We start from the raw sequence: 46,239 nt of genomic DNA, 5'->3' as shown, positions 1-46,239 counted from the left end.
CCTCACGGGCCGGACTGCCCTCAGCTTCAATCACCTTGCTGCGACAAGGCGATGGCGGTGGTCTTTCACCTCCACTCGAACAACGTGCGCTTCACGGCGCACCCGGACTCTGTCCACAGGGCCGCAATTGGAGGCTCTTCTTGAGGCCGCCGCGATCAGCGGGGCGGCCCGTCGTTGAGGAGCTGTCATGCCCGAGAACACTGTCACCGCGCCGCTCGCCCCGATGACACCGGAGGACATCGCCGACGCCTTCGCCTACATCCGGGCGATGCAGGCCGACGACATCGACACCGCCTGCGCGGTCATCGACGGCATGGGCCCGGAGGTGCTCCGGATGCTCGTGGACGTCGCCGCGCGCATCTTCATCCCGATCACCGCAGTGGACGACCACGACGGGGAGCCCTGCGCGCATTCCTTCCTGGCCGCGGCGCTCGGGCGGCTTCTGCTGGAGCTCCTCTGCGACGGCGAGTGCCTGGCCGGTGCGCCGGGCATCGCCCAGACCATCGTCCGCTTCACCGAGAACATCCTCACCGAGGACCACGGCGACGTCGCCGACGTGCTCCGCCAGCTGGAGGCCGCCGGGATGAAGCAGGCGATGGAGGCGCACCCGGTGCGCCGCACCACCGTGTAGCGCGCGCCACCCGATGTCGGTGGCGTGCATCGTGCGCGCGCCACCGGCGGGAGGTGCGGTGCGCCCCGCGCGCCGCGCGTATCGAGCGCGCGCACCGCGTCACCATTCGCCGTCTGCAGGCGGGGGCGGACTCCTATATCACACACCCCCTTGACCGCGACCTGATCGGCGGCCGGGACCGGCTCTGACAAGGGGAAACACTCCGCTAGCGAACCTGGTCAAGGAGAAACGCGCGGCCTCCCAGAGCTGGACAAGGGGTCTCCGGCCGGCCGCTCGAAGCTGGACAAGGGGTAGGCGATCGGCGGTACGCACGATCTGGAAGGTGCGCTTCGCGCGCGGTGCGGCACATCGGATGCCCGACATCGCGATGCGCGCCGTGAGTGCCGGACATCGTGATGCGCGCGGCGCGGAACATCGAGTGCCGTGCATCGACATCGGGAGGCGCGCGCCGGGTGCGGTGCGGACATCGTGGCGCGCACGGGAGTGGAGCCCACCCGGTGGAATCCATCCGATGGGCTCCACTCTCCACTCGGTGGAGTCCACCCGATGCTCTGCATCCGATGCCGGGCATCGTCCACTGGATGCTGAACATCGTGCGGTGCACCCGGTGGACGATGCCCGGCATCGTCACCACAGCCAGGCACTGGAGTGCCGCACCCGGGACAGGGCGCGGGCATCGCGGCGCGCGGCCGCGTTGCCGATCCGGTTCTGCCGGGAACGGGGCCGGCGCGACTCCCCGGCCGCGAGGCGGCGCTTCCCGGCGTCCTGGAGCCGCCGCCGCTGCTTGTGCAGCTCCAGCTTCTTCGCCGCCTTCGACTTCGGTGTCCGGGTCCGCTTCCAGACCGGCTGCCACCCCGCGGGCTCATCGGGCTCGGGCTCCTGGTCCTCATCGAGCGCGGCCGCCATCTTCGCGCGGGACGCGTGGGCGCGGGCGAGGGCGTCCTGGGGGTTCGGCAGTTCTTCCGGGGTGCTCACGCGACTCCTCCTGCGGTTCGGCCCGGCGTGTGCTGGATGCCGGGCTGCTGGGTGTACGGCGCCGGGGCCGGCGCCGGGACGGGCTGTGGACGGAGGCCGTGGGCGACTTCGCGTGCCCGCTTGCTGTCCTGGAGCGTGGCCGCCAACTTCGCGGCGGCGGCTTCCATGGTCTGGCGGGTCCGCTCCACCGCGTCGACGCCGGTCTCCGGCTCCAGGAGACGGCCGGCCTTCGGGCCGGTGTGGAACGGCCGCGGGTGCGACCTCGAGGCGGCGGGCACAGCGACGGCGTACGGACGGGATCGGGAGCCCAGGCGCTCCGCACGTCGCGCCGCGTTGACCCGGGCGGCCAGGGCACCGGCAGCGAGGCGGGCCCGCTCGTACGGGGGCGCGGTGCGCTTGCGGGTCAGCGGGCGCAGCACGGCCTGGTCGTCGGTGTCGCGCGGGTACAGGGTGCGCAGGTCGGCGGTCATCGACCGGCCCCGGCCGACGGGGCGGGTGTAGTCGTCGACGGCCGTCTGCACGATCTGTTCATCCAGGCCCGCCTGGTGGGGTCGGCCGCGCAGGACGTAGGAGAGGTGGCGTCGGGCTTCGGCGAGCAGGTGGTGCCGTTTGAACGCCCCGCGCATCACGTACACCACGGCGACGACGTCGACGGCGGCCAGGACGACGTCGACCACCGGCCGTACCCGCGCCCACACCGCCGCGGCTGCCGCCCGTGCCCGCTCCGCGAGCCGGTCGATGACGTCGGCGCCGAACCTGCGGACCGCCGACTCCCGCCAGCTCTCGCGCAGCTCGGACAGCGACCGCAGCTCTTTGCGCTTGGGCGGGCGTGTCCGGTCGGCGGCCTTGCAGGCCAGTGCGTAGCCGGCCCGCTCCCCCGGCACATGCCCGTGCTTCTCCTCGTACTTGGCCGTCAGGACGGACAGCGCGTCCTCGATCTGCTGGCGGCGGGTCGACTGCCAGCCGATGAGCCGCTGGTCGATGCCCGCGATCTCCATGACGGGCCGGTGGCCGGGGGTCACCTCGCGGGGCTCCCAGGCCCACCCGAGCCGGGCGGACACCTCCTCCATGAAGAACAGGAGGTAGAGAGTGTCGGCCGCGACGATGTGGGCCAGCAGCGTGTCCGCCGACAGGTTCCCCCACGTTCCCTCATCGTCCGGCCGCCGGGCGCGGATCGACACCACCGCATGATCGTGAAGCAGCGGCTTCGATTCCGTGGCTCTGGACTCGTAGTGCCGGAACACTGCGACGATCAGCCCGCCGTCCCGGATCGGCTTGCGGCGCTTGCCGCCGCTCCCCGACCGGATCTGCGCGACCGACTCCCCCACCCACGCCAGCGTCTTGTCCACGGAGATGTCCTGGCACAGCTCCAGTACCCGACGGGTCTCGTCATCCATCAGCGCAAACGCGATGTGGGCCGTCGGCGGCGGCCGGAACGTGAGGTCCATGCCCAGCCAGGGCTTCCGCTCCTTGGCCTTCTTCGTCTTCGGCGACCGGTTGTGCTCGATGGGCCTGCCCAGCACCGTCGCCCGCCGGGCCTTCGCCGGATCGTCGCCAGCCTCCAGGCGCTCGCGCTCGATCCGGTCGGCGTCCGGGTGCCGGCCTTCCCCCAGGAGCAGTTCGGCCTGCCGCTCGCTCACCACGTCCCCGGCCGTGAGGCCGACCGCGGCCAGGCCCCGGCCCCGCCAGATCCCAGGCGGGACTCCGGCCTCGTTCTGGGCGTCGTGCAGCGCCGTGCCCGCGGGGCGGTGGCCGTCGCCGACCATCACGCCGCGGAAGAGGTATCGCACCCCGTCACCCGGGCGGAGCGCCGCTTGGCTGATCATCGGCCCATGGAACACCCGGGTTGACCTGCATAAAAGCGCGATCCGGGGTCCTTCCCGCCGGGCGGGAGGCCATCACCAAGTCTTTACCGGAGCGCCCGCCAGGCGGGCCGCCGCAGCAGCCCGAGACGGTAAGCCGGCGCCGGGTGCACAGTCCGCCGCATGACCTATGAACTGTTCCACGGAGACCTCTGCCCGCTGTGCCTACGTCCCCTCACGCTGCGGGAGACCGTCGAGGTCCGATCACATCAGCGGCTTCAGCCCACGCGGACCTCAACGGTTCCTCACTGCTACCCCTGCGCTGGCGATATGGCCCGAGCGCAGGAGTGGGCGGACATGATGCACGCCCGCTACGAGAGTTGACCGTGCCGTGCGAATACTGCGCACCCGAACACACAGCAGGGCCAGTTTCCCAAATTTGGGAAACTGGCCCTGGGACCTCAGCACTACTGGGGGGCGGCCTTCGTCACCGTGGACGCCCAGGAAGCGATCTCCTCAGCAAGACGGCGGGTCTCTTCCGGGTTCTCCTCGAACGCCTTCTTCACCAGTCCTCGAGTCAGGTGCTTCTTGGCGAGGGCCACGGCGTTCTCCAGCTGTCCCAGCGCGCTCGGCGTGGTGGCCGGGTGGTTGGTGCTGCTGAGCACCTCGCCCTGGATGGCCTTCTTCGGGTTGCCGTACCCGAGATCGTCGACGGCTGCCTTGAGGGCCGCCGCAGTGGGCTGTCCGTTTCTCTTGTCGGACTTTCCCCAGGCTTCGCTGACGGCTTCCAGGCCGTTGTGTCGAAGCACTGGCGCGAGGACCTGGACGTGCCCGGTGTTGGCGCTCGCTCCTTCCGGGAGCGCCTTCTGCACCTTGGCCGTGGCGACCAGGAGGTAGCCGTGAGTGGAGGAGTAGTCCCACCGACGCTTCACGTAGTCGACGAAGTTCTCGTACTCCGGACGCCATAGTTCGTCGTCATGGATGAGCGCCAGGGCGGGGCCGGCCTCCCGGCTGAACTTGTCCTTCGCTTGCCGAACGGTGAGTTCCGCATTGTCTTGAGCCTTGCCGATGATGCCTTCCAGCACAGCCAGGCGTTCGACGGCGGTGCCCTCATGTGCGGCGCGCGGCAGCGGGACGAGACTGGCAGGTGTGTCAGCAGGATCGGCTCGGTCCGCGGCCTTCTGGAGGCCACCGCGTCCAGCCTTCGCGGGGGGTGCAGAAGCTGCGGCCTTCTGGAGCAGTTTGGAAGCCATCAGGCGCCCTTCGGTGTGAGTACGTGGTCCAGGATCTGCCCGTACCAGCCGCGGAGCTTCTTGGCCTCGCGGCCGGGAGCGGCGGTGATCGGCGTGCAGGCGACCCGGCACTCCTCCCGTACGGAGTAGCTGACGATTCCCGGGTAATGCCCCTCATCAGCTGTGAGGTGTTCGAGCACCTTGTCGCCGAAGGTTTCCACGAGCTGCCCGTTGACGAAGTGATTGACGGCGCGCATGTCGTCCTTCTTCGGCAGGATGCTCCTCACCACCCCGGCGATCTCCAGCCCCTCGTTCATCCCGCTGCCGGGCGCGCTGACGAACCGGATGGTGCGGAGCGCCTGCTCGGCTCCGAGTCGGCCATCGGCGGTCAGGGTGGCTGGGATGAGGACCTTCTTCGCTGCGATGAGCGCACAGGTGGCGAGCTTTCCGCCCGCTCGCGGCGGTACGTCCATCACGGCGAGGTCGATCTCTCCTTCTAGCCCTTCCAGGGCCCGGCGCAGCCGTGCCTCGAACATGGTGGAGTCGGTCTCGCGGCGGCCGAGGGGGCGTTCGGAGGGAAGCACCCAGACGTTGGAGGGCCAACCCTCGCCCGCCCGCACGATCGCGTCGTGGATCAGTTCGGCCGGGTCGCCAGGAGGCGTGTCGGCCTCGGGGTCGATGTAGAGGAGGTCGTTGAGCGTGAAGCGCGGGTCCTTGACTCCGAGTTCTTCGGTGAGCGTGGCCCGGGGATCGAGGTCGACGGCGAGTACGTTCAATCCGCGTTCAGCAGCTTCGGCCACCATGCCTGCGGAGTTGCTCGTCTTCCCGACGCCCCCCTTCTCCGAGTAGTTCGCGACTGCGTCCACGCCAACCTCCACCTATACGTTCACTTCCGCGCCGGATCGTCGCTGCTCAGGCACCCTCCAGGCAAATCACATGGTGGGAGGCGTGGCGTTGACCTGCGCCTACGGGAGGCAGCGTAGCGGTCCCTGTTTCCCAAATTTGGGAAACGGTCGTGACGTCACCCGGCCTCCGGGCCGTAAAACACAAAAGGCCCGTACCTCCTGCTGCGGCATTCGCAGGGGGTACGGGCCTCGGGGTGTTCGGGGGCGTCAGGCCGCCCAGGTCGCGGGTGCGCCGGGGATGGGGAGGGCGGCGGTCATGCGCTCACCCCCGCGACGGCGGCGTCCAGGAGCGCCGCGGCGTCGGCCTCGTACGGGTCGGCGAACAGCTGGTGGTCGCCGACGTCGAACGGCGCGTACCGCGCGGAGACGCGGTAGCCGGGCACGATGGTGGTCTCCCGTCCGTCCAGCGCGGCGGTGAGCCGGACGTAGTCCTGCTGGGCGTGGCGGGTCTGGGTGTACGGGCCGAGGCGCAGCAAGGTGAAGCCGTCGCGGCTGTCGTCGCGGCTGCGGGCCTCGATGTAGAGGGCGTAGTGCGCGAGGTCCATGCCGATGTCGTCGGGCAGGGGGAGGTTCGCGGCGGCGTGGGTGAGCATCGCGTAGCCCGGCTGCCAGGTGCCGAGGATCGCGGTGGTCTCGCAGCGCAGCCAGCCGCGTTCGGTGTAGCCGAGCTGGCGGCCGTGGAGGTAGGCGGCGGCGTGCGGGGTGTCGGGGTGGACCAGGGCAACGGCGATCATCTCGGGGCCGTAGTCGTCTCCGGGCCGGGGGTGAGCCCGTTCGACGAACGGCCCGATGCGCACGGCGACGTCCAGGGACCGGCCGGGCGTCCAGGGCTCCGGATTGCGTACCGCGGCGAGCATCGCGCGGAACCCGTCGACAACGGCCTGATCCTCGGGCTCGCCGGGCTGTATCTCGGTGAGCAGTGCGTCGGCGATGCGGGGCTCTTCGGTCGTGCAGGAGAACACCGTGTCGTCGGCGGGGTCGTCGGTGGGTGAGGAGATCAGCTCGAACTGGGCGGTTCCCGGCCGGGCGCCGGGGGTGGGGACGGTGTAGAGGAAGCCGTCGATGGTGGAGGGCTTGGTGTCCATCAGCTCGCCTCCGCCAGGGTGGTGGTGCGGTGGGCGGCGTCGTACGCGTCCAGGACGGCCTTGGCGGGGTTGCCCGTGTCGGCGACCTGGTGGCCGCCTGCGCGCGCCCACGTCCGGATCGCGGCCAGTTGCTCCTTGCTGCGCTTGGTGCCGGTGGTCGGCGCGGGTGCTGCGGCGGGCGCCGTGGGACGGCCGCCGGCCTTCACCGTGCGCAGCGTTTCCTGTGCCTGTTCCAGTTCTGCCTTGAGCTTGGCGACGCGCTCTTCGGCCTCGCGCTGGGCGTCGTCGCTCTCGCGCCGTGCGGTCAGCTCGGAGAGGTCGCTGCGGATGCGGGCGGCCTTGTTGCGGATGACGGCGGCCGGGTGGTCCTTCGCCCAGGAGAGCATGGCCTCGATCCCGTCGCTGTCCATCGGACCGTCGGACGCGGGGCCGGCCGCCTGAGGGGCGTCGGTGCCGGTGTCCGGGGTGGAGGCGTCGGTGTGCTGGAGGGCTTCGGCCAGTTCACCCTCCGACAGTCCGAGGGTCTCGCGGACGTGGGCGGGGCTGTCGCCGTTGTTCAGCATGGAGGCGGCGGTGGCGGTGAAGGCGTTGGCGGGCATCGTGTCTCCGGTCGTCGGGGTGTCGGGGGCGTTCAGGTGGGGGAGCAGGGTGACGAGGTCGTCCTCGCCGCAGGGCAGCCCGAGCGCGCCCAGGAGGTCGGCGAGGTCGTCCTTGTCGCGGGCCTGGTGGGCGACCACCAGGGAGGCGGCGGCACTCTGGCCGCCGCTTGTGGGGGTGAGTTCGAGGGCCTCCGCTTCGAGGGCCTCTTTCATGTCGGTGAACACGGCGGCTCCTCTACGCGGTGCTGGCGCGGGGCGTGCGCTGGGCGAGCAGCAGGAGCTCGCAGTTGCGCTTCTTCTGGGCGTCGGTGAGCGGCCGGGCCTTCGCGCCGTGGCGGTGCCAGAGCGGGGAAGCGGGCGGCTCGGGATAGGCGAGGGTGGGATCGACGTCGTCCTGCGGAGTGCTGCTCATGGGAGCCTCCGGGTGGGATGTCAGGAGTGGTTGTCGTCGCGCCGGCGCTTGGGCTGGGTGTCGGAGGCGAACCTCCCGAGACGGGCCTCGGTCGGGTTGGCAGCGATCCAGGATTCGGCGCAGAACTTGTGAGAGGGCTCCCCTGCGTGGGAGCGCAGCGGTGTGGGCTTCTCGCACAAGGCGCAGGGGCGGTGCTGCCAGCGGTCGTAGTGCCGGGCATCGCGCCAGTCCAGGAGGCCGCCGGGGAGCGGGATCAGGCCCGGCTCCCACAGCGGTTCCCTGGCTCGCTTGCGGGTCACGGCCGCAGGTCGGGCAACTGCTGGAGCACCTGCTCCAACAGGTCCGGTGTCGGCTTCCAGGGACCGAGCTGCCCGCCGATGGGGACGGGTAGGGCGAGCTCCTGGACGTCGGTGAGCACCAGGTGCCACGCCTCGGGCTGCGCCCACTCGGTACAGGGCGGGGAGCCGTCGGGGTCCTGGTGGCAGTCGGTGATGCGCGCGACGCCGACCACGGCGCCGGTCACCAGTTCGCGGCTGCGGATCGTGCGGGCGACCAGCGGCAGGCGCAGGGCGGGCCGGTCGGTCTGCAGGCCCGCGTGCAGGAGCACCCAGCCGGGCCGCCACGGCCGGGGCCGGTTCTCGATCGTCTTCGCGCCGGTCAGGATCGCGGTGGTCCACGGCTGCCGGATGCTGATGCCGCGGATCCAGTCGCCCTCGGGCAGGGTCGTGGCGCTCACGCGGCTCGCCCCCACACGCTGGTTCCCGGACGTCCGGCCCGGCGGCCGTTGATGGACGGCACCGTGATGTGCTGCGCCGTCGCGAGGACTGCCCGGCCGGAGTGCTTGCCGTCGTAGAGAGCGGCATCGGCGGCCCTCTGCAACACGGTCAGGTCGCGGGAGCCGACCGAGGCCGGGGCCGCGGCGCCGACCGACGCGGCGACATCGACGGTGGTCCCGTCGTCCAGGACGACGGGCGTGCACAGCATCCGGACCAGCTGCTCCAGGCGCTGCGCGCGGTTGCCCGCGGCCAGCTCCAGGACCACGGCGAACTCATCGCCTCCGAGCCTGCCCACGGCGGCGCGCGGGCCCGCCCATGCGGTGAGCCTGGCGCCGAACGACGCGAGGACGGTGTCACCCGCCGCGTGTCCCAGGCCGTCGTTGATCTGCTTGAACCTGTCGGCGTCGACCATGACCACGGCCGTGTCATCGCCGTGGCGGGCCAGGAGCCGGCGGGCGCGGGCGGTGTAGGCGTCGCGGCGCAAGAGCCCGGTCAGCGGGTCCTTCTTCGTGGCAGCGAGCTTCTTGTGCAGCGCGACGGCGTGCACCACCCAGCCGGTCAGCGGCACGGCGGCTGTGGTGATCAGAAGGGTGCGCGGGCCGAACCGGCCCGAAGCGTGCAGGACGGAGTCCATACTGAGGTCTCCCTCTCGTCTCGTACGGGATGGGTGGCCCGGGGCAGCCGTCAGCCGGCAAGCAGGGCGGCTGTCCCGGGGCGGAGCTACAACTCGAAGGTGCTGGGCTTGGTCCAGCGGTAGGGGTTCGTCCAGCGGCCGGCGGTCGCGGCGGGCCAGTCGAGTTCCCAGCCGGGCCGGACTCCGCAGGCGCCCCAGCCGTCCGGCCGTCCGTGCGGGATCTCGCGTCCGGCCTCCTGTGCGGCGCGTGCCGCGTCGTAGACCTCGTGCGCGATCCGTACGGCGGCGCTGCGGCTGTCGGCCCGGCCGGTGAAGACATGCAGACCGTGCAGGCCGGGTGCCTCGGTGCTGCGTATCGGGACATCCACCTCGAAGTAGGGCAGCGGCACGTCCGTCTCCTCTCTGTGTTGAGGGGCCACCGCGACCGCCCCGGGCCCCGCGAGTGCGGGGCCCGGGGCGGCACGGAGTGCGCTCAACTCAGGCGCAGGTTCAGCTGGCTGTCCCGATGCCGTCGCGCAAGTGGGTCCGCGCACGGGCCAGGAGCGCGGGCTGATCGGCGTCGGGCTCGGTCAGCGCGTCGGTGAGGTAGGTGGCGGCGCAGTCCAGGTCCTCGCTGGCGTCCTGGAAGTGGCCGAGGCGGGACTCGGCGAGGACATCGCGGACCTCTTCGACCAGGTCGATGAATCGGGTCGGGGTGAGGCTGCGCGGCGGTTCGCTGCCGATGAGGGCGGCGAGGTCTGCGGTGAAGCAGGTGTCGAGCGCGGCGAAGGTGTCGGCCTTGGTCAGAACAGCAGCCATGAGGTTTCCCCTTGTCAGAAGTCGAGCCGGACCGTGATCGGGATACGGGAGTCACCGGCGTTGGTGTGGACGGTGCGGCGGTGCGCGGTGAGGCCGGCGCCCCCGCCCTGGATGGGCAGATGGCACTCGGGGCAGCCGAGGGACCAGTCGTCCCCGGCCGGGAGGTCGGCCGGGGTGAGCGGGTGCGGGTGCGGGCGCCTCGCGGCGCGGCTCACCGGCCCTCGCCTCCGGCCGGCTGCCGGTCGGCGAGGGCCAGGAGCTCCGCGGCGAGTTCCGGCGCGGCCAGGATGGTGCGCAGGATCGAGATGAGGCCGTCGCGCTCGATGGAGTTGAGGCGGTCCCACACGGCGTGGGCGTCACCGTGAACTCCGACAGCCTTGAGGTAGTCGGTCTCGGTGGCGGCGGTTTGCTCGGTGCCGCACCTGCCGCACCGGAAGGCGGCCTGGTCCCACCCGCACGCGGGGGTCGTGGTCGTCATCCGCTGATCGCCTCCCGGGAACTGCTGACATATCGGATGGCGCTGGCGACGTAGCCGGTGTCCATGAGGCTTCCGGCGTCGTCGATCCGGTCTCGCAGCTCGTCCATCTGCGCCCAAGCTCGCTGGAGCTGCTGGGTCAGCCACTTCGTGTCGCCGGTGGCGTCATCGAGTTTGGCTTCTATGGCGGCCAGGCGACCGGTGTCGGGCTTGCCCGCAGCCAGGTAGCTGTCGATCCGCCGGACTTCGTCGGCGGTGAACTGCTCAGCGTTCCGCCGGTCCGCTTCCGCCTGCGGGTCGTCGCTGTAGCGGGCCATCCCTCGGAGCCAGACGGCTTCACGGGCGAGCTGCCAGTCCGTCCAGTCAGCCTTGTCGCTGTGCTGGCGGAAGTTCATCAGCGGATCGCCTCCATCCCCTGCGCCTCCAGGTCGGCGCGGCCTACAGGGTCGTCGTCCTGGTCGTCGGCCTCCTGGTCGACGTCGTCGAACCCGCCGTGGACGGTGCAGACGATGTCCGGGTCGGTGTCCAGCTCTCCGCTGAGCGCGCGGGACAGGCAGCTGATGCTGTAGGCCGGGGCCCACGCGTAGCCTCCGCACTCGGGGTCGAACGGGCAGGGCACCATGACGTCGAAGCCGACATCGCCCTCTCCGTCGACGTCCGTGCGCAGCGCGAGGGTGAGGTACTGCTGACCGAGGCGGATCTCCGCGACCCGGTCACCGCCCGCGACGTCGGAGCCGGGGTTCCACCGCCACATGGGCAGGATCTCCGGGCCGAAGAACCGGCGGGGCAGGAGCAGGCCGCCCAGGCCGTCGCCGCCGTCCAGGCCGAGGTCGGCGTTGCGGGCCTCGCTCAGGCGCCGCAGGTACGGCTCCAGTCGGTACAGGTTGCTGGCAAACACGACCTCGTTGAAGCCCTCCGCCGCGAGGCTCGGGTGGCAGTGGGCCATCGCCTTGTGCTGCGCGCGGACGACGTCGTCCGGCACGGTCCGGTTGGCCGGGCGCGGGCCCTGCCGCTCCACGCACACGTCGGCCGGGGTCGCGACGATGACCGCGATGGCGGGCATGCCGTGGCGCTTGGCGGCGGCGACCAGAGGAGCCCTGGCCGCCCAGTCCGTGTTCGTGCTGTCCACCACGGTGTTGCGCTTGCGGGCCATCCGGCGCTCCAGCAGCAGGTGCAGGGCGTCGACGGCATCGCCGGTGGCGTCCTGGTCGCCGCAGTCGTCCGCGACCGCGCCGCGCAGAGCATCGAGCGAGAGGACCTGGGACGCGGGCCAGGTGCCGGCCAGCGTGGACTTGCCCGCGCCGGAAGCGCCGATGAGCACCACCAGGCCGTTCGGCAGCGCGGGGAAGTTCAGCGAGGTCATTCGGGATCTCCTTGCGGGTCAAGGGAGCGGGCGGCCCAGATGAGGCGCATCCCGGCGTGGTCGGTGACGAGTGCGGCGGCCTCGTGCAGCGGGCACGAGGCGTCGCCGTCCCGGTCGGGTTCGTCTGCTCGGCTCGCTGCGCGGCGATGGTGAGCAGCTGCGCGAGGGATGCCATGAGCCCGCCGGGCGGGTCGGTGTCCTCCCACAGTTCGCGCAGGATCGCGGCAAGCTCCGCCGCGTCGACGGTGCCGGTGAGGTCGTCCTCGATCTGCTGGAGGGCGAGCTGGGCGATGCCGACGGAGGCGCGGACGCGGTCAATGCGCGTGCGGGGGAGCGCGGTCACCGGGCGGTCGCCTTCGTGGTGGCGATCAGGGCCGTGACCGTCTCCCAGCCGTGGTGCCAAGCGGAGTCGAGGCAGTACGCGCCATTAAGTCCGTGGTCAGCCAGGCGCCAGAAGTTGCCCTTGCCGGTCTTCGTGGCGAGCGTCTCCAGCAGGCCCCCGGGCACCCTGCGGTCCGCGGCGTAATGGGTGGCGAAGGACAGGGCGAGCGCGGCCGCGGCGGCGCCGGGGTGCAGCCGGATGCCCAGGACCCGCGCGCCGGCCCCGACCGCGAGGGCCTGGGTGGCGGTGTAGGTCAGGCAGTGCCAGGCACATGCCTTGATGCCGTCGGCCGTGCCGTGGACGGTCGCTTCGGCGTCCGGTTCACCGGTGGTGAAGTGGACGGGCTTGGCGTCGGTGGCGCCCTTGACCCGGGCGCAGTAGTCACTCTGAACGAAATGATCACCGACGTTCGAACCTGCGCGGCCCAGGCCGAGGACAGCGGCGAAGATGGCGGGACGATGCATGCTGGAGTTCTCCTGATCTCGTAAGGGTGAAGGGGGGAACGGGGCGGTCAGCCCTTTTTGCCGATGCTGCGGCCGCCCGGTACGCGATCCCGTCCCGGCCTCTGCGGCCGGGACGGGTTTGTGCAGAACGGCGGCGTCACGGGAGGCCGGGAACAGCGCGGAGTGCGCTTGATCAGGCGGCCTCGGAGCGCGCCGACCCCGGGTTGGTAGGTGGAGCGGCGTGGCTGTTCCGGCTCCCTGCCCTCTCCCGGGCCCGTGTCGGGCGTGGGAGGGGACAGGCAGTCGTCAGCGGTCAGCTCTGGTCGCCCGGGAGCTGGTTGACGGTGCGGCCGAACCATCGGGTATCCGTGTGCAGTTCCTGGTGGGTGTGCTGCACGTAGGTGGGCCCGTGGTGCTGGTGGACCGTGGTGTCGGGAAGGGCGGAGGCGCCGTCGCGGACAGCGCGCCCGATCATCCGGGCGGTGATGCCGATCGTGGTGACGAGTCCGGCCGGGGCGGCCGCAGCGATGGCCAGGGTCGTCGGGTCAACGCTGGAGAGGGACCACAGCACCAGGGACAGCGCTGCGCCGACGGGGAGGGAGCCGATGGAGTACGCGAGGACGAGGGAGGCGTGGTCGGTGGCCTTCTGGGACATGGGCGGCCGTCCGGGCTGGGCGTACGGCACGGCGTCCCCCTGGGTCGGCTGGGCCGGGGCGGGTGTGATGTCGCGGTACCGGGTGGCCAGGGGGGCATCGCTGCTGTACGCCTCGGCCAGCAGGCGGGCTGCTTCGAACGCATCCTGGGCCGACATTGGTGACCGCTCGGCGCTGTGGTGACTGTGGTCGGCCATGGTCACTCCTTGCTGGTGGGGCCGTGGGTGACACAGCAGAGGCGGCCCACATGGTGCGGGCCGCCTCTGCCGGGGATGGTCCTACTTGCTGGAGACGGAGTTGACGGTGTCGCTGGCCGTCTGCACGCCGGTGCCGAGGAGTTCATGGACCTTGGTGACGCCGGTGGCGCCCCAGGGGGTGGCGACGATGAGGATCCAGAAGAGGGAGACGGCGAGGAACTCCCGCTTGCGGAACGAGCTGTCCTTCTTCATCCAGATGCCAAGACCGACAGCCGCGATGAGGAACAGGCCGGTGGTGGTGAGGGTCATGAGAAAGCTCCGTTTTCTGTGACGGGGGGATGGGTGCGAGGTGCAGGGAGTTAGGGCGTGTATCGGGTCGTGATCAAACTGTGCGTTTCGCCTCGCGGAGCGGGCGGATCCGGTAGTCCGTAATGCATGACACGGGCGCAACTGACGGACCTGGAGTGGGAGTACGTCGAGCCGTACCTGCCGATCGGCGAGTACGGCCCGTATCCCGCACGGTTGCGGCAGCAGTTCGAGGGCGTGATCTGGAAGTTCCGCTCGGGAGCGCAGTGGCGTGAGATGCCGGCCGAGTTCGGCCCGTGGTCCACCGTGCACAACCGCTTCCGCCAGTGGCGGGACGCGGGAGTCTTCGAGACTCTGCTGGAAGGGCTGATCGCGCAGGCGTCCGCGCGGGGCGAGGTCGACCTCTCCCTGGTCAGCGTGGACTCCACCACGGCCCGGGCCCACCACGACGCGGCCGGTATGCGTCTGGACCCCGGCGTGCTCGACGCCCTGGAGAAGGCCGCGCAGGAGGAGAAGGCCCGGTCAAAGGGGGCACCGAAGAAGAACAAACCGGGCCGGATGCCGATGGCGTTGCCGAGCGAAGACGCCTCCGGCGCCGCCGCAAGCTCCGGCTGAAGGCCGCCCTGCTCGGACGATCGCGGGGCGGGCAGACCAGTAAAGTCCACATCGCCTGCGACCGTCAGTGCCGACCGCTCGTACTGACCCTGACCGCGGGACAGGCCGCCGACAGCCCGCAGTTCATCCCGGTTCTCGACAAACTGCGGGTCCGCGGCCCGGCCGGCAGGCCCCGCACCCGGCCCGACGCCGTCGCCGGCGACAAGGCGTACTCCTCCCGCGGCAACCGCGCCTACCTGCGCAGACGAAACATCAAGGCCGTCATCCCGGAGAAGAAGGACCAGGCCGCCAACCGGAAGAAGAAGGGCCGCCGGGGCGGCCGACCCCTCACCCACGACACCGACCTGTACAAGGAACGGAACACTGTCGAGCGCGCGATCAACAGGATGAAGGCATGGCGAGGCATCGCCACCCGATACGACAAGACCCCGGAGAGCTACCTTGCCGGCCTCCATCTACGGGCCTCGATGATCTGGATCAAAGACCTCACCCGGACCACCAACTGATCACAACTCCATACACGCCCTAGGCGTCGAGGCGTTCGGCGGTGTGCCAGTCGCGGTCGACTTTCGTGAGCTTGCCGAGGCGTTCCAGGCGGTTGGTGGCGCCTGCGACGTTGGTGGGCTTGAGGTCGGTGACGTCGGCGATCTGCTTGTTGCGGCGGGCGCCGTGGTCGACGGCGTGCCAGACCTTCTGGGTGCGGGTGAGCGGCACCAGCTCGTCCAGGTCCTCGTCGTCAACATCCGTGTCGGTGCTGGGGGCCGGCACGGTGTGCATGGCGATGACGGTCGCCGACTTGCCGCCCTTGGACTGCTCTTCCTTGACCAGCTCGCGCAGGAAGGCTTCCTCGTCGGCGGCGTCCAGGTGTCGGTACTCATCCCGCCGCAGGTACGCGGGGCCGGCGGCCTCCGCCTCGGGGTCGGTCGGTGTCTGCAGGGGGAACTGGCGGGAGACGCGGGCGGGGTTGGTGTGGAACATGGCCCGGGACTGGGTGTATTGGGCCTTGCCGTCCGCGAGGTAGAACAGGCCGCCGGTCTCCGACCCGTCTGGGAAGCGCTCCGGCAGCGGAGCGAGGCGGAACTCGGGGGTGCGCGAGCCGAGCGACATGATGTCCACGTCGGAACGCGCCGTCCGGAAAAGGGCGATGTTGCCGGACTGGAGCATGTCCCGGATCGCGTTGGCGCTGGCGTCCGAGCCGATGGAGTCGAGGTTCGGGATCTGGACCCAGATCCGTGCCGCGACCCCGGCCGCGCGGGAGAGCCGGCCGACGCTGGACACGCTGCGCAGCAGGGGTTTGACGTGGTCGGCCTGCGGGTCCTTGAGGATCATCTCGTTGAACTCGTCCCAGGTCACGACCATCGGGGCGAACGGCTCACCGGGCACGAAGAAGGAGCGGCCCTGCTCGGTGAAGCCTTCCGCGTCCAGCCACTGCATCTTCATCTGCTCGGCGTAGCGGTACTCGCTGACCCGGTTGGCGGCCTGGCCCATCAGCATCGCGCCGAAGGGGGACTTGACCAGCCAGTCCAGATCCCCCAGCCAGGGGGCGTATCCGGCGCCGCCCTTGCCGTCGGCCAGCCAGGAGATGAACCCGTTGAGGCGCTGCGCGATCTGGAGGTCCTCCTCCAGCGACGTCTTCCCCGCGCCGGTGGTGCCGGAGCCGAACGCATGCACCGCGGACGCGGACGGGGTCCCGGACACGCCCCGGCGGGTGGCGTCGAACTTCAGCAGTCGCCAGCGCGCCGGAGCGCCGTAGATGTCCTTGCCGACCGTGACGTAGCCCTGGCTGTCCATGACCAGGGCGTCCAGGTCGAGCGGCACGCCGCCGGCCAGCGGGTTGGTGGACATCTCGTTGACCTCGATCCGGCGGGCGTCCAGCACCCGCAGGTGAAGGCGGGAGACGGTGTCCTCTCCTTCCATGTCCAGGGCCTGGGCGATGCTGCGCGGCTGCACCTCCGCGACCGAGGCGCCGCGGCGCGGCATGAGGAGCTTGAAGCGGCGCCCGAACTCGGTCTCCTCGATGTCGTAGAGCTCGCTGCCGTTGTAGGGGCTGAACTCGTCCCACACAGCGGTCAGGTCGTCGGTGTCCAGCTCGCCGGGCTGCACCGCGCGCAGCCGGACGGTGAGCTTGGCCCTGCCGGCCGGCATGTCGTCGGGCCGGTAGACGTTGACCGCCCGCGGCGGCACGTCGAACGCGATCGACACCGCGTCCTGGCCAACGCCCACAGCTGGTTTGGCGGTGGTGGAGACGATGACGGCGGTGAGCTTGTCCTCGTCCAACTGGACGCTCACGAGCTTGGAGGCGGGCAGCGGGCCACGCTCACACGCGATCCACTCCGCCCACCGGGCCACGTACCAGTCCACGCCCACCGCCGACACTTCGGCCCCGGCGCCCGTGTCGGGCTTGTCCCACACCCGTACACCCCACCCGGCCGCCATCGAGCCGACGACCAGGTGCGCCCACCACGGCATGTCCACGAACCCGGACACGGGGATCGCCGCCAAAGGCCCGGCGCGCAGGACCATCTCCGCCGGGGTGTAACGGCGCCACCAGCCGCTCTCCCAGTCGGGCAGCGCCCGCTGCCAGGCGGTACGCAGCATCTCGCAGCGGGCCCGGCGGGCATCGGCCGTCACCTCACGCACCAGGACGGGCCGCTGCTCGTGCGCGTACCAGCCCTCCGCGATGCCGACGACCGGGACGAGCAGACCGTCCGCCCCCACGATCGGCGCCTGGGCGTGGTCCTGGTCCAGGCGGTGGCGCATGCGGCGCAGGGTGCGCCGATAGCCGCGGCGGCTGGAGCGGCACATCCACTCCCACGGCTCGCCCTGGCCGGGCAGCCACCGCCACGGGCCGGGCATCATGCCCAGCCCGGCCCAGGCGGCGGCAACACCCGTGGTGCCGAGCGTGGTGAGCAGCAGCGGCCCGTCGGGCATCAGGGCGGGAGCGAGACCGAGCGCGGCTCCGGCGTACAGGCCAGGGGAGCGCTGCGCTGCGGCGACCCGGGCCCGGAGCCCGGTCAGCTCCTGGGCGGTGTTGTCGTCCCTGTCTTCCGTCTGGGGTGCGGTGGTTGTCGCCATCGGTCCTGTCTCCCGTGGTGGGCAAAGGGGGAAGGCCGGGGCCGCCACGGTGGCAGCCCCGGCCTTCCCGGGATGAGGTGGTGCGCGCCCGCTTAGCGGCGCTGGATGAACTCGCGGTCGGCCATCTGCACGGTGTGGGTGCGGTTGGCCTCCGCCATGCGGCTGTGCTGCGCCTGCGTCTCGCCGTCCAGACCGCGGGCCGCCGTCGACAGCGAGTCGGACGCGGACACGATCTGCCCGACATTGCCCGCCATGGCGTGCGACAGCGTCGCGATCTCCATGTAGGCCGTCGTCGTCGGCTCATCCACGCTCAGCACGGTCATCGCCTCGGACAGGTAGCGGGCCGAATCCGCGCGCTCCGTGAAACGGGACTCCAACCGCTCCACCGCCGCCCTCGTACGGGCGGCACGCACCCCGTACGCCGCCGCCCGTGTCAGGACCGCGACATAGGTGACGGCCGCACCGACGTTCCTTGCTGCGCCCATGGTCAGGCTCCCTTCGTCTCGTAGATTTCGCTGTGTGCGGCCGTGTCCTCGCCGTCGACCGCGTCGGAGGTGTAGAAGCCACGCTCGGCGACGGACTCCATGTCCTGGGCGATGTCCGCGTACAGGCCCTGACCGGCCTCCAGCAGTGCCTTGGCCTTCACGACGGCCTCGGCCTGGGAGAGCGTGTTGCGCTCCAGTTCGTCGAGCTGCCCGTGGACCACCTGGTACTGCTCCCTGCACCGGGCGACCCAGCCGATGACACCGGCGCCGGCGCCCACGTTCTCCAGCTGTGCGATCAGGTCGTCGGCCCGCCCGATCTCGCGCTCGCAGCGCTGCCGGATCCGGCCGTACACCTGCACGTCGTCGCCGCACATGAGGGAGAGCTCGTCGCTCTCGTCCATGACGGAGTCGTAACTCACTTCTGCTGCCATTCGGCCAACTCCTTCTCCGGCGTCCATGGTTGGTTTTGCGCCACCGGTCCTGACAGGCTCCGGCCTCGTTCCGGGCCCCGTCTCCGGTCCGGCTTCGGGGCCCGCATCGGGGGCTCGGGGCCCCGGCACATGCGCGGGCGCAGGGTCTCCTGCGGGGCCCTCAGGGGCTGTTGGGGCCTCAGGGGCTCCGGTGGCCCTCTCGTCACCCGCGGCGGGCTCTGCGACCCCTTCAGGCGGTTTCTCGACGCCCTCGGGTTCCGCGGGCACCGCGGGCTTTGTCAGCGTCACGCCCGCCGGTTTGCCGCTGCCCGCTGCCGGCGGGGTGGTCGGCATCGGCGGGACGAGCGGCGGCCTGTCCGGGGGCGGCGGGATGAGGACGGGGGCCGGGTCGGGCTTACCGGCATCCTTGCGGCGCTTGCGGTACTCCCTGACGGCAGAGCGTCCGGTGTCTTTCGCCCAGTGCACGCCCTTGGCCGTCAGGTTCCCGGCATGGCGCCCCATCGGGGTCGCCACCCGGGCGAGCGGGGTGTGGCCCCGGTAGCCCGCGCGGAACGCCTCGGGGACCGTGACCGGGCCGGCGGCCGCGGCGGGCGGTTCCTTCCACGTGGAGACGCCCGTCGGGTTCGGCGGGGTGGTGCCGTGCTTCTCGGCGATCTTCCGCACGGCCTTCTCGTGCCGTGTCTGCTCCCGGATCGCGGCGCGCTGCGCCGGGCTGATGCCCAGCTTCGCCTGTTCGCTCTGTGCCCCTGCGGCCCATGCCAGCAGGCAGGCGGCGAGCAACACTTCCATCGCTTCCCCTTCACGGTCTGCGACCGGGGGCGAGTGAACGCCAGCCTCGTACGCGTACGTACGCGTATAGGGCCGGGCAACGTTCACTCTCCCCCGGGGTGAATGAATGAGTGAACGATCACCGTGAGTAGCGGTCGGTGATGCGCTGGAGGGAGTCCCCGACCTCGCGCCAGGCGCGGTTGGCGACCACCGGATCGACGCCGCGCAGCACGCCGCGCAGCCGGTCCAGTCGCTTGGTCGCGCCCTCCTTCGGGGAACGCTTGTCCGCCTTTCGGATCTCTTTGGTCCAGTGCGCGGATCCGCTCATCGAGCGGGCTCCTCTCTCGTCGGTCCGGGGTCGGGTTCGGGTGGTGCGGGTGGCGCTCGCCGGGTTCGCTCACGCGGGTCTGCTCGCCGGGTCTGCGGAAGAGATCTCCGCTCGCCGGGCCGCTCGCCGGTTCTGCTCACCGCGGGTCTGCTGCCGCCGTCGACTGCTGTGCTTCCGGCAGTCGCAGCGAGGGCCAGTCCGGCGGGTTGCCGGGCTGGCCTTCACTGGTGGTGCCGGAGGGGTGGGTCGGGGGTGGGATCAGGGCCGGGGGCCTGCCTCTTCCTCGTCCTCTTCGTCCGTTTTTGCGTCGTCGTCGGTGTGGCTGGATTCTGACGCTTCGGCGGTCTTGGTGCCTTCGGTCTCCTCCCGGGACATCAGCTCGCCCCAGGTGCGGCGGATGCGCTCCTCACCGCCGACGAAGCCACCGTCGCGGAACGCGGCCACGGCCTGGCGGTAGGACAGCGGCGGGTCCTCCCGGTAGCGAAGGTGGCGCAGGACCACCACAAGCTGTGGGTCGCTCAGGCGCTCGCCCGTCACGGGAGTCGGCACACCCGCGACGGATGCGACGTCCTGAAGCGTCACGGTCGGCTTCACTGCCCGTGACGCCACGGCGTCCGTGCCGGAAGCGTCCGTGACGGACGGCCCGTCCGTGACGGTTTCCGGCACACGGTTCGTGCCCGAGTCCGTGACGGCGTCACGGCCAGAGCCTGTGACGGTCCGCGCCGTCCGTGACGCTTCGCCATTCACCCAGTCGCTGAGCTGCGTGACTTCGGGCGTCACGGCGCCCGACCCAGCGTCGCCGCCGGTGTGACGGGCGACCGGGTCCGTGACGGTTACCGTGCCGGATCCGTCGCGCCCTGCCCCCGGTTCGAGGGCGGGTGTGACGGACGCGGTGAGGGCGGGTGTGACGGCCGGGGCGAACATGCCCGCCAGGGCCGTGTCCGCCCCGGCCGTCATCCGCTCCCGCTGAACCGTCACCAGGCCGACCCCGAGGCTCTCGTCACCCACACCGACCTTCCGCGCCAGGCGCCACGCCTTCAGCTCCGCCTTCCTGCGCGCCTTCCTCTCCGGGTGGTTCGCCGCCAGCGCCCACTGCACGGACAAACGCTGCACCGTGGTGGCGTTGCGCCGCTGGGCCTCCATGTCCACCCGGGTGTGGTAAATCACGATCCGGCGCGCCAGCAGGCCCATGCCCTCCGCAGACACGCACATCGCCATTGGGGTGATCGCGAAGATGACGGCCTTGGCCGAATCGTCCGCGACATAGGCGCCGGTGCCGGACGCAACCGCCGGCAGCAGCCACAGCCCGACCCGCACCGCGGCCGGGGACGACTGGCCCAGCAGCGTCAGCCCGACCATCACCAGTGCCAGGACCAGGGTCGCGCCCTCACCGGCGGCGACGACACCGAGCGCCGTCGCATTCTGCGGGAAGATGGACTTGATGTTGGTGTAGGTGCCCCAGGCCCCCAGACCACCGAACACGATCATCGGGACCGTCGCGGCCCCCAGAATCACCGTCTGGCCAGTAGTCAGGGACCGTTCGCTCAACGTGTTTCCCATTGGGTTTCCTCCTTCGGGTCAGGCCGGGTGGTGTGCGGCCTCGGGGTCGCCGGCCAGGCGGGCGACCTCTACGAGGCGCTTGCGCTGGGTGTCGACCTGCTGCGCCAGGCGCTCGAGCAGCGGGGTGGGCTGGCCCCAGAACCGGTCGGTGTAAGCGTCGACATGGTCGATGTGCCAGTTGGACGCGTCCAGACCGACCTCCTGGGCGACTTCGGTGACCCGCAGTTCGTCGTCGTATCCGGCGGCGGCAACCTGGTCGGCGGCCAGCTGCGCGAGCTGCTGGGCGATCTCCTCCCACGCGCCGGCCGCGGCCTCCGCCGCGCTCTCCGCGTCGGTCAGGCGCAGCAGCTGCGCGCGCCACCGGCCGTCCTCGGTCTCCCAGAACGCCTTGTAGACGCGCTCCAGTTCGGCCTGGGCTACCGTCCACGCCGCCCACAGCGGGACGGCCTTCTTCAGGACCGGGGCGGCCTGGCGGCGCAGCCGCGCCTTCGACCACAGGATCCGGGCCGCCCCGTACTGACGGCTGAGCTCGCCGATCTGCTCCCAGGCCAGGACCTTGTCCTTGTGCGCGGAGAGCGGCGTCTGCGGCTCGGGCTCGTTGCCGGTGAAGGCCGCGAAGTAGTAGGTGGTGCAGCCCTGGTAGCGTCCCGGTTCGCTCCGTTGGAAGAGCGGGTGGTGGTACCGGGTGATGTCGAGGGGCACTGTGGTGATCGGCGTTGCCGGGGTCTCGGACGGCAGACCGGAGTTGTCGAGGCTGTGGGTCAGGGCGATGGTGCGAGGCATGCGGTTCTCCTGCTTCGGCGGTGTCGCCCGGGGCTTTCCCAGGCTGGGCCGTACGGCGAAGCCGGCCGCCCGTCGTGCGGGCGGCCGACCTCGCGGAGTGCTGCGGTGCGGGCAGAAACTTCAGTTCCGCTCCCGCCCCAGGGGGCGCGGCGGTGTCAGGCGGCGTTCGCCTCGGTGGCGCCGGGGCCGTAGGTGCGGGCGAAGCGGGCGCCCGCGGTCAGCAGCGTCGTGATGTCCTCGTAGGTGCGGCCCTGCCGCTCCGACCACGGGGTGCAGCGGGCGGTGTCCGACCCGGTGCGGGCCTGGACCACTACGTCCAGAACGCTCATGGCGATGTAGTCGGTATCCGTGTCCCCGTCGTCGGTCGTGCCGACCTCGCGCAGCGCCGTGTTCAGCGCAAGGGGCGGGGTGTGGGCGGCGGTCTCGTCGCGGACCAGGCGCAGCAGCGCCCGGAGCATGTCCTTGACCGTCATTCCGGTGTCGTCGGCGGGGATGTGAGCAGTGGCCGGGGTGTCGTAGCGGTAGAGGTGGGTCCAGCCCCGCTGGTCCAGCAAAGCGCGAGTGGCGTCCAGGTGGCGGGCCACGGCCTCGCCTGACGATTCCTCACCGGACGGGCCGGTCCACAACGGGCGGTAGGAGTCAGCCGCGAGGCCGGCCGCCTTGTGCAGCGTCTCGTCGGTGAACGTCACGGCGGCGGTGGGCGCGGCCTGGATGGTGGTGGGTGTCGTGGGCATGGGGTTCTCGTCTCTGTTCGCAGAATCCGGGCTGTCCGGCTCCCCTCGGCCCCGTCCGTACCGGCGGGAGGCCGGGACGGGCGGGGGGAGGCAACCGACAGGTGGTGGGTCAGCTCTTGCGCTGGCGGTTCAGGTAGGCGTCCTGGAGCCGGGTGAACCGCTCGTGCAACTGCGTGCCGTCCGGGCAGGCGGGCTGCCCGGTGGTGCAGGTGGTACAGCGGGCGGTGTGCTCGCACCAGGTCCGATAAGCGGCCATGTAGCGGGTGTAAAGGTCGTCAGCCACGACGGGCTTTCTGTGCGGTGCCGGCGGGATGGATGTCGGCGACCTGGTGTCCGGCGTCCCACGCCTGGGCGGCCGCCGTGGCGGCTGCCGCGAGCAGGGCGAGGGTGAGCGGGTGTGCCAGGCCGCGCAGGGTGATCGCCCGTACCGCGAGGTGCTGGGCGGTACGGGCGACTCGTATGTGATGCACCAGCAGCTACGTCTTGCCGCCGCCGCACTGGCAGGACTCGTGCACCACCGTCTGGTAGGGCTTGCCGTCGGCCCCGACACGGTTCGCAGTCACCAGGCGCGGGGGATGTCCGCAGGAACTCACCGGACCACCGCCCTCTCGCTCACGGTGGAAACCGGAGTGACGGAGCTACCGCAGCGGCACGTCCAGTACCCGCACAGCACACACGCGTCGTCCGCTCCCCGCATCGGAAGCGGGCGAGTGAGGAGGAGTACCGGCTGCCGTTCGTAGCTGGGGGCCATCTCGGCGAGGGTGCGGCGGGCCCGGCGGTCGGCCGTAGCGGCGCGGTCGTCGCCGTCGACCACCAGCTGCTGGACGAGCTGGTGGAACTGGTCGGTCTCGTCCCGCTCATAGCCACGGCCATCGTGCCCGCCGGCGTCGTCCTTGCGCCGGATGTCGTCGATCGTTCCAGCACGCAGCGGGGGGTGTGCAATGCTGATCTTCATGGGGCCTCTCATCCAGGTCCTGACAGCCCCGGAGGGCCTAATCTCCGGGGCTGTCGTTTTGGTGCAGGACTGCTGTCCAGCTCCCCGGCACCGCCCGTTCCGGCCGGGGCCGGTGCGGGCGGATCAGGCAGCCGTCAGACCTGCTCGAACGCGAGCGCGCTCATCACCTGCGTGCCGTGGAGGGCCACGACGGTGAGGAGGTTGCCGTCCCGGGTCGTGAGCCGCCGGCCCTTCGCGGTCTGCGTGTGGACGACCGGCTCGAAGCCGCGCATCGTGTTGATGCCGATCAGGCGGTACGCCTCTTCCGAACTCAGTCCGTCGACCGTGTAGCGGCTGGCCGGGTTCGGACCGAGGAACTGGTGGTTGATCAGGGAATCCACGGGGTCTCCTGACGGGTGGGGTGGGTGGTGGAGCGGGAAGTCCTCCGCGCTCTCCACCGCTCACCAGGCCGCCCGAGGGCGGGTGGTGAACGACTGGGCAGCGCGGGGCTGCGGTAGTGGTTGCGCGGCGCCCCGGTATGTGGGGTGCCGGATCTCGTAGAGACGCGGACCGCGGGCCGCCCGGGAGATCCGTCCGGGCGGGCAAGTGCGGTGAAGGTTGGCCGCGTCGTTCTTTTACGTCGCGAGGGTGTCGACCCTCCGTACTGACCGTTAGTAATGAACGCCCGGGCCGTCTTACCGGCCCGGGCCACCAAACGAGTTGGCGCCCAACGGGTCATCGCACGTGTCGGCTGCCACCACCAGCGGTAATGGCACCTCGCGACGGGTTTCCACTCACCCCGGCCGGTGTGGTCACGGCCGGTACTGCGGTGGTGGATCACGCTGTGGAGTTCTCAAACAACAGCCGCTGCCTTTCCCCTCCCGCTTTCGCGATCGGTGGGGTCCGGGCGGTTCCGCCTGCTCTCGTCTCTGGGCTCGCTCCTGGCGTGGCCCGCCGACGAAGGGGTCGGTCTGTGCGCTGGAAACCGGGTGATCCGGTGCCCACTACCGGCGCCGCGCGGGGACGCGGTTCCGGCAGAAGGCGTCGGGTCAGCTGGCGAGCTGCTCCATGGCCGCGAGTGCGCCGGCCTTGCCGCCGCCCGCGATGCCGAAGGGGAGGGAGTGGATGGTGGCGAGGTCGATCCGGTGGTCGCTTTCGGTGCGCCGACCGAGCAGGTGCGCCTGGGGGAGGAGGACGTCGACCAGGCGCTCACGGACCTGCGCGGCGATGGTCGGGTCGTCGGCGGCGACATCGCGGGCGGCGAGCATCCGGTTCTCCCGGGTCTCGATCGCGGTGATCGCGGCCGCCAGGTCCAGGCCCTCCAGCCGCTCGTGGGGGAGGGGGCCGGCCTCGTACATCGCCAGCGGCGTGCCGAACGCGATGTCCATGTCGATGTCGCCGAAATCCGGCAGCTCCACGTCGATCGCGTCCAGCAGCTCCAGGGTCTCCGTGTCGAAGTGCTCGGTGGCGAGGCTGGCAGCGGGGCGGCGGGTGACGTTCATGAGGTGGTGCTCCCTACGGTAGGAGCCCGCACAGAAGCGGGTCATCAGGTGCGTTCGAGCAGGCCAAATAAGCGCCTTCTGGCGGTGCATCCCTTGCGGGGTGGAACACCTTGGACAGTAGTAGCACTGTGAGTGCGAGTCAACACTGAGACTATTATCTAGCACCCTGGCTTTAGGTGTGAGAATGTGTGCATGACTACGCGACGTGGAGAGGAAGACTTCGTGACCAGCGGATACGCACTGGTGGTGCGCTTCACCCTGCGAGACACCTCGGCAGCCCTGCAGTTCGACGGCTTGGTCGCCCAGACCATCGAGGGCATTCGCACCGAGGCCGGCACGCTCGTCTACGCCGTGCACACGCCGGTGGGCGAGCCTCTGGTGCGGGTCTTCTACGAGCTGTACGCCGACCGCGACGCGTTCCAGGCCCACGAGGACCAGGCCCACACGCAGCGGTTCCTCGCAGCCCGACAGGTGCTCCTGAGCAACGTCGAGGTGACCTTCCTCAATGAGCTGGAGGGACTGAGCAAGCGCCCCGGGACGGAACAGTCGTGAAGCCGAGTGGGAAGGACGTCGACCCGCAGGACCGTGCATTCGGTCAGCGCGTCCAGAGATTCCGAAAGGAACGCGGCCGCACTCAGGCCGAACTCGCCGCGGCCCTTGGGAAAACCAGCAGCTGGCTTTCCCAGGTCGAGCGGGGTGTGCAGCCCGTCCAACGAATGGACCTGCTCCAGCAGATCGCCGATGAGCTGGGCGTGTCTGTGCAGCAGTTGCGTCCCAGCGTTCCGGGAGACGGGCCATCACAGGCACCCACCGCCCAGTCGCTCTCCAACGATCTGGACGAGACCCGCCGCCTTCTGTCCGGCCACCCGGCGCTTCACACCCTGCTGACTGACCAAGACGACTCGGGCACGACGCGAACCCTCGAACCGCTCCGGAGCGATGTCGATGACCTCTGGGACCTGACGCATGCCGGTCAGCTGGCACAGGTCAGCGCCCTCGCGGTGCAGCTGTTGCCTGAGCTGGAGCGCGCGGTTCGGACGGACGGCGAGCACCAGGCGGAGCTGCACCTGTTGCTGTCCCGGTCCTACCAAGCGCTGTCCGCGGCGTTCGTGCGGCAGGACGAGGCGGACGCAGCGTGGGTAGCTGCCGACCGCGCGGTATTCGCAGCTGAGCGGTCCGGAGATCCCCTGCACGTGTGCGCCAGCGTGTTCCGCATGGTGCAGGCATTCGTACGTCTTCGTTGCCTCGGACAGGCCGAGCACGCTGCGCAGACTGCGATCAGCGCGCTGGGAAAGCAGGGCCGCCACTCGCCGGAGGCGCTGTCCGTCCTCGGCTCCCTCCACCTGGCCTTGGCTCTCGTTCGAGCCCGCTCCAGCGCACGGACGGAAGCCAAGGAGGAGATCGCCAAGGCCCGCGCCATCGCCGCACAGCTCGGTGAGAACCGCAACGACTTCAATCTGGAGTTCGGCCCGGTCAATGTCGAGATTCAGGCAGTCAGTACCGCCGTCGATCTGGGGGACGCTGGTGAGGCGCTGGACATCGGGCTCACCATCGACGCCGGCGAACTCTCGCCCGAGCGGCAGGGCCGGCTCCTCATGGATCTGGGCCGTGCACATGCGCAGAGACGTCACGGCGGGGAGGCTCTCCGCTGCTTGCTGCGCGCTGAGGCCGTCGCGCCCGAGATCATCCAGACTCATCAGGCCGCCCGTGCGGCCATCCGGGAGCTCGTCCTGGTGGCGGAGCCCAACGCCTCGCGCGACCTTCTGGAGCTCGCCGAAAGGGCTGGTGCCCTGGAGGACTAGTTCGGATCCGTTCCGACCGACGCCGTGGTGGTCAATAGTCACTGGTCTGCACCCCCTTCAACTGCTTCGTTGTGTGGGGGCAATCACACTCGGGGCGGGGGAAACGGAACATCACAGCGGCTTGTCGAAGCCCGTACGCACTCTCGTTCACGGGTTTTCAACATCCACGTACACATGGGATTTGGGGTCCGAGCCCTAGGCTCGCGGCCATGCATATGACGGAGGGGCAGAGGGTGGGGAAGCGGCGTGCAGGGTGGAGGCCGGATCGGCTGCGTGAGCAGCGGGAGGCCCATGGCCTGACTCTGGAGAAGGCCGGCGAGCGCCTACGGGACGTTGCCGAAAAGGCCAAGCTCAAGGGCATCCCGGCCGCGAATCCCCAAACCCTGTGGCAGCACGAACAGGGCGAGGTCTACCCCGGCCCTCACTATCGGCGCGCCTACTGCCTCCTCTACCGGGCCACTGAGCCCGACCTGGGCTTTCGCACGGCCCTGCCCGGCGAGGAGAGCACTTTCAAACTCACGCCCATGACCGACAGCGTCAACGGTGCGCATGTCCTGGCCGTTGAGCGTGCAATTCACCGGATTGCGCCGGGCTCGGGGGAGGCCGACCACTTCGACTTGCAGCAGCGGATCATCGACGCCTGGAAGCGGCGGCACACGGGCGGCGATCCGCACCGACCGGTGCTCATCCTGGTCGGCGGATTCGCCGGCAGCGGGAAGACCGAGCTCGCCCGATTCTTCGTCCAGCTCACCGGCTGGCCGCTGCTCGATAAGGACCCGCTCACCCGCCCGCTCGTGGAACGACTCCTGGTCGCGCTGGACGGCGACGCGAACGACCGGCACACCGATCTCTACCGGGAGAAGGTTCGGCCGGTGGAGTACGACTGCCTGATGCAGTCGGCCATGGCCAACATCAAGTGCGGCATCTCCACGGTGTTGACCGCGCCGTTCATCGCGGAGATGACCGACCCGGCCTGGATGCAGCGCCTGACCAACCGCGCGAACTCGATGGGTGTCGACGTTTTCCCGGTTTGGGTGCGCTGCGACGAGGAGTCGATGCGCGAGTACATCGGGTTCCGCTCCGCAGCCCGGGATGCGTGGAAGCTGGCTCGGTGGGACGAGTACATGTCGACGATCGACCTGGAGCTGCGCCCGGCGGTGCCGCACCTGGTCGTCGACAACCGGCTGGGGACCGCGGTGACGCTCGCGGACCAGGCCCGGCAGGCGATGGGGGCGATGTACGCGTGAGCGGGAAGCGAGGAGTCGTCCTCTATGGCCCGCCAGCCTCGGGCAAGGACACCGTCACGGCGGCGCTCGCCGAACTCAGCCCGAGGTACGCGCAGTTCGCGCGGCTCAAGGTCGGGGCGGGGAAGAGCACGGGCTACCGGATGGGCACCGCTGAGCAGCTGCACGAGCTGGAGGCCGCGGGCGCCGTCGTCTACGCGAACTCCAGGTACGGCAACACCTATGCCATCGACAAGCCCGGCTTGGACGACGCGTTCGAGGCCGGCTTCCCGGTGGTCCACCTCGGGCAGGTTGTCGGCATCCGCTCCCTGGTCGACGGTTACCCGGCCGACTGGGCCGTGGTGCTGCTGTGGTGCCCCCGTGAGGTGACCGAGCAGCGGTCCGAGGAGCGGGGCGACGGGGACACTTCGGCGCGCCTGGCGGCGTGGGAGGCGACCCGCGAGGACCTGGACGCGCACCCGGGCATGTCCTGGGATCTGACCGTGGACACCGCGGCGGCGTCACCGCAGGAGGCGGCCCGGCTCATCGACCAGCTGCTGGCGCAGCGGGCGGGAGCGGCGACGGCATGAGCGTGGGCTACGGCTGGGCGAGTCGGTCCAGGGCGTCGGTGAGCGAGAGCGAGCTGTCGTCCTTGGCGTCGTTCCACCGTGCCAGCGTGGACGCGGCCGCGCGCAGCATCTCCGGTGGGAGGCCGGCGGCCTCGAGACTGTCGGCGGCTTCCTCCAGCTCCGGGCCCCAGCGCCAGGCGCGCGCCGCGGTCTTGGCGACGTATTCCGGTTCCGCGAGGTACGAGTCGGTTCGCCGGGAGGCGACCTCGATGAGCGCCTGGTCGACGCCGTACTCTCGCGCCATCCCGACCGCGAGCGCCACCAACACGCGGCTCGTCTTCTGGAAGCTGGCGTACGAGAGCTTCAGCGCGGACGCCTTCCCGAGCTCCGTGCCCAGCGTCGTCGTCTGCACCGCGGTGCCCGCGAAGAGCGCCTCGATCCTTGAGGTCGCGGCGGCCGGTCCGGACAGGTACAGCACGGGGGGCTTGCCGCGTACGGGCGGGGAACCGACAACACCGCCGTCCACGACGGTCGCGGCCGGTTCGAGCAGGTCCCCGATCCGCTTCGTGCGCTCGGGGTTGATGGCGTTCGCCTCCACGTACACGCCGGTGAAGCCGTGCTCCGTGAGGTCGTGCGCCAGGTCCTCGGCTGCGGCCGGCGGGCAGAGGCTGATGACGATGTCGCTGCGGTCCAACAGGTCGGACAGCGTAGCCACCGGCGTCAGGCCAGCCTCTTCGGCGCGCGCTGCGGATGCGGGACTGCGCCCGGCCTCGCACCACAGGACCGCAGCTGCATTCGCCGCGGCGCAGGCCGCGACGGCGGCACCCATGCTGCCGGGGTGGAGGATGCCAACGGTGGGCTGGTCCACGGTGCTACTCCGTCTCGTTGAGCAGGATGTTGATGGCGTCGGTGACGTCGTCGACGACGTGGTGCGCGGCAGCGAGGTCTTCGGGCCAGGGTCGGCCGCGCAGCCAGATCGTGCGCAGACCGGACTGGTGGCCACCGCCGATGTCCCCGGCCGGGTTGTCGCCGATCATCCAACCGCCGTCCTCGAGGCTCGCGCCGCAGCGGGAAGCTGCGAGTTCAAAGATGCGTTGGTCCGGCTTGCGGATCTCCAGGTCACCAGAGACCGCGACGCCGTCGACCATGTCGGTGAGGCCGGTCGCGGCGAGCTTGGCACGTTGAATGTCGCTGGCACCGTTGGTGATGACGCCGATCGTCCACGCGGCCGCGTGCAGACGGGCCAGGCCCTCGAGAACTTCCGGTCGGCAGGTGACGGCGGCCGCCATGAGGCTGACGTACTCCTGCCACAGCTGCGCGGCCGGCGCCTCCAGGTCGAAGACTTCCCGCAGGCGGACGAAGTCGGTGGCGTCCGCACGGTCGACCAGCTCGGTGCGCAGCTGCTGCTCGATGGCGGCGCCGAAACTGTGCGTGCGGCACAGCGTGGTGATGGCGTCGCTGAGCGCGCTCTGCCGATCGACAAGGGTGTTGTCCAGGTCGAAGAACACAAGCGGCATGAGCTGGACCCTACCGAGGTGTGGCACGTCGGTGTCCACGAGGTGCGTCAGTCCGTCACGTGGAGCGAGATCGGGAGGGGTTGGTGATGGCTGAGCGGTTCGTTCACTGCGCAGGAAGGACTGAACTCACCATGGAGCAAGCCGAGCTTCTCCGACGCGTGGACCCGCGGTACGCCGATTCAGGGGTCGATGACTTCGCGCTGGTGCAGTGGTGCGAGTTGTCGAATGGCCATGACGACGTCGTGCACCACAGCGAGGTGATGTCGCGCTTTGAGGGTGACCACTGGTGGCTGCGATGGGACGGGGACCAGCACGAGTTGATGACGCTGGCGATGTGCCCGGTTGAGTCCGGTCCGCCCAACGAGGTCAGCACCTATCCTTGCGGGCTCTTTCAGGGGCACCCCGGCCAGCACGGCTGGGAGGTGAAGGATCCGGAGCGGTGCGCGCACGCGGGTCTTGGCACGCCGGTCCTGATTTCCGAGGGCGTGTCGTACGACAACCGGTATATCGCTGTCCTTGAGGCTCCTTGCCTGGGCTGTCCCGAGCGGATGGTCCAAGTCAGTGCCGTCGATCCGGCGCGAGCGCAGCAGCCAGAGCATCTCGGTGCCAGGACCAGCCAGTGGTCGTTGTACGGGCGGGAGGAGTGACCTTGCTGATCCGTACCTGCGGAAGTTCCCACGTCGCCGCCACGAGCGGCATGCCGTTCCCGAGATCACTTCGTGTATCTTTTCAGGAACTGTTCTCTATGATGGAGGCCGCCATGTCGGATCCACTGCGTCGACTTGATGCTCTGGTGGATGACGACACGCTCCCGTCGCCTCGCATTCGGCAGCAGTTGCGAGTCACAGCTGGCCTCACCCAGGCGGAGGTCTCCCACGCCATCGGCGTCAAGCGAGTCGCCGTCGCGCGGTGGGAGGCAGGGCTCACCAAGCCCCACCGCGGCAATCGGCTGAAGTACGCGCACTTCCTTCGTCGGCTGGCCGAGAAGTACCCGGCAGCCGCCCAGGAGGCACCGGATGAGGACTGATCTCGTGCCTGCTTTTGGGCATGCCGACTCCACCTTCGTGATCGAGGGGGTCGGGGTGACGACGTAACCGCCACCGGCCGCGCGCGCCAGTAGAGCGGACTGACAATCCACTCGGCCTCGCGCGGCCCTTCGCTCCGACCGGGATTGACACCCCTGATCGGTTGTTCGGTCCCGGTCTGACACCGGTTCCGAGCTTCGGCTCATCGAGCCGCATCTTCAGCAAAACCCCGCCTTCGACAAGCGGGTCGGCCCCTTTGACAAGGGCCACGCAACACCCCGGCCAATGACACGGCCGGTGCATCACCCAGCAGCACCCCGGCCCCATTGACAGGGGGCCGGCACACCACCAGCAACACCCCCGGTCGCTGACAACGGCCGGGTGCATCGCAATCGCCCACCGAAACCGGAGGAAGGGAGGTCCCCACTCACCTGTTCGATGTCTGCCCGCTCCTCACGGAGGGGGCGCGTCCACCCATCTGCTGAAACACACCCGGTGATACACCGAGTGATACATCAAGGCGGTCGTTCTCATAGTGCACGAGAGTGGTGTCCCCTGTCAGCTTGACCCTGTCCGTTTCACCCCGGTTCAGGCGCGGCGGCCGTCCCGTGTGACGGGATCGGCGTACGGTTCATCCGCCTTTGCGGAGTTCCTACCGGAAGAGGGGTTTCCGGTAGGAAGCTACAAGCGCGGTGGTGTCGGCGCGGTCTCGCCGAGCTCGGTCGCGGCGTCGGCCGCCCGGCTCGTGCGCCCGCTCGCGGAGGTCGTCCACAACTCCGTCGACGGCAGTGTCCACGAGGGTTCCGTCCCGTGGGGCGGGACGGGTTCCAAGATTTCTGCCCGCCATGCGGGAGCCCGGGGGGTGATCCGGGCTGACCGGGCTCTGTCCACAGGCAGTTCGCTTGAGGCTGCCGGGATGATCTCTATCAACATTTCTTCGCCCGGGCAGGGGAGCGCCGGTTCGTCGTCGGCCGCCGGCCTGGAGGGGCTGCTGGTGACGCGTACCGGCAGCCGGAGCTGCCGGTGGCGTGGTTCTGCAGCTGCGAGATGGTCAGCTTGCCGGGGCGGCCGCTTTCTGTTCCACGAAGGCCCATTGGCCTCCCGGTGCGGAGTACGGGGTGCCGGGTGGGATGGTCATCCACAGGGATCCGTCGTCCGCGATGAGGAGCAGTCCCTGGGCGTGCAGGGAGTGCAGGGAGTCCCGGGTTTCGTCCGGTTCGGCGCCCATGGTCTTCTTGGCGAGCCTGGTGAGATCGGTGTGGGCCAGGATCTGCTCGAGGTGGCGTGCGGCTGCGGTCGGGATGTTCGAGCCGTAGAGCTCGCGGTAGTCCAGCAGCGTGCGCATCGTCTCGGTCGGTCCGGAGTCCGGGCCGAAGGTCTCTGCGACCTTGGCGATGAGTTCTTCGTCGGTGCCTACGGGTGTGTTCCAGTCCTGGTAGTAGGCGCCGGGTGGGGCCAGGTCGTAGAGGGTCTTGGGCTGTCGTGGCCTGGGGGTCTTCACAGGGCGCGGGCCGATGCGTTCTGCGGCGGCGGCCCGGCGCACGGCTTCGCGGGCCCGGCGGGCTGCGGGGTCTTTCTTCGGTGCCATGCCCAGCACAACGACCGGTGCGGATGCCGGTTTCCGTCTGCCCGGCCGGTGTGCCGTGCACGTGGGGGAGTGGCCCTGTGATGGCGCGGGCCGCGGCGGCCGCGACGCTGCCGGACACGATTGCCCCGGCGCCGGATGCGGTGGCCGACGAGGTGGTCTTGCTGCCGGAGTTGTGGGTGCCGGAGGCGTCGCAGTGGCTGTCGTCATCGGCGGGCCGGGTCGCGTTGGACGGCTACTCCTGGATGCAGGCCGTCCACTGGGTCGCCGGGTCCGGGCTCTACGAGCCGCGGCGGCACCGGTCACACGGGCCTCGCAGCTTCGGGCCGACGACGGTGCGCGTCGCCCAGGAGCTCGCGGAGCTGTTCCCGTGCCGTCCGGGGATCGAGTACCTGGTGCGCCGCACCGGGCTGTCCGAGCGGTCGGTGGAGTACCACCTGGGGATGCTGCGGGAGGCCGGGCTGCTCGCGTACGTGGTGCGCGGCACCCGGATCCGCGGCGAGAAGGCGCAGGCGTCGGAGTTCGCACGGATGGTCCCCCTCGAGTTCGACGTCGCGCTGGGCATCCGCACGGTGCAGCGGGACGACGCCGCGCCGGAGTACACGCGGGCGATGACCGGGATCGCTGAGGCCCGCCGGGAGCTGATGGCGAAGCTGGCGAAGAAGGCGTCGCGGAAGGTCCGCAAGCCCCGCTCGAAGACGTCCTCGAAGGCCCCGGCCAAGGCTGTTCGGAAGGGGGCAGAGCAGGGGGTTGTGACGCCTGTTTCAGGTGAGGTCCGTTGCACCCCAATGCAGGTGGGTTCCTCTGCGTCTTCCTCTGCGGGTACTACTTCCTTCCCCCCTGAGAGCAAGCTCGCAAGCGGGGAAGCCAAGTCCCCCACCCCGAAGAAGTCCAAAGCGAAGGCCGGCGGCCAGAAGCTCAACCGCGTCGGCCGCCGCTACCAGCTGGCCCGTGAGCTCACCCAGGAGCTGGACTGGCTGCACGGCTGCTCGGTTCCCCGGATCGCCTGGGTGGCCCGGAGCGTGGCCGATGCCGGATGGACCGTGACCGACGTCCGCGGGTGGCTGCACCTGCGCGGCGAGACGGGCCGGGTCCACCGTGGCTCCGGTCTGCTCGCCGTGCTGCTGGCCGGAGCCGAGACGATCCTCGACACCCCCGCCAAGCGCGCCGACGCGATCGAGCAGTGGCGCGGCGCCCAGGAAGCCGCCCGCCGCCACCGCATCCAGCAGGTCCGCGCCCGCACCGAGCGCTTCGAGGGCAACTGGGACGCCCCGACCAGCCACCGCGTGCAGCGTGAGGTGGAGGCCGCTTTCGCCCAGGTCAGGGAGACGGCGAACGGCGGCCGCCGCCAGGACCAGGACCACAGCAGCGACGACCAGGCCGCGGGCCTGGAGCCGAGCGAGCAGGAGCTGGCGGGCCTGCGCGCCTCCGCTGAGGGGGAGCTGATGCGCGGCGAGACGACGCTGATCACGTCCATGGACCAGGACATGGCGGTGCGGATCTACGGCGAGCGCCTGGTGCGCCGCGCCCTGCAGATCGAGCGCGCCTCCCGCAGCTCGCTGATGACCTACGGACACCGGTAGGAGGCCGACGTGACCGAGACGACCAACCCCATTGAGCAGACCACCGACGACGGTCCTGAGCTGTCCGGCGTCGACCTCGCCCGGGTCGCACTGCACCAGGCCCGCGAGGCCGCCAAGAAGCGCGGCGACAGCGAGGCCCGAGCCCCGCGCCGCCGCCGTCAGCGCGTCGTGCAGCGCGACGGTCGCGAGCCCAGCGGGTTCGCCGCCGTGCTCCAGAGCCTGATGGCCGATCGGGCCTGGGAGCTCCCGGCCGCCGGCGGAACCGTGCTGGACCTCTGGCGCGACATCGCGGCCGCCGTCGCGCCGCAGTTGCCCGACCACGTCCAGGCCGTCGCCTTCCACACGGAGACCGGCCAGCTGGACCTGCGCCCCGACTCGCCCGCCTACGCCACCCAGCTGCGGCTGATCAGCTCCCGCATCATCGCCGCGGCGAACGAGTCCGTCGGCACCGGCGCCGTACGCACCGTCCGGGTCCTGGCCGCCGGTGCCGCGCCCGCGCCCCGGTCCGCGCCGTCCGCGCCGGTGACCCCGGCCGCGCCCGGTGTGCCGGAGGCGCCGGTGAAGACCCGCGAGATGGCGTCGCCCGGCTTCCACCAGGCGCTCGCGGCGCACCAGGCGGTCGCGCCTGCACAGCGGGTGGACCCGGGGATCACGCAGGCTATGGAGCGGCAGACCCGGGCGATGCGCGAGCTCAGCCGGAGGGCGTTCCCGGAGCCGGAGGTTGCTGTCGAGGATGCGCCGACCCCGATTGATGCCGCCCGCGTCCAGCGCCGCCGCCAGGCCGACGACTCCCACGCTGGCGCCCTGCGCCGGGCCCGTGCCGAGCGAGCAGCCCGGCAGAACGGGGCTGCGGCGGGACAACTCGGGTGCGCGGTGGAGCTTGGGCGCACGGCCTGACCAGAAAGCTGCGCGGGCGGTTGTCGCTGGTTTGGGTAACCGGGGCCTGCGGGCCGCTGCCGAATGCAAGGATCGAAGGCCGGGTGGCCGAGATGTGAAGGAGATTGGCGACGATGCCGAAGAAGCGCAAGAAGGACCGCAAGGCGCCCCGGAAACCGGCTCCCGTCCGGACCGCTGCAGTGCGCGCAGGTCTGGAGCCGGTGGGCTGGGACGACGACCTGCAGGAGGGCACCGACCCGCTTGACGTCCTTGCCGACCGGTACCCGGCTCCCGCCGACGCAGTGAAAGCTGTGCGGGCCGGCGAGCGCGTGGAATGGACCGGCAGCATCGACGGATCGACGATGCGCCACCGTATCGTCCTCGCCGACGATGGCACCGCGGCCGTTGAACAGGCTGTCTTCACTGGTGGCACGCTCGAGCAGATCCTGCTGTGCGCGTGGCACCAGGCAGGGGAGCAGGCACGGGACCATCTGGAGGCCGGAGTGCTCGCCGCTCTGGATAACCTCCACGAGGCAGTCCGGCCCGTCCTGGAAGCCGAGATCCGCGAAGCGCGCCCCGACTACAACGCCCCTGTTCTGCAGTCGTTCCGCGAGGAGCCCGAACCGCACGGGCCGGGTATGCCGGTATTCGGCTGGCGCATCCTCCACCCGGTCGGCCCGGAGACCACCTGGGGGGACACCGTCGACACCGCCGCGTGGAACAGTTCCCTGACCATGTCCGGCTGGCTCGACTACTACGACCACGTCCCCGAACTCCAGCCGACCGGGTTCACCCAGCTACTGCGCCGGCACGGTGTCCCGGCCGTACTCTGCGCCAACTGCGGCAACCCCATCACCGACCGCCACCCCCGGTGGACCGGCGTCTGGATCACTCCCGACTGCGACTCCGGCCCCCTGTGCGGAGATCCCCACGCCGGGCCGGCCGCCCCAGAGCCTCTGCTCGGAATGCTCACCGACCAGGAGTTCGGCGACCCGCATCACCCCAGTTGATACGGCGTGCTGCAGAGGCCACCTGCGGAATCCGGCCAGGAGATCGCTTTACTGCCAATCGCCAGCAACTCAGCCACAACGCCGCCGAACTCGGGCTACACAAGAAGGCCGAAGTGATCTGGCGGAAGGTCTGGGCGGTTGCTGACGATCAACGTGGCGGTGCTGCTCGCGGTCATCATCTTCTTCCGACTGCGCCGACGTACGGAGTCCCGGAGCCGATTGGACGAGAAATTCACCGTGGTCATCGTGCTGGCGCTGGGCGTCCTCATCGCGCCGACCCCGGTGAACCGGGGAATCCTGGACTTTCTGGGCCAGCTGGTGAGCGGCGCCTCGCAGTCCGGCCGCTGACCGCCGACCGGGCTGTCCACGAAGTTCTACCGGCGGTAGAATCGCTGGTATGAGTAAGCCGACGAGCATCAAGACCAGCGAGCAGGTACGTGACCGGCTGCGCACACTCGCCGAGGAGCGCGGCACCACCATTACGGAGTTGCTGGAGGAGCTCGCGACCCGCGAGCCCACCGCTGTCGAGCGAGAGCAGCGCGCACTCCAGGCCGCCCGTGAGCTCGGTATCGAGTACACCGAGCGGGTCGAGCAGGCCGGGCAGGATGCCTGGGCGAAGGTCCGCGCGCACCAGGGTGGCGCAGCCGCGTGAATCTGACGGCCGTGCTGGACCACACTGCTTTGGCCGCCCTGTACCGGGCGGACCCGTTTTTCACCGGCTTGTACATCGAAGCCTCGCGCGGCACCGGTCGTGTGTTGATCCCCTCCCTGTCAGTCCTCGCTGCGGAGCGGCGGGTCGCCGGCGCGGGCCGGCACGCCGCCTCGCTGCGGTTCGCGCAGGACGTGCCGTTCAGTACCGCGCACGCCCTGGACGCGATGGACTGGCCGAGCGTGGACTGGCCGGTGGCTCACGCGGCGGCGATTGCCTGGCAGGCGGTCAAGGCGGGTGAGCCCCTGACGGTTCTCTCGCTCGAGCCCGAGCTGTACGCGGGAACCGGCATCACCCCGCTGAACCCCACTTGACCAAGCCGCCCAGACCTCCAGCACCATCGAATGCCAGATGGCCTACGGCCGTTCCGGGGTGCCACGGCTTCCTCGCTTCACAGACGTGGTCACAACGCAGAGGGGGCCCTCGGCAACAGCGGCGGGACCATCCCCGCGGGCGCGGGGAGCACCTATTGCCTGGGCAATGGGAATGGCGGGGGTTGGGACCATCCCCGCGGGCGCGGGGAGCACCAGCTTCTGGGCGGTCCGGATCCGGGGGGAGAGGGACCATCCCCGCGGGCGCGGGGAGCACCCGCGCTGTCCGGCCACTTCAGCGAGCACCCTGGGACCATCCCCGCGGGCGCGGGGAGCACCGCGAGGCCGAGCAGCTGCGCAAGCTCTCCCGGGGACCATCCCCGCGGGCGCGGGGAGCACGATGGAGGGGGCCGGACGGGCCCCTTGCGGAGGGGGACCATCCCCGCGGGCGCGGGGAGCACCCGGCCCTGGGCGCGGTGCAGTACATGCGGAAGGGACCATCCCCGCGGGCGCGGGGAGCACCCGACGGTCCTGATCGGGAGGCCCAGGTAGACGGGACCATCCCCGCGGGCGCGGGGAGCACGGGCCGGACCAGTAGGTCGGGGATGTCGGGTCGGGACCATCCCCGCGGGCGCGGGGAGCACTCACCACGTCATCGAGCCAGGCGAGGACAGGCGGGACCATCCCCGCGGGCGCGGGGAGCACGCCCTGTTCAATTACCGCAACCCCGAAGCGTGGGGACCATCCCCGCGGGCGCGGGGAGCACCTGTCTTGGTCTTGTGTGCAGGTGGGCCAGAGGGGACCATCCCCGCGGGCGCGGGGAGCACGCGTTGTGGGGGGTGCGTGGCTGGTCCTGGGGGGGACCATCCCCGCGGGCGCGGGGAGCACGGGGTCTGCCCCGGCACCATCGGGCGCGGAAGGGGACCATCCCCGCGGGCGCGGGGAGCACGCGTAACTCCTGCCTCGGACAATCCCGTTCAGGGGACCATCCCCGCGGGCGCGGGGAGCACACGTGGGGCGCGGCGCGCTCCAACGCCACGTGGGGACCATCCCCGCGGGCGCGGGGAGCACGCTAGCTCGGCCAACAGTTCCTCGGCGATCGCGGGACCATCCCCGCGGGCGCGGGGAGCACTTCTCCGCAAGGATCTGCGGGCCCTCGGTCCCGGGACCATCCCCGCGGGCGCGGGGAGCACGGCTTGCCACCCGGTCCGCAGTGGTGGGCGTAGGGACCATCCCCGCGGGCGCGGGGAGCACGCCTAGCGGCCTCGCGCGGAGCCCCTGGCGTGGGGACCATCCCCGCGGGCGCGGGGAGCACGTCCGCATGTCCACGGACAGTGGGACATCCGGGTGAGCGGACAGTTCAGGTCCTCGTGTGCGGACAGCTGATCTCCCTGTCCGGTATGACTATTTGTCCCTCGGTCGGGCTCAGGCCAACGGGGTGACACCCTGGCCTGTGGTGGCTTGGGTGAGCCGAAGCGAGGAGCCCTCGGTGAGGATGATGTGGGCGTGGTGCAGGAGCCGGTCGACGGCCGCGGTCGCCAGGGTTTTGGGCATGATCGAATCGAATCCCGAGGGGTGCAGGTTCGAGGTCACGATCACCGAGCGGCGCTCGTATGCGGCGTCGATGACACGGTAAAACGCTTCGGCGGCGGCCTGTCCGGACGGGAGCATGCCGATGTCGTCGACGACGATCAAATCGCACCGGGTGATCTTCGCGATGGCCTTGGTGACGGTGTTGTCGACGGTGGCCCGCCCCAGGTGGGTGGTCAGCGATTCCAGGGTGAACCAGGCGACCTGCATCCCGGCGTCGATGGCCTTGTGGGCCAGGGCCTCCGCCAGGTGGCTCTTGCCCGTCCCCGACGGCCCGGTGACAGCCAAATTCTCCGCGCGGCCGATCCATTCCAGGGTCATCAGTGCGTGCTGGGTGGGCAGCGGGATCGAGGAGTCGGCTTCCTTCCAGGACTCGAAGGTCTTGCCGGAGGGCAGGCCGGCCTGGCGGTGGTGGTTGCGGCGGGTGGCCTCGTTGCGGCCGTGGGCCTCGGCCTCCAGCAGGATCCGCACGACCTCGGCGGGGTCCCAGCGTTGGGCCCGGGCGGTGGCCAGTACGTCGGGGGCCGCCGCGCGGAGGTAGGGGAACCGCATCCTTCGCAGCACCGCGTCCAGCTCGGCCGGGATCGGCGGCGCGAGAGGCGCGGGCGGGACCGGGGACGGGGCGGGGATCAGCTCGGGCGGATCGATGACGGCTGTGGTGGCCATGGGCAACTGCCTTTCCTTGCTGGATGGTTCGGGACTGTCCGTTCCCGGGCCGCTTCGCGGCCCGGGAACGGGGGATCAGGTGGCGGGGCGGCCGAAGTCGGACCAGGCGCCGGTGCCGGGCTGCGCGGAGTGTGCCTCGTCGGCGACGACCAGGTCGGCGGGGCGGGCGGCCTCTTTGCGGTGCTGGACGATGGACATCAGGTCGCCCTCGGCGAAGCGCCGGTTGATGGCCGCCAGTCCGAGTGAGAGGTCGACTTCGGCGGTGCCGACCAGGGCGGCGAGCTCGACGGCGCCCGCCATCTTGACCCGGATCCGGGTGGTTCCGGCCGCGGCGGCCTCGATCAGCCAGGACTTCGCCCCGGGGCCCAGTGCCAGGAAGGCTTCCTCGGCGTCGTTGCCGGGCTTGACCTTGGGCGGGCGCGGGGACCCGTCCATCTCCTGGGGGTGGTCGGGGTAGTGGGCGGTGTCGATGACCGGACGCCCGGGCAGGGCGATCTGGTGCCGGGCGACCTCGGCCAGGCCGGCCGGGCCCTGCATCCACTCGGGGCGGTGGGCGAGCTGGGACAGGTCGCAGACCACGACGAGCTCGTCGCCGTCGACGCGCACCCACGCTTCCTGGCCGACCAGTCCGGGCGGGGTCGAGTAGCGCACCGACCCGAAGCGCACCGTCTGGTCCCGCAGCACCTGCCTCGACTCGCCCAGTGCGAGGGTGTGCGGGCCGGCGGGCAGCGCGTGCAGGCGGGTGCGCTCGATGTCGAGCATGGTGGAAGGGGCCCGGCCGGTCTCACGGTGGACCCGGTTGTTGACCTGTTGGCAGAAGATCGCGCAGGCCCCGCGCAGTTCGGCGAACGAGTCGTAGGCGGGCCGCAGGTTGGCGTCGGTGGGCACCAGGTCGGCCTTCGCGACGCGGACCGTGGCCTCGCTGCCGCCCTTCGATTCGGGGTCGAACGGCACACACGTATGTACTTGAAGGCCGTAGTGCCGTCCCGCGGCCACGATTTGGGGGTGGCGGACCGCGACACCGGCGACCCTGTCGATGGTCACCGTCTTCTCGTTGTCGGTCAGCGCATAGGTCGGCACTCCGCCGATCGCCCGCAGCATCGAGTCGACGCAGGAGATCAGCGTGGGCAGGGTCCGGTCCCAGACCGGGATCACCACCCGGAACCTGGACCAGGCCAGCCATGCGCAGAACAGCAGTGTCACGCGGGGCGCACCGCCGCCGGGACCAGGGACTTTCGGGCCCCATCCCCAGTCGAATTGGACCCACAGCCCCGGCTCGGTGATCCATGGGCGATACGTTCTGCGGTGCCCTGCGTCCCAGCGGCCCTTGGCGACCGCCACCGCCCGGCGCGTGGTGCGTTCATCGCCGGTGAACCCCAGCAGCACCAGGCGCTCGTGGAGCTTGTCCGCGCGGGCCTTGCCTTGCGAACGTTCCACCCATTCCTCGATCTTGGGAAGGAACGGGTCGATCAGCTTCGGCCGCATCACCGGTGCGTCAGATGGCTGACCGGTGTCCCTCATCCGTGCGTACCTGCGGACGGTCTTCGGGTCGACCCCGGCCAGTTGGGCAGCCGAATGCGCACACCCGGTGGCGTCCAGGGCCTCGTAGATTTCCATGATCTCCCTGCAAGACTTCTTCACGGTCCCTCCGGCGCGGTCCAGCTCGTTGTCCTCACACCAGCGAGCAAACCCCCGGAGGGATCACCAGTTCGGTACCTGGGTTCGAAAACACACGAACGGCCGTACCGACAGGGAGATCAGCTGTCCGCCAAGCGGGATCCAAAATGTCCGCCTACAAGGATCTTGCGCTGTCCGCTCTCAGCGCGTGTGGGCCAACTGGCTGTGCGGTGAGCATGAGGCCGACCACCGGCGGCGCGTGCTCGGAGACTTCGGCCGCCGGGCCGGGCGTGCGGTGCTTTCGAATTGCCGTGTATTGGGTGAAGGCGTCGATATTCGGGCGGTGGATTCCGTGGCCCTCTTGGACCCGAAGGGGTCGGCGGTGGATATCGTGCAGGCCATCGGTCGTGCGTTGCGTCAGAAACCTAATCAGGGGAAGGTTGCGACGCTGATCGTGCCCGTGTTCTTGGCGGCTGATGAGCAGCCGGAAGACATGTTTACTTCTGCGTCGTACCGGCCTTTGGTGAAGGTCCTTGAAGGGCTTCGGGCGCATGACGAGCGTGCCATTGAAATGCTCGCAATTCCGCAGGAGAACCAGAAGCGCGTGGTTGATCCGTCGGAAAATATCGGTGAGGAGCCGGAGGAGGGCGAGGAGGAGTCGCGGCTGCTGCTCCGCTTTGCCGCCCCGAGGGATCCGGTGATGGTCGCCAAGTGGGTCAAGTTCCAGATCTTGGACACCGAGCGGCAGGACTGGACGCGCGGGTACGACGCCGCCCGTCGCTACCGCGACCGGGAAGACAGTCTCGATGTGCCCTACGAGCACCAGGAGGGCGCGTACCCGTTGGGCAGGTGGCTGTCCGACCAGCGGCGGGCGTACCGGGCCGGGACCATGCCCAGCACCCGGGCGGACGAGCTGGAGGAGCTCGGCATGATCTGGGACACCGCCGATGCCCAGTTCGAGGAGAACCTCGCCGCGGCCCGCGCGTACTACGCAGAGGCCGGCACCCTGGCCGCGCCCCGCCACGCGACCGCTCTCGACAAACCGGTCGGGCAGTGGCTCACCAACCTCAGGCGGCCCGGCGGGCTGGGCAAAGACCCCGAGCGCGCAGCACGGCGTGCCGAACAGCTCGCGGCAATCGATTTGGACTGGAACCCCGGGCAGCTGGGCTGGACCGTTGACTGGCAACGCCACCACACCGGCTTGCGCGCCCTCTTGGAGGCTGGCGGGAAGCTGGAGGAGATCCAGCCCGGAGTCACCTACCGCGGCGACGACATCGGCCGCTGGCTGGCGAGGCAGGCGCGGGACTGGGCACGCCTGAACACTGAGCAGCAGCGCCGCCTGGGCGTGCTGGGCGTGAAACCGGCTGTACGGCCGCAGAAGGCCTCAGTACGAACCAGCGCGAAGGCTGGGGCGGCGAAGGGCTCCGACGCGTTCACGCGGGGCGTGGCGGCCCTCGCGCAGTACATCCAACGCGAAGCCCGGACCGTCGTGCCGCGCGGGCACACCGAGCACCTCGAAGACGGCACCCCGGTGCGGCTCGGCGTCTGGCTCTCCAACCTCAAGAACCGGCGCGACCGGTTGAGTGAGCAACAGCTGGCGGCGCTCGCCGAACTCGGTCTCGACTGGGCATGAGCGGTGGCCGGTGACCGGGACAGCAGCCGGTCGTTGAACCCGGCGTCAAGTGAAGTGCACAGAAGTCCCGGACCCTTGTCATGGCTCCGGGACTTCGCGCTCCCCGGTGTCAGGCCCGTTCTGCGTATGCGTGCTTCTCGCGCCTGGCTGTATCCACGAGAACGGACAGCGGTTGGGGAGTGTCCGCTGACATCGGAGTCGGCCCGGTGCTGGCAGCTGGCCTGGGCGGGCGTGATTGCAATCGCGGCCCTTTCCGCCCTGTGGTGTGCCCACCGAGCAGCGCGGGTCCGGAGACCCGTGGATCGGCCAGTGCCTCGCGGTGCACCGGTCGGGTAGCCGCGCCGCGCATCACTCCGGCAAAACAATTTGGACATTTGCCTCATTTGGTCGACACTTGAGGGGGAGAGGGGCCCTTGGCGGCTGACCTTTCGGGCCGGTGCGCCACCAAGCCGTGGGAGGCGCTGTGGCCAAGACGAAGATCGCCAATCCGTTCCCGAAAAAGTTCACCGCCCGGCAGTGGACCCGCTACATCAAGCAGGGGCGCGAGATGGTCGAGGAGGAGTCCTCGATCCATTTCCGGCTGGGAGACCTGACACTGAAGATGGTCGAATCCCGCCCTCCCGGGGGCGTGGGCCACGGAGTCTTCCAGGTACTCGACCGGTTCGCCGATGAGATCGGCATCAATGTCAACACCTTGCTGGGGTACAGGCACGTCTCCCACGCCTGGCCGCCCGACAAGCGGGCCCCCGGCGTTTCGTGGTCGATCCACCACGCCCTGGACGCGCTGCCGGACCGGTTCGACATCATTCATCAGCCGCCGGCGGGCAAGGACCGCTGGACGGAGGACCTGGCTCTGAGCCGGGCCGGACGGCTGCCCCACCGGCCGCTGACGAAGGCGGAAAAGCTGGACCGGGTCAGGACCCTGATGCGGGAGGACGAGAACGCGAGCGACGCGGTCGAGGAGATGATCCGGCGCCCCGACGTCGCTCAGAAGATCATGTCCAGCCCGTCGAATCAGCGCATCCTCTACCGGGCGCACCACGAACAGCGCCAGCAGGCAGCAGCCGCCCGGTTCGCCGCCGCGCACGAGGAACCGGATGACGTCGGCGCTGATGAGCTGGAGGAGACGGAGCCGGCCGAGGCCACACGGCAGGTGCGCCGCCGCGAGCCGGCGGTCGACTACCAGCGCGCCTCCAGTGAGGTCCTGGAGCTGATCGGTAGCGGGACGACGTTTCTGGTCGACCTGCAGCGGATGATCCCCGACCTGCATGTGGCCGAGTTCACCGAACGCGAGGTGCGGGCGGTCCTCGACAACCACCGGCGGATCCGGGCCGCGCTCGATTGGTGCGACTCCGCACTGTCGACCGGCGACAAGAACATGGACGACGAGCTGGCCCGCATCCTCGCCGAAGGGGATGACGAGTCATGACACGTACAGCCACCACCGCCGCACGGGCGGCACCGGTGCCCACCCAGCACCTCGCCGAACTGGCCTGGAACCTGTTCGACGAAGCCGGCGACGACATCCTGCTCCCTCGCGAGCACATCACCGAACGCATCCACGCCACCGACGGGCAGTTCGAACGCGCCAAGGGCTACATCCGCGACCACCTGACGATGGAGAAGGGGAAGGCGTTCCTCGCTTACCGCGGCGGCTACCTGATCACCACCGACCCCGCGAAGATCGCCGAGAACTCCGCCCTGCGGATGCGGCGCATCAACACCGAGCTGCGCCGGGTGCTGTCCGGGGCCATCAACCCGCTCGGCGAACAGGTCGCCGACTACGAGGTGCTGGCCATGTTCCAGGACGAGATCGCCCACATGACCCGCACCTACGACCGGATGAGCAAGGCCACCGCGACCATGCCCAAACCTGTCCGGACGACCAAGCCCAAGCGGCGCCGGCGCGCGCCTGCCCGCAGCTGACACGGCCACGACAGGCCGGTGCAGCCGTCATGGTCCGCGTATCCGCACGGCGCCCGTCCAGCGCACGCACTCTCTACCGTGCGCTGGACGAGCTCGGCGCCGCCCCCACCCCCGACCCTCGACTGCGGCCAGACGGTCCCCGCCGCGCCGACACCGCCCTGCTGCTCGGGGTGCTGCTCGCCAAGACCGAACTCGATGCCGCCGTACGCGCAGACCCGGCCCAGGAACCCCCACGCGGCCTGACCGACCTGCTCACCGGCTACCGCTCCACCATCACCTCAACAGCCGACGAGACACGGCTGCGGCTGCTCAGCATGCGTCTGGTCCGCAGCGCCGTCGAAGCCACCCTCGACCACGACTCCAGCGACTTGGCCCATGCCGCAGGCGACGCCGCCCTGGCCGCCGCAGGGCTCATCGATGCCGAACGCCTACGACGCACCGGAGCCAACCGGGCAGCAGTCAACGCCTCTCTCAAAGCGGCCACCCTCTCGTTGCACGCCGCAGAGGAAAACCTCACCACCGCAGCAACTTGAGTCCAGCCCCGACACCACCGTCAACCACACCCGGCCGCCCAGCCCCGGCCTCCTCCCCCAGAGCACTCCCCCGGCGAGCAGGGAACAGTTCCGGCTCCGGGCGCAGCATCGCGATGATGGCCTCGCTGACGGGCCATGGGGCGGGAAGTCGCGCTGAAGCCCGCACCGCGGGCAGTGGAGCCCATCTCCGACAGTGGGCGCCGCAGTTCGCAGGGGCAGCTCCCAGGCCCTTGCCTGTCAGGTTCCGCAGGGGGAGTGTCATGAATCAGGTGTGGGTCTCCCCGAAGGAGTGAGCCTGATGAGTACGACGACTGATCACCTGATCGAGGGCGTCGACGGCGTGTCACTTGCCGAGGTCGGCGATGGCGCTCAGGGTGCCGACGTGAAGTCGATGCCGGTATCGCACAACGGTCTGTCCAGCGAGCTGCTGGAGGAGCTGGCCGCGCTCGCGGCCGAGAAGGTCCGCGGCGGGGGACTGCGGCTGATGGGCGAGGGCGGCCTGTTGCCGGAGCTGGCCCAGCACCTGATGCAGTCCGCTCTGGAAGCCGAGATGGACGAGCATCTGGCCGTGGAGGCCGGCCGGGTCGGTGGACGCGGGTCGCGCTCGGGTGGCAACACCCGTAACGGGTACCGGGCCAAGAAGGTGATGACGGAGGTCGGTGCTGTCACGGTGCAGGTCCCCAGAGACCGGCTGGGTACCTTCCAGCCCCGGATGCTGCCCAAGTACGCCCGCCGCACCGGCGCGTTGGACGACCTGGTGCTCTCGCTGACCGCGAAGGGACTGACCTCCGGTGAAATCGTCTCCCATCTCGCCCAGACGTACGGGATGACGACGACAAAGGAGACCATCTCCACGATCACCGACAAGGCCCTGGAATCGATGGCAGAGTGGCGCACGAGGCCGCTGGACTCGGTCTACCCGGTCATCTTCATCGACGCCGTGCACGTGAAGATCCGGGACGGCTCTGTCGCCAACCGGCCCATCTACGTGGCCGTCGCGGTCACCGCCGACGGCTATCGCGAGATCCTCGGGCTGTGGGCCGGGGACGGCGGCGAGGGCGCCAAATACTGGCAGACGGTGCTGACCGAGATCAAGAACAGAGGCGTCCGTGACGTGCTGATGCTGGTCTGCGACGGGCTCAGCGCCCTGCCTGACGCAGTGAACGCAGTCTGGCCCCAGA

The 46,239-nt window shown here is 70.3% G+C and carries 54 protein-coding genes, 2 pseudogenes and 1 CRISPR repeat array (1 of these 57 running past the window's edge); of the genes and pseudogenes, 19 read left to right on the top strand and 37 right to left on the bottom strand.

The features are described from left to right. Positions 1–187: 187 nt before the first annotated feature. Entirely contained in the window at positions 188–631 is a 444-nt protein-coding gene (locus ACLLJJ_RS42875; RefSeq protein ID WP_434600247.1) for a hypothetical protein, read from the top strand. 627 nt (positions 632–1,258) lie between these two features. Here the strand turns inward: ACLLJJ_RS42875 and ACLLJJ_RS42870 are convergent. The 20 genes and pseudogenes from ACLLJJ_RS42870 to ACLLJJ_RS42775 form a co-directional block, all read right to left on the bottom strand. Beyond that, positions 1,259–1,606 carry a hypothetical protein gene (locus ACLLJJ_RS42870; RefSeq protein WP_434600246.1) on the bottom strand — a complete coding sequence of 116 codons (348 nt, stop codon included), beginning with the start codon at positions 1,604–1,606 and terminating at the stop codon, positions 1,259–1,261. Next, positions 1,603–3,432: a MobF family relaxase gene (mobF, locus tag ACLLJJ_RS42865; protein WP_434600245.1), complete on the bottom strand. Its 1,830-nt coding sequence runs from the start codon at positions 3,430–3,432 to the stop codon at positions 1,603–1,605. Before mobF ends, ACLLJJ_RS42870 begins: the two co-directional genes overlap by 4 nt. Before the next feature lie 443 nt (positions 3,433–3,875). Then, positions 3,876–4,661 (bottom strand): hypothetical protein, encoded by a 786-nt coding sequence (locus ACLLJJ_RS42860; RefSeq protein ID WP_434600244.1) that lies wholly within the window; start codon positions 4,659–4,661, stop codon positions 3,876–3,878. Then, complete coding sequence (locus ACLLJJ_RS42855) at positions 4,661–5,506, bottom strand: ParA family protein (RefSeq protein ID WP_434600243.1); 846 nt, start codon at positions 5,504–5,506, stop codon at positions 4,661–4,663. The genes ACLLJJ_RS42860 and ACLLJJ_RS42855 overlap by 1 nt, the downstream gene beginning before the upstream one ends. Positions 5,507–5,799: 293 nt before the next feature. Further along, positions 5,800–6,630 carry a hypothetical protein gene (locus tag ACLLJJ_RS42850; protein WP_434600242.1) on the bottom strand — a complete coding sequence of 277 codons (831 nt, stop codon included), beginning with the start codon at positions 6,628–6,630 and terminating at the stop codon, positions 5,800–5,802. Continuing rightward, positions 6,630–7,454 (bottom strand): Lsr2 family DNA-binding protein, encoded by an 825-nt coding sequence (locus ACLLJJ_RS42845; RefSeq protein WP_434600241.1) that lies wholly within the window; start codon positions 7,452–7,454, stop codon positions 6,630–6,632. Before ACLLJJ_RS42845 ends, ACLLJJ_RS42850 begins: the two co-directional genes overlap by 1 nt. 10 nt (positions 7,455–7,464) lie before the next feature. Further along, positions 7,465–7,641: a hypothetical protein gene (locus tag ACLLJJ_RS42840; protein WP_434600239.1), complete on the bottom strand. Its 177-nt coding sequence runs from the start codon at positions 7,639–7,641 to the stop codon at positions 7,465–7,467. 20 nt (positions 7,642–7,661) lie between these two features. Next, positions 7,662–7,940, bottom strand: coding sequence for a hypothetical protein (locus ACLLJJ_RS42835; RefSeq protein ID WP_434600237.1), 279 nt, complete (start codon positions 7,938–7,940; stop codon positions 7,662–7,664). Beyond that, on the bottom strand, positions 7,937–8,377 hold the full coding sequence (locus tag ACLLJJ_RS42830) for a hypothetical protein (protein WP_434600236.1): 441 nt from the start codon (positions 8,375–8,377) through the stop codon (positions 7,937–7,939). Before ACLLJJ_RS42830 ends, ACLLJJ_RS42835 begins: the two co-directional genes overlap by 4 nt. Then, on the bottom strand, positions 8,374–9,051 hold the full coding sequence (locus ACLLJJ_RS42825; RefSeq protein ID WP_434600234.1) for a GGDEF domain-containing protein: 678 nt from the start codon (positions 9,049–9,051) through the stop codon (positions 8,374–8,376). Before ACLLJJ_RS42825 ends, ACLLJJ_RS42830 begins: the two co-directional genes overlap by 4 nt. 86 nt (positions 9,052–9,137) lie before the next feature. Then, on the bottom strand, positions 9,138–9,440 hold the full coding sequence (locus ACLLJJ_RS42820; protein ID WP_434600232.1) for a hypothetical protein: 303 nt from the start codon (positions 9,438–9,440) through the stop codon (positions 9,138–9,140). Positions 9,441–9,540: 100 nt separating this feature from the next. Then, entirely contained in the window at positions 9,541–9,849 is a 309-nt protein-coding gene (locus ACLLJJ_RS42815) for a hypothetical protein (protein ID WP_434600231.1), read from the bottom strand. 14 nt (positions 9,850–9,863) lie between these two features. Next, positions 9,864–10,064 (bottom strand): hypothetical protein, encoded by a 201-nt coding sequence (locus ACLLJJ_RS42810; protein WP_434600229.1) that lies wholly within the window; start codon positions 10,062–10,064, stop codon positions 9,864–9,866. After that, positions 10,061–10,327: a hypothetical protein gene (locus ACLLJJ_RS42805; protein ID WP_434600227.1), complete on the bottom strand. Its 267-nt coding sequence runs from the start codon at positions 10,325–10,327 to the stop codon at positions 10,061–10,063. The genes ACLLJJ_RS42810 and ACLLJJ_RS42805 overlap by 4 nt, the downstream gene beginning before the upstream one ends. Then, positions 10,324–10,719, bottom strand: a complete 396-nt coding sequence (locus ACLLJJ_RS42800; RefSeq protein ID WP_434600226.1) for a hypothetical protein — start codon at positions 10,717–10,719, stop codon at positions 10,324–10,326. Before ACLLJJ_RS42800 ends, ACLLJJ_RS42805 begins: the two co-directional genes overlap by 4 nt. Next, a complete protein-coding gene (locus tag ACLLJJ_RS42795; protein ID WP_434600225.1) occupies positions 10,719–11,687 on the bottom strand; it encodes an AAA family ATPase in 969 nt (322 codons plus the stop codon). The genes ACLLJJ_RS42800 and ACLLJJ_RS42795 overlap by 1 nt, the downstream gene beginning before the upstream one ends. Beyond that, positions 11,684–12,030: pseudogene (locus tag ACLLJJ_RS42790) on the bottom strand (hypothetical protein). Before ACLLJJ_RS42790 ends, ACLLJJ_RS42795 begins: the two are co-directional and overlap by 4 nt. After that, positions 12,027–12,533, bottom strand: coding sequence for a hypothetical protein (locus ACLLJJ_RS42785; protein ID WP_434600223.1), 507 nt, complete (start codon positions 12,531–12,533; stop codon positions 12,027–12,029). Before ACLLJJ_RS42785 ends, ACLLJJ_RS42790 begins: the two are co-directional and overlap by 4 nt. Before the next feature lie 292 nt (positions 12,534–12,825). Beyond that, positions 12,826–13,362 (bottom strand): hypothetical protein, encoded by a 537-nt coding sequence (locus tag ACLLJJ_RS42780; protein ID WP_434600222.1) that lies wholly within the window; start codon positions 13,360–13,362, stop codon positions 12,826–12,828. 81 nt (positions 13,363–13,443) lie between these two features. Further along, entirely contained in the window at positions 13,444–13,671 is a 228-nt protein-coding gene (locus tag ACLLJJ_RS42775) for a hypothetical protein (protein WP_434600221.1), read from the bottom strand. A 126-nt stretch (positions 13,672–13,797) separates the two neighbouring features. On the opposite strand from ACLLJJ_RS42775, the pseudogene ACLLJJ_RS42770 reads away from it, so the two are divergent. Then, a pseudogene (locus tag ACLLJJ_RS42770) lies at positions 13,798–14,789 on the top strand (IS5 family transposase). 19 nt (positions 14,790–14,808) lie between these two features. Here ACLLJJ_RS42770 and ACLLJJ_RS42765 read toward each other — a convergent pair. The 12 genes from ACLLJJ_RS42765 to ACLLJJ_RS42710 all read right to left on the bottom strand — a co-directional run bounded on the left by ACLLJJ_RS42765 (position 14,809) and on the right by ACLLJJ_RS42710 (position 24,883). Continuing rightward, complete coding sequence (locus tag ACLLJJ_RS42765; RefSeq protein WP_434600220.1) at positions 14,809–17,358, bottom strand: hypothetical protein; 2,550 nt, start codon at positions 17,356–17,358, stop codon at positions 14,809–14,811. 92 nt (positions 17,359–17,450) lie between these two features. Further along, a complete protein-coding gene (locus ACLLJJ_RS42760; protein ID WP_434600218.1) occupies positions 17,451–17,843 on the bottom strand; it encodes a hypothetical protein in 393 nt (130 codons plus the stop codon). Positions 17,844–17,845: 2 nt separating this feature from the next. Further along, positions 17,846–19,063, bottom strand: coding sequence for a hypothetical protein (locus tag ACLLJJ_RS42755; RefSeq protein WP_434600217.1), 1,218 nt, complete (start codon positions 19,061–19,063; stop codon positions 17,846–17,848). Positions 19,064–19,181: 118 nt separating this feature from the next. After that, a complete protein-coding gene (locus ACLLJJ_RS42750; protein WP_434600215.1) occupies positions 19,182–19,370 on the bottom strand; it encodes a hypothetical protein in 189 nt (62 codons plus the stop codon). A 258-nt stretch (positions 19,371–19,628) separates the two neighbouring features. Further along, positions 19,629–20,930 carry a hypothetical protein gene (locus tag ACLLJJ_RS42745; protein WP_434600214.1) on the bottom strand — a complete coding sequence of 434 codons (1,302 nt, stop codon included), beginning with the start codon at positions 20,928–20,930 and terminating at the stop codon, positions 19,629–19,631. Between the two features lie 18 nt (positions 20,931–20,948). Further along, on the bottom strand, positions 20,949–21,713 hold the full coding sequence (locus ACLLJJ_RS42740; protein ID WP_434600213.1) for a hypothetical protein: 765 nt from the start codon (positions 21,711–21,713) through the stop codon (positions 20,949–20,951). 155 nt (positions 21,714–21,868) lie between these two features. Next, positions 21,869–22,447 (bottom strand): DUF6197 family protein, encoded by a 579-nt coding sequence (locus tag ACLLJJ_RS42735; protein ID WP_434600211.1) that lies wholly within the window; start codon positions 22,445–22,447, stop codon positions 21,869–21,871. Between the two features lie 109 nt (positions 22,448–22,556). Further along, positions 22,557–22,730 carry a hypothetical protein gene (locus ACLLJJ_RS42730; RefSeq protein ID WP_434600209.1) on the bottom strand — a complete coding sequence of 58 codons (174 nt, stop codon included), beginning with the start codon at positions 22,728–22,730 and terminating at the stop codon, positions 22,557–22,559. Continuing rightward, a complete protein-coding gene (locus ACLLJJ_RS42725) occupies positions 22,723–22,917 on the bottom strand; it encodes a hypothetical protein (protein WP_434600207.1) in 195 nt (64 codons plus the stop codon). The genes ACLLJJ_RS42730 and ACLLJJ_RS42725 overlap by 8 nt, the downstream gene beginning before the upstream one ends. A 119-nt stretch (positions 22,918–23,036) precedes the next feature. Beyond that, positions 23,037–23,402 carry a hypothetical protein gene (locus ACLLJJ_RS42720; RefSeq protein WP_434600206.1) on the bottom strand — a complete coding sequence of 122 codons (366 nt, stop codon included), beginning with the start codon at positions 23,400–23,402 and terminating at the stop codon, positions 23,037–23,039. A 134-nt stretch (positions 23,403–23,536) separates the two neighbouring features. Beyond that, positions 23,537–23,782, bottom strand: coding sequence for a hypothetical protein (locus ACLLJJ_RS42715; RefSeq protein ID WP_434600204.1), 246 nt, complete (start codon positions 23,780–23,782; stop codon positions 23,537–23,539). A 648-nt stretch (positions 23,783–24,430) separates the two neighbouring features. Continuing rightward, on the bottom strand, positions 24,431–24,883 hold the full coding sequence (locus ACLLJJ_RS42710; protein ID WP_434600202.1) for a hypothetical protein: 453 nt from the start codon (positions 24,881–24,883) through the stop codon (positions 24,431–24,433). 192 nt (positions 24,884–25,075) lie between these two features. On the opposite strand from ACLLJJ_RS42710, the gene ACLLJJ_RS42705 reads away from it, so the two are divergent. The 4 genes from ACLLJJ_RS42705 (at position 25,076) to ACLLJJ_RS42690 (ending at position 28,498) form a co-directional block, all read left to right on the top strand. Further along, positions 25,076–25,435 carry a putative quinol monooxygenase gene (locus ACLLJJ_RS42705; protein ID WP_434600200.1) on the top strand — a complete coding sequence of 120 codons (360 nt, stop codon included), beginning with the start codon at positions 25,076–25,078 and terminating at the stop codon, positions 25,433–25,435. Beyond that, complete coding sequence (locus tag ACLLJJ_RS42700; protein ID WP_434600198.1) at positions 25,432–26,685, top strand: helix-turn-helix domain-containing protein; 1,254 nt, start codon at positions 25,432–25,434, stop codon at positions 26,683–26,685. The genes ACLLJJ_RS42705 and ACLLJJ_RS42700 overlap by 4 nt, the downstream gene beginning before the upstream one ends. A 209-nt stretch (positions 26,686–26,894) precedes the next feature. After that, a complete protein-coding gene (locus ACLLJJ_RS42695; protein WP_434600197.1) occupies positions 26,895–27,932 on the top strand; it encodes an AAA family ATPase in 1,038 nt (345 codons plus the stop codon). Continuing rightward, positions 27,929–28,498, top strand: coding sequence for a phosphotransferase-like protein (locus tag ACLLJJ_RS42690; RefSeq protein ID WP_434600196.1), 570 nt, complete (start codon positions 27,929–27,931; stop codon positions 28,496–28,498). The genes ACLLJJ_RS42695 and ACLLJJ_RS42690 overlap by 4 nt, the downstream gene beginning before the upstream one ends. A gap of 7 nt (positions 28,499–28,505) precedes the next feature. On the opposite strand, the gene ACLLJJ_RS42685 is transcribed toward ACLLJJ_RS42690, so the two are convergent. Both ACLLJJ_RS42685 and ACLLJJ_RS42680 read right to left on the bottom strand, forming a co-directional pair. Further along, the gene (locus tag ACLLJJ_RS42685) at positions 28,506–29,345 is read right to left on the bottom strand and encodes a DUF1932 domain-containing protein (RefSeq protein WP_434600195.1); all 840 of its coding nucleotides are present in this window, start codon (positions 29,343–29,345) and stop codon (positions 28,506–28,508) included. A gap of 4 nt (positions 29,346–29,349) precedes the next feature. Further along, positions 29,350–29,994 carry an HAD family hydrolase gene (locus ACLLJJ_RS42680; RefSeq protein ID WP_434600193.1) on the bottom strand — a complete coding sequence of 215 codons (645 nt, stop codon included), beginning with the start codon at positions 29,992–29,994 and terminating at the stop codon, positions 29,350–29,352. A gap of 131 nt (positions 29,995–30,125) precedes the next feature. Between ACLLJJ_RS42680 and ACLLJJ_RS42675 the strand changes: the two genes are divergently transcribed. Together ACLLJJ_RS42675 and ACLLJJ_RS42670 are read left to right on the top strand one after the other, a co-directional pair. Next, on the top strand, positions 30,126–30,641 hold the full coding sequence (locus ACLLJJ_RS42675) for a hypothetical protein (protein ID WP_434600192.1): 516 nt from the start codon (positions 30,126–30,128) through the stop codon (positions 30,639–30,641). Between the two features lie 113 nt (positions 30,642–30,754). Then, entirely contained in the window at positions 30,755–31,021 is a 267-nt protein-coding gene (locus tag ACLLJJ_RS42670) for a helix-turn-helix transcriptional regulator (RefSeq protein WP_434600191.1), read from the top strand. Between the two features lie 1,049 nt (positions 31,022–32,070). Here ACLLJJ_RS42670 and ACLLJJ_RS42665 read toward each other — a convergent pair. Continuing rightward, positions 32,071–32,607, bottom strand: coding sequence for a hypothetical protein (locus ACLLJJ_RS42665; RefSeq protein WP_434600190.1), 537 nt, complete (start codon positions 32,605–32,607; stop codon positions 32,071–32,073). A gap of 80 nt (positions 32,608–32,687) precedes the next feature. Here ACLLJJ_RS42665 and ACLLJJ_RS42660 point away from each other — a divergent pair, with 80 nt between their 5' ends. From ACLLJJ_RS42660 to ACLLJJ_RS42635, 6 genes are all read left to right on the top strand, one after another. Next, positions 32,688–34,187 carry a transcriptional regulator gene (locus tag ACLLJJ_RS42660; RefSeq protein WP_434600188.1) on the top strand — a complete coding sequence of 500 codons (1,500 nt, stop codon included), beginning with the start codon at positions 32,688–32,690 and terminating at the stop codon, positions 34,185–34,187. A 9-nt stretch (positions 34,188–34,196) separates the two neighbouring features. Continuing rightward, a complete protein-coding gene (locus tag ACLLJJ_RS42655; protein WP_434600187.1) occupies positions 34,197–35,084 on the top strand; it encodes a DciA family protein in 888 nt (295 codons plus the stop codon). Between the two features lie 113 nt (positions 35,085–35,197). After that, on the top strand, positions 35,198–36,073 hold the full coding sequence (locus ACLLJJ_RS42650) for a hypothetical protein (protein ID WP_434600185.1): 876 nt from the start codon (positions 35,198–35,200) through the stop codon (positions 36,071–36,073). Between the two features lie 138 nt (positions 36,074–36,211). Further along, positions 36,212–36,421, top strand: a complete 210-nt coding sequence (locus ACLLJJ_RS42645) for a hypothetical protein (protein ID WP_434600184.1) — start codon at positions 36,212–36,214, stop codon at positions 36,419–36,421. A gap of 49 nt (positions 36,422–36,470) precedes the next feature. Further along, positions 36,471–36,725 carry a hypothetical protein gene (locus tag ACLLJJ_RS42640; protein ID WP_434600183.1) on the top strand — a complete coding sequence of 85 codons (255 nt, stop codon included), beginning with the start codon at positions 36,471–36,473 and terminating at the stop codon, positions 36,723–36,725. Next, positions 36,722–37,096 (top strand): PIN domain-containing protein, encoded by a 375-nt coding sequence (locus ACLLJJ_RS42635; protein WP_434600182.1) that lies wholly within the window; start codon positions 36,722–36,724, stop codon positions 37,094–37,096. Before ACLLJJ_RS42640 ends, ACLLJJ_RS42635 begins: the two co-directional genes overlap by 4 nt. Before the next feature lie 123 nt (positions 37,097–37,219). After that, a CRISPR array of direct repeats spans positions 37,220–38,408; the repeat unit is 29 nt; unit sequence GGGACCATCCCCGCGGGCGCGGGGAGCAC. A gap of 110 nt (positions 38,409–38,518) precedes the next feature. Here the strand turns inward: ACLLJJ_RS42635 and istB are convergent. Next, entirely contained in the window at positions 38,519–39,349 is an 831-nt protein-coding gene (istB, locus tag ACLLJJ_RS42630) for an IS21-like element helper ATPase IstB (protein WP_267719259.1), read from the bottom strand. Positions 39,350–39,424: 75 nt separating this feature from the next. Continuing rightward, on the bottom strand, positions 39,425–40,966 hold the full coding sequence (gene istA, locus ACLLJJ_RS42625) for an IS21 family transposase (RefSeq protein ID WP_283472000.1): 1,542 nt from the start codon (positions 40,964–40,966) through the stop codon (positions 39,425–39,427). A gap of 208 nt (positions 40,967–41,174) precedes the next feature. On the opposite strand from istA, the gene ACLLJJ_RS42620 reads away from it, so the two are divergent. The 5 genes from ACLLJJ_RS42620 to ACLLJJ_RS42600 all read left to right on the top strand — a co-directional run. Then, the gene (locus ACLLJJ_RS42620; RefSeq protein ID WP_434600181.1) at positions 41,175–42,599 is read left to right on the top strand and encodes a Helicase associated domain protein; all 1,425 of its coding nucleotides are present in this window, start codon (positions 41,175–41,177) and stop codon (positions 42,597–42,599) included. Positions 42,600–43,062: 463 nt separating this feature from the next. Continuing rightward, on the top strand, positions 43,063–44,028 hold the full coding sequence (locus ACLLJJ_RS42615) for a DUF6192 family protein (protein ID WP_434600180.1): 966 nt from the start codon (positions 43,063–43,065) through the stop codon (positions 44,026–44,028). After that, a complete protein-coding gene (locus tag ACLLJJ_RS42610) occupies positions 44,025–44,525 on the top strand; it encodes a hypothetical protein (RefSeq protein WP_434600179.1) in 501 nt (166 codons plus the stop codon). The genes ACLLJJ_RS42615 and ACLLJJ_RS42610 overlap by 4 nt, the downstream gene beginning before the upstream one ends. A gap of 29 nt (positions 44,526–44,554) precedes the next feature. Next, positions 44,555–45,058, top strand: coding sequence for a hypothetical protein (locus ACLLJJ_RS42605; protein WP_434587088.1), 504 nt, complete (start codon positions 44,555–44,557; stop codon positions 45,056–45,058). Positions 45,059–45,449: 391 nt separating this feature from the next. Next, positions 45,450–46,239, top strand: the 5' portion of a protein-coding gene (locus ACLLJJ_RS42600) for an IS256 family transposase (RefSeq protein WP_434600248.1). 479 nt of this gene lie beyond the right edge of the window; only the first 790 of its 1,269 coding nucleotides appear in the window; it begins with the start codon at positions 45,450–45,452; its stop codon lies off the right edge, out of view.

Source organism: Streptomyces sp. A5-4 (assembly GCF_051131715.1).
In the GTDB taxonomy this organism is placed as follows: domain Bacteria; phylum Actinomycetota; class Actinomycetes; order Streptomycetales; family Streptomycetaceae; genus Streptomyces.
Note: the sequence above shows the minus strand (reverse complement) of the source record. Positions and strands in the feature narration are given on the sequence as shown.

Excerpts from the sequence above, each read along its gene's own strand:
- ACLLJJ_RS42720 (WP_434600206.1), bottom strand. The coding sequence starts at position 23,402 with ATGAAGATCAGCATTGCACACCCCCCGCTGCGTGCTGGAACGATCGAC.
- ACLLJJ_RS42775 (WP_434600221.1), bottom strand. The coding sequence starts at position 13,671 with ATGACCCTCACCACCACCGGCCTGTTCCTCATCGCGGCTGTCGGTCTT.
- ACLLJJ_RS42825 (WP_434600234.1), bottom strand. The coding sequence starts at position 9,051 with ATGGACTCCGTCCTGCACGCTTCGGGCCGGTTCGGCCCGCGCACCCTT.
- ACLLJJ_RS42660 (WP_434600188.1), top strand. The coding sequence starts at position 32,688 with ATGGCGCGGGCCGCGGCGGCCGCGACGCTGCCGGACACGATTGCCCCG.
- ACLLJJ_RS42670 (WP_434600191.1), top strand. The coding sequence starts at position 30,755 with ATGTCGGATCCACTGCGTCGACTTGATGCTCTGGTGGATGACGACACG.
- ACLLJJ_RS42760 (WP_434600218.1), bottom strand. The coding sequence starts at position 17,843 with ATGGGCGCAGCAAGGAACGTCGGTGCGGCCGTCACCTATGTCGCGGTC.
- ACLLJJ_RS42640 (WP_434600183.1), top strand. The coding sequence starts at position 36,471 with ATGAGTAAGCCGACGAGCATCAAGACCAGCGAGCAGGTACGTGACCGG.
- ACLLJJ_RS42695 (WP_434600197.1), top strand. The coding sequence starts at position 26,895 with ATGCATATGACGGAGGGGCAGAGGGTGGGGAAGCGGCGTGCAGGGTGG.
- ACLLJJ_RS42610 (WP_434600179.1), top strand. The coding sequence starts at position 44,025 with ATGACACGTACAGCCACCACCGCCGCACGGGCGGCACCGGTGCCCACC.
- ACLLJJ_RS42875 (WP_434600247.1), top strand. The coding sequence starts at position 188 with ATGCCCGAGAACACTGTCACCGCGCCGCTCGCCCCGATGACACCGGAG.
- ACLLJJ_RS42735 (WP_434600211.1), bottom strand. The coding sequence starts at position 22,447 with ATGCCCACGACACCCACCACCATCCAGGCCGCGCCCACCGCCGCCGTG.
- ACLLJJ_RS42740 (WP_434600213.1), bottom strand. The coding sequence starts at position 21,713 with ATGCCTCGCACCATCGCCCTGACCCACAGCCTCGACAACTCCGGTCTG.
- istA (WP_283472000.1), bottom strand. The coding sequence starts at position 40,966 with ATGGAAATCTACGAGGCCCTGGACGCCACCGGGTGTGCGCATTCGGCT.
- istB (WP_267719259.1), bottom strand. The coding sequence starts at position 39,349 with ATGGCCACCACAGCCGTCATCGATCCGCCCGAGCTGATCCCCGCCCCG.
- ACLLJJ_RS42850 (WP_434600242.1), bottom strand. The coding sequence starts at position 6,630 with ATGGACACCAAGCCCTCCACCATCGACGGCTTCCTCTACACCGTCCCC.
- ACLLJJ_RS42815 (WP_434600231.1), bottom strand. The coding sequence starts at position 9,849 with ATGGCTGCTGTTCTGACCAAGGCCGACACCTTCGCCGCGCTCGACACC.
- ACLLJJ_RS42710 (WP_434600202.1), bottom strand. The coding sequence starts at position 24,883 with ATGAACGTCACCCGCCGCCCCGCTGCCAGCCTCGCCACCGAGCACTTC.
- ACLLJJ_RS42675 (WP_434600192.1), top strand. The coding sequence starts at position 30,126 with ATGGAGCAAGCCGAGCTTCTCCGACGCGTGGACCCGCGGTACGCCGAT.
- ACLLJJ_RS42745 (WP_434600214.1), bottom strand. The coding sequence starts at position 20,930 with ATGGGAAACACGTTGAGCGAACGGTCCCTGACTACTGGCCAGACGGTG.
- ACLLJJ_RS42665 (WP_434600190.1), bottom strand. The coding sequence starts at position 32,607 with ATGGCACCGAAGAAAGACCCCGCAGCCCGCCGGGCCCGCGAAGCCGTG.
- ACLLJJ_RS42860 (WP_434600244.1), bottom strand. The coding sequence starts at position 4,661 with ATGGCTTCCAAACTGCTCCAGAAGGCCGCAGCTTCTGCACCCCCCGCG.
- ACLLJJ_RS42705 (WP_434600200.1), top strand. The coding sequence starts at position 25,076 with ATGACTACGCGACGTGGAGAGGAAGACTTCGTGACCAGCGGATACGCA.
- ACLLJJ_RS42795 (WP_434600225.1), bottom strand. The coding sequence starts at position 11,687 with ATGACCTCGCTGAACTTCCCCGCGCTGCCGAACGGCCTGGTGGTGCTC.
- mobF (WP_434600245.1), bottom strand. The coding sequence starts at position 3,432 with ATGATCAGCCAAGCGGCGCTCCGCCCGGGTGACGGGGTGCGATACCTC.
- ACLLJJ_RS42840 (WP_434600239.1), bottom strand. The coding sequence starts at position 7,641 with ATGAGCAGCACTCCGCAGGACGACGTCGATCCCACCCTCGCCTATCCC.
- ACLLJJ_RS42605 (WP_434587088.1), top strand. The coding sequence starts at position 44,555 with ATGGTCCGCGTATCCGCACGGCGCCCGTCCAGCGCACGCACTCTCTAC.
- ACLLJJ_RS42680 (WP_434600193.1), bottom strand. The coding sequence starts at position 29,994 with ATGCCGCTTGTGTTCTTCGACCTGGACAACACCCTTGTCGATCGGCAG.
- ACLLJJ_RS42805 (WP_434600227.1), bottom strand. The coding sequence starts at position 10,327 with ATGACGACCACGACCCCCGCGTGCGGGTGGGACCAGGCCGCCTTCCGG.
- ACLLJJ_RS42800 (WP_434600226.1), bottom strand. The coding sequence starts at position 10,719 with ATGAACTTCCGCCAGCACAGCGACAAGGCTGACTGGACGGACTGGCAG.
- ACLLJJ_RS42785 (WP_434600223.1), bottom strand. The coding sequence starts at position 12,533 with ATGCATCGTCCCGCCATCTTCGCCGCTGTCCTCGGCCTGGGCCGCGCA.
- ACLLJJ_RS42780 (WP_434600222.1), bottom strand. The coding sequence starts at position 13,362 with ATGGCCGACCACAGTCACCACAGCGCCGAGCGGTCACCAATGTCGGCC.
- ACLLJJ_RS42650 (WP_434600185.1), top strand. The coding sequence starts at position 35,198 with ATGCCGAAGAAGCGCAAGAAGGACCGCAAGGCGCCCCGGAAACCGGCT.
- ACLLJJ_RS42765 (WP_434600220.1), bottom strand. The coding sequence starts at position 17,358 with ATGGCGACAACCACCGCACCCCAGACGGAAGACAGGGACGACAACACC.
- ACLLJJ_RS42755 (WP_434600217.1), bottom strand. The coding sequence starts at position 19,063 with ATGGAAGTGTTGCTCGCCGCCTGCCTGCTGGCATGGGCCGCAGGGGCA.
- ACLLJJ_RS42750 (WP_434600215.1), bottom strand. The coding sequence starts at position 19,370 with ATGAGCGGATCCGCGCACTGGACCAAAGAGATCCGAAAGGCGGACAAG.